The sequence below is a fragment of the Saccharopolyspora mangrovi genome, from assembly GCF_035320975.1.
GTDB lineage: Bacteria > Actinomycetota > Actinomycetes > Mycobacteriales > Pseudonocardiaceae > Saccharopolyspora > Saccharopolyspora mangrovi.
In genome coordinates this window covers 1-57,671 of the sequence record NZ_JAWLNX010000036.1, presented here as the reverse complement: position 1 = coordinate 57,671, position 57,671 = coordinate 1, and the positions used below count along the sequence as shown (strand labels likewise).

51 protein-coding genes and 1 tRNA gene are annotated in these 57,671 nt (G+C 70.8%); 35 read left to right on the top strand and 17 right to left on the bottom strand.

Annotation, left to right across the window (positions count from 1 at the left end; all coding sequences use genetic code 11):
- The first annotated feature begins 384 nt into the window (after positions 1-384).
- The 5 genes from R4I43_RS32095 to R4I43_RS32075 are packed head-to-tail and all read left to right on the top strand — an operon-like array spanning position 385 to position 5,592.
- A complete protein-coding gene (locus tag R4I43_RS32095; RefSeq protein WP_324269473.1) occupies positions 385-1,989 on the top strand; it encodes a BCCT family transporter in 1,605 nt (534 codons plus the stop codon).
- A gap of 4 nt (positions 1,990-1,993) precedes the next feature.
- Positions 1,994-2,641 carry an ABC transporter permease gene (locus R4I43_RS32090; RefSeq protein ID WP_324269472.1) on the top strand — a complete coding sequence of 216 codons (648 nt, stop codon included), beginning with the start codon at positions 1,994-1,996 and terminating at the stop codon, positions 2,639-2,641.
- A complete protein-coding gene (locus R4I43_RS32085; protein WP_324269471.1) occupies positions 2,634-3,833 on the top strand; it encodes an ABC transporter ATP-binding protein in 1,200 nt (399 codons plus the stop codon). Before R4I43_RS32090 ends, R4I43_RS32085 begins: the two co-directional genes overlap by 8 nt.
- Positions 3,830-4,597: an ABC transporter permease gene (locus R4I43_RS32080; RefSeq protein WP_324269470.1), complete on the top strand. Its 768-nt coding sequence runs from the start codon at positions 3,830-3,832 to the stop codon at positions 4,595-4,597. The genes R4I43_RS32085 and R4I43_RS32080 overlap by 4 nt, the downstream gene beginning before the upstream one ends.
- Positions 4,594-5,592, top strand: a complete 999-nt coding sequence (locus R4I43_RS32075; RefSeq protein ID WP_324269469.1) for a glycine betaine ABC transporter substrate-binding protein — start codon at positions 4,594-4,596, stop codon at positions 5,590-5,592. Before R4I43_RS32080 ends, R4I43_RS32075 begins: the two co-directional genes overlap by 4 nt.
- 118 nt (positions 5,593-5,710) lie before the next feature.
- Here R4I43_RS32075 and R4I43_RS32070 read toward each other — a convergent pair whose 3' ends face one another.
- Positions 5,711-6,415 carry a DUF6474 family protein gene (locus R4I43_RS32070; protein WP_324269468.1) on the bottom strand — a complete coding sequence of 235 codons (705 nt, stop codon included), beginning with the start codon at positions 6,413-6,415 and terminating at the stop codon, positions 5,711-5,713.
- 175 nt (positions 6,416-6,590) lie between these two features.
- Here R4I43_RS32070 and R4I43_RS32065 point away from each other — a divergent pair, with 175 nt between their 5' ends.
- Complete coding sequence (locus R4I43_RS32065; RefSeq protein ID WP_324269467.1) at positions 6,591-8,225, top strand: TM0106 family RecB-like putative nuclease; 1,635 nt, start codon at positions 6,591-6,593, stop codon at positions 8,223-8,225.
- A gap of 56 nt (positions 8,226-8,281) precedes the next feature.
- Here the strand turns inward: R4I43_RS32065 and R4I43_RS32060 are convergent, their stop codons facing one another.
- Positions 8,282-9,040, bottom strand: a complete 759-nt coding sequence (locus R4I43_RS32060) for an SDR family NAD(P)-dependent oxidoreductase (RefSeq protein ID WP_324269466.1) — start codon at positions 9,038-9,040, stop codon at positions 8,282-8,284.
- Between the two features lie 32 nt (positions 9,041-9,072).
- Positions 9,073-10,029, bottom strand: a complete 957-nt coding sequence (locus tag R4I43_RS32055; protein ID WP_324269465.1) for an aldo/keto reductase — start codon at positions 10,027-10,029, stop codon at positions 9,073-9,075.
- 160 nt (positions 10,030-10,189) lie between these two features.
- Between R4I43_RS32055 and R4I43_RS32050 the strand changes: the two genes are divergently transcribed.
- Together R4I43_RS32050 and R4I43_RS32045 are read left to right on the top strand one after the other, a co-directional pair.
- Positions 10,190-11,497 carry a UDP-glucose dehydrogenase family protein gene (locus R4I43_RS32050; RefSeq protein WP_324269487.1) on the top strand — a complete coding sequence of 436 codons (1,308 nt, stop codon included), beginning with the start codon at positions 10,190-10,192 and terminating at the stop codon, positions 11,495-11,497.
- A gap of 169 nt (positions 11,498-11,666) precedes the next feature.
- A complete protein-coding gene (locus tag R4I43_RS32045) occupies positions 11,667-13,469 on the top strand; it encodes a gamma-glutamyltransferase family protein (protein WP_324269464.1) in 1,803 nt (600 codons plus the stop codon).
- Between the two features lie 2 nt (positions 13,470-13,471).
- Here the strand turns inward: R4I43_RS32045 and R4I43_RS32040 are convergent, their stop codons facing one another.
- The 6 genes from R4I43_RS32040 to R4I43_RS32015 form a co-directional block, all read right to left on the bottom strand.
- The gene (locus R4I43_RS32040) at positions 13,472-14,608 is read right to left on the bottom strand and encodes a glycerate kinase (protein ID WP_324269463.1); all 1,137 of its coding nucleotides are present in this window, start codon (positions 14,606-14,608) and stop codon (positions 13,472-13,474) included.
- A gap of 18 nt (positions 14,609-14,626) precedes the next feature.
- Positions 14,627-16,048, bottom strand: coding sequence for an SLC13 family permease (locus tag R4I43_RS32035; RefSeq protein ID WP_324269462.1), 1,422 nt, complete (start codon positions 16,046-16,048; stop codon positions 14,627-14,629).
- Positions 16,049-16,231: 183 nt separating this feature from the next.
- The gene (locus tag R4I43_RS32030; RefSeq protein WP_324269461.1) at positions 16,232-17,134 is read right to left on the bottom strand and encodes a DMT family transporter; all 903 of its coding nucleotides are present in this window, start codon (positions 17,132-17,134) and stop codon (positions 16,232-16,234) included.
- A gap of 212 nt (positions 17,135-17,346) precedes the next feature.
- Positions 17,347-18,009 (bottom strand): response regulator transcription factor, encoded by a 663-nt coding sequence (locus R4I43_RS32025; RefSeq protein ID WP_324269460.1) that lies wholly within the window; start codon positions 18,007-18,009, stop codon positions 17,347-17,349.
- Positions 18,009-19,463: a sensor histidine kinase gene (locus tag R4I43_RS32020; RefSeq protein ID WP_324269459.1), complete on the bottom strand. Its 1,455-nt coding sequence runs from the start codon at positions 19,461-19,463 to the stop codon at positions 18,009-18,011. The genes R4I43_RS32025 and R4I43_RS32020 overlap by 1 nt, the downstream gene beginning before the upstream one ends.
- The gene (locus R4I43_RS32015) at positions 19,453-19,731 is read right to left on the bottom strand and encodes a hypothetical protein (RefSeq protein WP_324269458.1); all 279 of its coding nucleotides are present in this window, start codon (positions 19,729-19,731) and stop codon (positions 19,453-19,455) included. Before R4I43_RS32015 ends, R4I43_RS32020 begins: the two co-directional genes overlap by 11 nt.
- A gap of 139 nt (positions 19,732-19,870) precedes the next feature.
- On the opposite strand from R4I43_RS32015, the gene R4I43_RS32010 reads away from it, so the two are divergent.
- Positions 19,871-23,089: a glycosyltransferase gene (locus R4I43_RS32010; RefSeq protein ID WP_324269457.1), complete on the top strand. Its 3,219-nt coding sequence runs from the start codon at positions 19,871-19,873 to the stop codon at positions 23,087-23,089.
- Positions 23,090-23,169: 80 nt separating this feature from the next.
- On the opposite strand, the gene R4I43_RS32005 is transcribed toward R4I43_RS32010, so the two are convergent.
- The gene (locus R4I43_RS32005; RefSeq protein WP_324269456.1) at positions 23,170-24,423 is read right to left on the bottom strand and encodes a hypothetical protein; all 1,254 of its coding nucleotides are present in this window, start codon (positions 24,421-24,423) and stop codon (positions 23,170-23,172) included.
- A gap of 221 nt (positions 24,424-24,644) precedes the next feature.
- Between R4I43_RS32005 and R4I43_RS32000 the strand changes: the two genes are divergently transcribed.
- Positions 24,645-26,069, top strand: coding sequence for an acyltransferase family protein (locus R4I43_RS32000; RefSeq protein ID WP_324269455.1), 1,425 nt, complete (start codon positions 24,645-24,647; stop codon positions 26,067-26,069).
- A 21-nt stretch (positions 26,070-26,090) separates the two neighbouring features.
- The gene (msrA, locus tag R4I43_RS31995) at positions 26,091-26,747 is read left to right on the top strand and encodes a peptide-methionine (S)-S-oxide reductase MsrA (protein WP_324269454.1); all 657 of its coding nucleotides are present in this window, start codon (positions 26,091-26,093) and stop codon (positions 26,745-26,747) included.
- A gap of 120 nt (positions 26,748-26,867) precedes the next feature.
- On the opposite strand, the gene R4I43_RS31990 is transcribed toward msrA, so the two are convergent.
- Together R4I43_RS31990 and R4I43_RS31985 are read right to left on the bottom strand one after the other, a co-directional pair.
- Positions 26,868-26,940 (bottom strand) — tRNA-Gly (locus tag R4I43_RS31990).
- 104 nt (positions 26,941-27,044) lie between these two features.
- Positions 27,045-27,443 carry a PPOX class F420-dependent oxidoreductase gene (locus tag R4I43_RS31985; RefSeq protein ID WP_324269453.1) on the bottom strand — a complete coding sequence of 133 codons (399 nt, stop codon included), beginning with the start codon at positions 27,441-27,443 and terminating at the stop codon, positions 27,045-27,047.
- Positions 27,444-27,731: 288 nt separating this feature from the next.
- Here R4I43_RS31985 and R4I43_RS31980 point away from each other — a divergent pair, with 288 nt between their 5' ends.
- The 15 genes from R4I43_RS31980 to R4I43_RS31910 all read left to right on the top strand — a co-directional run bounded on the left by R4I43_RS31980 (position 27,732) and on the right by R4I43_RS31910 (position 41,627).
- The gene (locus R4I43_RS31980; RefSeq protein ID WP_324269452.1) at positions 27,732-28,169 is read left to right on the top strand and encodes a DUF983 domain-containing protein; all 438 of its coding nucleotides are present in this window, start codon (positions 27,732-27,734) and stop codon (positions 28,167-28,169) included.
- 44 nt (positions 28,170-28,213) lie between these two features.
- The gene (locus R4I43_RS31975; RefSeq protein WP_324269451.1) at positions 28,214-29,065 is read left to right on the top strand and encodes an Fpg/Nei family DNA glycosylase; all 852 of its coding nucleotides are present in this window, start codon (positions 28,214-28,216) and stop codon (positions 29,063-29,065) included.
- Positions 29,066-29,232: 167 nt separating this feature from the next.
- A complete protein-coding gene (locus tag R4I43_RS31970) occupies positions 29,233-30,486 on the top strand; it encodes a histidine kinase (RefSeq protein ID WP_324269450.1) in 1,254 nt (417 codons plus the stop codon).
- 9 nt (positions 30,487-30,495) lie between these two features.
- Complete coding sequence (locus R4I43_RS31965; protein ID WP_324269449.1) at positions 30,496-31,407, top strand: S49 family peptidase; 912 nt, start codon at positions 30,496-30,498, stop codon at positions 31,405-31,407.
- 299 nt (positions 31,408-31,706) lie between these two features.
- On the top strand, positions 31,707-32,543 hold the full coding sequence (locus R4I43_RS31960) for a LytR/AlgR family response regulator transcription factor (RefSeq protein WP_324269448.1): 837 nt from the start codon (positions 31,707-31,709) through the stop codon (positions 32,541-32,543).
- Positions 32,544-32,586: 43 nt separating this feature from the next.
- Complete coding sequence (locus R4I43_RS31955) at positions 32,587-32,958, top strand: hypothetical protein (protein WP_324269447.1); 372 nt, start codon at positions 32,587-32,589, stop codon at positions 32,956-32,958.
- A gap of 85 nt (positions 32,959-33,043) precedes the next feature.
- The gene (locus tag R4I43_RS31950) at positions 33,044-34,786 is read left to right on the top strand and encodes a sodium/solute symporter (RefSeq protein ID WP_324269446.1); all 1,743 of its coding nucleotides are present in this window, start codon (positions 33,044-33,046) and stop codon (positions 34,784-34,786) included.
- Between the two features lie 317 nt (positions 34,787-35,103).
- Positions 35,104-35,454, top strand: coding sequence for a DUF485 domain-containing protein (locus R4I43_RS31945; protein ID WP_407691351.1), 351 nt, complete (start codon positions 35,104-35,106; stop codon positions 35,452-35,454).
- Between the two features lie 101 nt (positions 35,455-35,555).
- Positions 35,556-37,079, top strand: coding sequence for a solute symporter family protein (locus R4I43_RS31940; protein WP_324269485.1), 1,524 nt, complete (start codon positions 35,556-35,558; stop codon positions 37,077-37,079).
- A 160-nt stretch (positions 37,080-37,239) separates the two neighbouring features.
- Complete coding sequence (locus R4I43_RS31935; protein WP_324269445.1) at positions 37,240-37,596, top strand: rhodanese-like domain-containing protein; 357 nt, start codon at positions 37,240-37,242, stop codon at positions 37,594-37,596.
- A 23-nt stretch (positions 37,597-37,619) separates the two neighbouring features.
- Positions 37,620-38,504: a DUF4328 domain-containing protein gene (locus R4I43_RS31930; RefSeq protein WP_324269444.1), complete on the top strand. Its 885-nt coding sequence runs from the start codon at positions 37,620-37,622 to the stop codon at positions 38,502-38,504.
- Positions 38,505-38,555: 51 nt separating this feature from the next.
- A complete protein-coding gene (locus R4I43_RS31925; RefSeq protein ID WP_324269443.1) occupies positions 38,556-39,341 on the top strand; it encodes a glycerophosphodiester phosphodiesterase in 786 nt (261 codons plus the stop codon).
- 24 nt (positions 39,342-39,365) lie between these two features.
- Positions 39,366-40,319: a DUF5926 family protein gene (locus tag R4I43_RS31920; RefSeq protein WP_324269442.1), complete on the top strand. Its 954-nt coding sequence runs from the start codon at positions 39,366-39,368 to the stop codon at positions 40,317-40,319.
- A 196-nt stretch (positions 40,320-40,515) separates the two neighbouring features.
- A complete protein-coding gene (locus R4I43_RS31915; RefSeq protein WP_407691350.1) occupies positions 40,516-41,094 on the top strand; it encodes a SigE family RNA polymerase sigma factor in 579 nt (192 codons plus the stop codon).
- Positions 41,094-41,627: a superantigen-like protein SSL4 gene (locus R4I43_RS31910; RefSeq protein ID WP_324269440.1), complete on the top strand. Its 534-nt coding sequence runs from the start codon at positions 41,094-41,096 to the stop codon at positions 41,625-41,627. The genes R4I43_RS31915 and R4I43_RS31910 overlap by 1 nt, the downstream gene beginning before the upstream one ends.
- Before the next feature lie 203 nt (positions 41,628-41,830).
- On the opposite strand, the gene R4I43_RS31905 is transcribed toward R4I43_RS31910, so the two are convergent.
- From R4I43_RS31905 to R4I43_RS31895, 3 genes are all read right to left on the bottom strand, one after another.
- On the bottom strand, positions 41,831-42,391 hold the full coding sequence (locus R4I43_RS31905; protein ID WP_324269439.1) for a ferritin: 561 nt from the start codon (positions 42,389-42,391) through the stop codon (positions 41,831-41,833).
- Between the two features lie 272 nt (positions 42,392-42,663).
- Positions 42,664-43,884, bottom strand: a complete 1,221-nt coding sequence (locus R4I43_RS31900; RefSeq protein ID WP_324269438.1) for an arginine deiminase — start codon at positions 43,882-43,884, stop codon at positions 42,664-42,666.
- 119 nt (positions 43,885-44,003) lie between these two features.
- Positions 44,004-44,813 carry a CPBP family intramembrane glutamic endopeptidase gene (locus tag R4I43_RS31895; protein ID WP_324269437.1) on the bottom strand — a complete coding sequence of 270 codons (810 nt, stop codon included), beginning with the start codon at positions 44,811-44,813 and terminating at the stop codon, positions 44,004-44,006.
- A gap of 133 nt (positions 44,814-44,946) precedes the next feature.
- Between R4I43_RS31895 and R4I43_RS31890 the strand changes: the two genes are divergently transcribed.
- Positions 44,947-45,321, top strand: coding sequence for a hypothetical protein (locus R4I43_RS31890; RefSeq protein WP_324269436.1), 375 nt, complete (start codon positions 44,947-44,949; stop codon positions 45,319-45,321).
- Positions 45,322-45,342: 21 nt separating this feature from the next.
- Here the strand turns inward: R4I43_RS31890 and R4I43_RS31885 are convergent, their stop codons facing one another.
- Entirely contained in the window at positions 45,343-46,125 is a 783-nt protein-coding gene (locus R4I43_RS31885) for a DUF2470 domain-containing protein (protein ID WP_324269435.1), read from the bottom strand.
- Between the two features lie 346 nt (positions 46,126-46,471).
- Between R4I43_RS31885 and R4I43_RS31880 the strand changes: the two genes are divergently transcribed.
- From R4I43_RS31880 to R4I43_RS31850, 7 genes are all read left to right on the top strand, one after another.
- Positions 46,472-47,353 (top strand): hypothetical protein, encoded by an 882-nt coding sequence (locus tag R4I43_RS31880; RefSeq protein ID WP_324269434.1) that lies wholly within the window; start codon positions 46,472-46,474, stop codon positions 47,351-47,353.
- The gene (locus R4I43_RS31875; RefSeq protein ID WP_324269433.1) at positions 47,350-48,555 is read left to right on the top strand and encodes a fumarylacetoacetate hydrolase family protein; all 1,206 of its coding nucleotides are present in this window, start codon (positions 47,350-47,352) and stop codon (positions 48,553-48,555) included. Before R4I43_RS31880 ends, R4I43_RS31875 begins: the two co-directional genes overlap by 4 nt.
- A gap of 4 nt (positions 48,556-48,559) precedes the next feature.
- Positions 48,560-49,246 (top strand): IclR family transcriptional regulator, encoded by a 687-nt coding sequence (locus tag R4I43_RS31870; RefSeq protein WP_324269432.1) that lies wholly within the window; start codon positions 48,560-48,562, stop codon positions 49,244-49,246.
- Positions 49,247-49,418: 172 nt separating this feature from the next.
- Positions 49,419-50,936 (top strand): cytochrome ubiquinol oxidase subunit I, encoded by a 1,518-nt coding sequence (locus tag R4I43_RS31865; protein ID WP_324269431.1) that lies wholly within the window; start codon positions 49,419-49,421, stop codon positions 50,934-50,936.
- A 9-nt stretch (positions 50,937-50,945) separates the two neighbouring features.
- Complete coding sequence (gene cydB / locus R4I43_RS31860) at positions 50,946-51,953, top strand: cytochrome d ubiquinol oxidase subunit II (RefSeq protein ID WP_324269430.1); 1,008 nt, start codon at positions 50,946-50,948, stop codon at positions 51,951-51,953.
- The gene (gene cydD / locus R4I43_RS31855; RefSeq protein WP_324269429.1) at positions 51,950-55,180 is read left to right on the top strand and encodes a thiol reductant ABC exporter subunit CydD; all 3,231 of its coding nucleotides are present in this window, start codon (positions 51,950-51,952) and stop codon (positions 55,178-55,180) included. Before cydB ends, cydD begins: the two co-directional genes overlap by 4 nt.
- A 56-nt stretch (positions 55,181-55,236) precedes the next feature.
- The gene (locus R4I43_RS31850) at positions 55,237-56,385 is read left to right on the top strand and encodes a GAF domain-containing sensor histidine kinase (protein ID WP_324269428.1); all 1,149 of its coding nucleotides are present in this window, start codon (positions 55,237-55,239) and stop codon (positions 56,383-56,385) included.
- Here the strand turns inward: R4I43_RS31850 and R4I43_RS31845 are convergent.
- Complete coding sequence (locus R4I43_RS31845) at positions 56,382-56,777, bottom strand: Rv3235 family protein (protein WP_324269427.1); 396 nt, start codon at positions 56,775-56,777, stop codon at positions 56,382-56,384. The genes R4I43_RS31850 and R4I43_RS31845 overlap by 4 nt on opposite strands.
- A 96-nt stretch (positions 56,778-56,873) precedes the next feature.
- On the opposite strand from R4I43_RS31845, the gene R4I43_RS31840 reads away from it, so the two are divergent.
- Positions 56,874-57,272, top strand: a complete 399-nt coding sequence (locus R4I43_RS31840; protein WP_324269484.1) for an HAD-IA family hydrolase — start codon at positions 56,874-56,876, stop codon at positions 57,270-57,272.
- Positions 57,273-57,671: the final 399 nt, after the last annotated feature.

Sequence of the window (57,671 nt, the reverse complement as noted above, 5' to 3'; positions counted from 1 at the left end):
GGCCAAACCAGCACCGCGCAGGACGCGCAGAGCGCCCCGCGTAGGTGTTAGGCCAGCCCTCACGGTTGGTCAGTCTAGGTGTCGGTTCGGCCACGCTGACCGCAGGTGAGCTTGCCTTGTTAACCCGATTGGGTCACGGTTTATAGGTTGACGACGATTTGGAGCCACCAACTGACCGAATAGGCGGTTCGATTGGTTCCGTAAACGTCGTAACCGACGACGGAGAGGAGGGGGCGTCGCCGAAAGTCGGCGCCGATACCTGTGTCGACCGAAACTGAACAAAGCGGTGGACCCGCCAGCGGCGGACAATCCACCGGAGCAGATGCCGAGTTCCTCGGCAAACCAAGAACCGACTGGGTCGTTTTCGGTGTCACTGCGATCATCATGTTCTTGGTGGTCGGTTGGGGCGCGTTGGCGACCGATTCGCTCAGCAACGCCTCGTCGGCCGCGCTGACGTGGCTGATCAAGAACACCGGTTGGGGCTTCGTGCTCGCGGCAACCGGGTTCGTCGTCTTCGCCCTGTTCCTGGCCTTCAGCAAGTACGGCCGGATCCCGCTGGGTGGCGACGACGAGGGGCCCGAGTTCCGCACGGTGTCCTGGATCGCCATGATGTTCAGCGCCGGTATGGGCATCGGTCTGATGTTCTACGGCGTGAGCGAGCCGCTGAGCCACTTCGTCTCCCCGCCGCCGGGCACCGTCCCGGGCGAGAGCGAAGAGGCCATCACGACGGCCATGTCCACCTCGCTGTTCCACTGGACCCTGCACCCGTGGGCGATCTACGCGGTGGCGGGTCTGGCGATCGCCTACAGCAGCTTCCGCCGGGGTCGCAAGCAGACCATCTCGGGGGTCTTCACGCCGCTGATCGGCAAGAAGGCTTCCGAAGGCCCGCTCGGCAAGGTCATCGACATCCTGGCGCTGTTCGCGACGCTGTTCGGCTCCGCGGCTTCGCTGGGTCTGGGTGCGCTGCAGATCAAGTCCGGTATGCAGGCCGCCAACTGGCCGATCGGTGAGGCCGGCACCAACGTGCTGGTCGGCATCATCGCCGTGCTGACGCTCTGCTTCATCCTCTCCGCGGTCTCGGGCGTGGAGAAGGGCATCCAGTGGCTGTCCAACATCAACATGGTGCTGGCCGCCATCCTGGCGCTGTTCGTCTTCATCCTCGGTCCGACGGTGTTCATCCTGGACCTGCTGCCCACCGCGGTCGGCTCCTACATGAGCGAGTTCGGCCAGATGGCGTCGCGCGCCGGAGCCACCGGTGGCGCGGAGATGCAGGACTGGCTGAGCAGCTGGACGGTCTTCTACTGGGCCTGGTGGATCTCCTGGACGCCCTTCGTGGGCATGTTCATCGCCCGGATCTCCCGGGGTCGCACAATCCGCCAGTTCATCGGCGGCGTGCTGCTGGTGCCCAGCGTCGTGAGCCTCGTGTGGTTCGCGATCTTCGGTGGTGCCGCGATCGACAGCCAGAAGGGCGGCTCGAACGTCTACGGTGACGGCAGTGCGGAGGCGCAGACCTTCGCGGTGCTCGACCACCTGCCGTTGGCGCTGGTCACCGCTGTGCTGGTGATGGTCCTGGTCGCGATCTTCTTCGTCTCCGGTGCCGACGCCGCGTCCATCGTCATGGGCACGCTGTCGCAGCGGGGCGCGATCGAGCCCAGCAAGTGGGTCGTCATCTTCTGGGGTGCCGCCACCGGTGCGGTCGCCGCGGTGATGCTGGTGATCGGACAGGACAAGGCCCTGGAAGGCATCCAGAACCTCACCTTCATCGGTGCTCTGCCGTTCGCGATCGTGATGATCTTCATGTGCGTGGCGATGGTGAAGGACCTGCGCTCGGACGACATCACGGTCCGCGACCAGAAGGGCGCCGAGGTGCTCGAGCAGGCCGTCATCGCCGGTACTGAGGAGCACGACGGCGAATTCCAGCTGGTCACGACTCCCGCGGAACCCACCGACGAGGAGGCCGACTCGGCGGAAGCCGGCAAGAAAGAGTAAATAATTGAATCTCCTGGATTTCATCACATCCAGGTGGCAGTCGTTGCTGGTGAACGCATACCAGCACGTCAGCATGGTTGTTCAGTGCATCCTGCTGGCGACGATCATCGGCGTCCTGGTCGGGGTTGCGGTCTACCGCAGCCCCGCCGGGGCGGCGATCGCCACCGCTCTCTCCAGCGCGATCCTGACGATCCCGTCCTTCGCGCTGTTCGGTCTGCTGATCCCGGTGTTCGGCCTGGGCGTGGCCCCGTCGGTGGTGACGCTGGTGCTGTACGCGCTGCTGCCGATCGTGCGGAACACGATCGTCGGCCTCTCGAACGTCGACCAGCCGATTCTGGACGCGGCGCGAGGAATCGGGATGAACCGGTTCAGCGTTCTCACCCGCGTCGAACTCCGCCTCTCCTGGCCGGCGATCCTCGCCGGCATGCGGGTGAGCGCACAGATGCTGATGGGCATCGCCGCCATCGCCGCGTACGCCAAGGGCCCCGGCCTCGGGAACCTGCTGTTCCAGGGCCTCGGACAGCTGGGCGGCGCGAACGCTCTGAACATGGCCATCTCCGGCACCGTCGGCGTGGTCATCCTGGCACTCGTGCTCGACGCCTTGTTCGTGCTGTTCGGGCGGTTGACGACTTCGAGAGGTATCCGTGGCTGACGACGAGAAGAAGACCGCCGGGCACGGCGTGGAAATCAAGCTCGAAGAGGTCTCCAAGCGCTACCCGGGGCAGAAGCAGGCCGCCGTCGAATCGGTGACCATGACGATCCCCGCTGGGGAGACGGTGGTCCTGGTCGGGCCGTCGGGTTCCGGCAAGACGACGACCATGCGCATGATCAACCGCCTGATCGAGCCGACCTCCGGCAAGATCACCATCGGTGGTCAGGACGTGCTCGGGCTGGACGCGGACAAGCTGCGCCGCGAGATCGGCTACTCGATCCAGCAGGCCGGGCTGTTCCCGCACATGACCGTCGGCGACAACGTCGGCATGGTCCCCGGCCTGGTCGGCTGGGACAAGAAGCGCATCTCCGAGCGCGTCGACGAGATGCTCGACCTGGTCAACCTCGACCCGGCCGAGTACCGGAGCCGCTACCCGCGGCAGCTCTCCGGTGGTCAGCAGCAGCGCGTCGGCGTCGCCCGCGCGCTCGCGGCCAACCCGCCGGTGCTGCTGATGGACGAGCCGTTCGGCGCGGTGGACCCGATCACCCGCGGTGTGCTGCAGGACGAACTCATGCGCCTGCAGGCAGACCTGGGGAAAACGATCGTGTTCGTCACGCACGACTTCGACGAGGCGGTCAAGCTCGGCGACCGGATCGCGGTGCTGGGCGAGCGCTCGAAGATCCTGCAGTACGACACCCCGGAAGCGATCCTGACCAACCCGGCCGACGACACCGTCGCCGGATTCGTCGGGGCGGGCGCGGCCCTCAAGCAGCTCACGCTGCGCCGCGTGCGCGAGATCGAGGTCGGTGAAGTCCCGACCGCGACGGTCGACGAGGCACCGTCGGTGCTGCGCGAACGTCTGGGCACCCGCCGTGGCGCGATCGGCTTGGTGCTCGACAAGCGCAACCGCCCGCTGCGCTGGGCGACCGCTCGCGAAGCGGGCTCGGTCTCGGACCTGGCGCGGGCCGGCCGCCCGGTGGAGGACTCGGTGTCGCGGGCCTCGACCCTGCAGGACGCCCTCGAGGCGATCCTGACCGACGACGACGGGGTGGCCGTGGTCGTGGGCTCGCGCGGTGAGTACGTCGGCGTGGTCGACATCGACACCGTGATGAACACGATCAAGGCGCTGCGCGAGGAGAACGCCTCGGACGACACCGAGGAAACGTCCGGGAGCGGGGCTGACGCCTCATGAGCAGCACTTACGCTTCCGACTCCGGGTCCAGGCGGGCCGAGCGGCTGCGGCTGCTGGCGCAGCCGGTGAGCGTGGTGGTGCTGGTCGCGGCGGTGCTGGGATGGGCGTTCACCCGGGACAACGACGAGGTGACGCTGCGAAGCCTCAACTCGACGACGATCCTGAGCCTGACCTGGACGCACTTCCTGATCAGCATCGCGGTGGCGCTGATCGTGGTCCTGGTCGCCGTGCCGCTGGGCGTGCTGCTCAGCCGCAGCTGGGCGCGCCGCATCGCCCCCGTGGTGATCGGCATCGCCAACATCGGGCAGGCGGCGCCGTCGATGGGTCTGCTGGTGCTGTTCTTCCTGTTCACCGGTGGCACCACCGGGTTCTGGATCGCGACCCTGCCGATCGCCTTCTACGCGCTGCTGCCGGTCCTGCGCAACACCATCGTGGGGCTGCAGTCGGTGGACGCCTCGCTGGTCGACGCGGGTCGCGGCATCGGCATGTCCGGTTCGGCCGTGCTGCTGCGCATCGAGATGCCGCTGGCGGTGCCGTTCATCCTCGCCGGTCTGCGGACCGCGCTGGTGCTGGCGGTGGGAACCGCGACGCTGGCGCTGTTCGTCGGCGCGGGTGGACTCGGTGAGCTGATCGACACCGGCTACAAGCTCAACGACTACACGGTCATGATCGTCGGCTCGGTGCTGGCGATGGCGCTGGCGCTGCTGGTCGACTGGCTCGGCGCGCTGGCCGAGACCTACCTGTCGCCGAGGGGGTTGCGATGAAACTCCGCATGCGCAGTCGTGCGCTCAAAGCGGCCTCGCTGGCGATGGCCGGGTTGATGCTGTCGGGTTGCGGGCTCAGCTCCGGTTCGTCGGTCCCGCTGGCGGTGGAGCCGGGCATCATCCAGCCCGTTCCGGAGCTGGAGGGCCAGACGATCACGGTGGGGTCGAAGAACTTCACCGAGCAGCTCATCCTGGGCTACCTCGGCGAGTTCGCGCTGGCCGCGGCCGGTGCCGACGTGCGGGACCTGAGCTCCATCCAGGGCTCCTCGACCGCGCGCAAGGCGCTGACCAGCGACCAGATCGACATCCTCTGGGACTACACCGGCACGTCCTGGGTCAGCTACAACGGCAACAACGACCCGATCCCGGACGCCCGCGCCCAGTTCGAGGCCGTGCGCGAGCAGGACCTCGAGCGCAACGGGGTGGCCTGGACCGCGATCGACTACCAGGTGGACAACACCTACGCGTTCGCGGTCAACCAGGACGCGGCCCAGCGCTTGGGCGTTCAGTCGAACTCCGACATCGCCCGGGTCGTGGCCGAGCACCCGGAGGACGCGACGTTCTGCGTGGACACCGAGTTCGCCAACCGCAACGACGGCCTGCCCGGCGTGGAGCAGACCTACGGGTTCAAGACCGACCCGAGCAAGGTCAAGATCCTCACCGAGGGCGCGATCTACCAGGCCACCGCCCAGGGGACCTGCACGTTCGGCGAGGTGTTCACCACCGACGGCCGGATCCGGTCGCTGAACCTGAAGGTGCTGGCCGACGACAAGCAGTTCTTCCCCCGGTACAACGTCGGAGTCACCCTCCGGGACGAGATGCTGAAGCGCTACCCGCAGTTGACGCAGGTGTTCCAGCCGGTCTCCGAGCGGTTGACCAACGAGGAGCTGATGAAGCTCAACGCGCAGGTCGACGTCGAGGGCCGGGACCCGGCCGACGTCGCGCGTGACTGGATGGCCGAGAAGGGCCTGGTCAAGATCCCCGGTCAGAGCTGATCCGCGGACCTCGAAGCGGGGCGTCTCCGGTGTCCGGAGGCGCCCCGCTTCGTCGTGGCAGTCGCGTCAGGTGCGGGACTCGGCTGGCCCCGCTACCCGCACCGCCGAGCGGAGGGACCTACGCCGTCGGGACGCCGAAGCGGGTGAGCAGTTCGCTCTCCAGGCGGCCGAGCTCCTGGTCCACCGCTCGGTGAGCCGACCTGCGGCGTTGCGCGGGCATCCGCTCGGCGGCGCGGACCGCGCTGGTCAGCTGGGCGAGGCGGGCCTCGGCCTGCTCGGCGTAGGTCTCGGCGGTGCCGCGCTGCTCATCGGTGGCCTGCTTGCGCAGGTCGCGCAGGGCGTCCGAGTCGCCCGCGATGCGCGCGTGCAGCGCCGCGCCGTGGCCGGTGAAGCTGCCCAGGTCCGCGACCGGCACGCCGAGCTTGCGGGCGCGGGAGCGGTCGTAGCTCGCGCGCACCGAACTCGCGGCGCGCAGCGCGAACGGTGCGAGCACCGGGCCGACGATCTTGGCGATCCCGATGATCTTCTTGGCGTTGCCCGGGGTGACCGCCCCGTACTCGCCCTTCTTGATCGCCTTCGCCGTCTGCTTGTCGGCCTTGCGCAGGGCCTTCGCAGCCTTCTTGCCGACCGGCGCTGGCGTCACCACCGGCGCGGGTGCCGCTTCCGCCTGCGCCGCCGGCTTCTTGCTCGGCTTCTCGCGGGCCGCTTTGTCGACTTGGCGACGTGCCTTCTTGTCGGCCTTCGCCTTCCTGGCGGCGCACTTGGGGCACCCCCGACGGTTGCTCTGTGCGATCTTCCCGCGTCGCCTGGCGAGTCTCCTCACCGCGCACACCTCCCCGGATCCGCGAATCCCCAGCTCCGCGATCACCATAAGTCCGGATGGAGCAGCGCACGAAAGCACAACGCGATCGGGTGTGCACCGGGCGTGGTCATCGCTGGCACGCGATGTCACCGGGGTGATGGGCGCGGCTGTCAGGGCGACCGCATACCCTTTACGCGTGAAGGAAAAGGTGCTGCTCGACGCAGGCGTGGTGACGCGTTGCCGTCGGCGCGTGCACCTGGAGAACGATCCGGCGATGCGCGACGTGCCCACCGCGCCGCTGGACCTGGGCGTCGAGCAGCGCATCGCCGACGCCACCGAGCACCGCCGGTCCGTCGCCGCCCAGCTGGGCGAGCTGCTGGGCTCCCGCTGGACCGAGATCCCGCGCGGCATCCCGCAGGCCGAGCGCGCGCAGCTCACCCTCGACGCGATGCGCGAGGGCGTCCCGCACATCTCCAGCGCGCAGCTGCCCGACGACGCCGACGGCGGTCGTCGCGGCGCCATCGACCTGCTGGTGCGCAGCGGCAACGGCTACGTCCCGGTCCTCGTCGTGCGGCACAAGATCACCGATCCGGGCAGCGGCGCGAAGATCTCGCCGATCGACACCCCGGTCCCCGAGGCCGCCCGGGTCGACCAGACCCGCAAGGTCCGCCCGCAACCCCGCGACCAGCTGCGCCTGGTGCACGCGGTGCGGCTGCTAGAAGCGAGCGGTTTCGACGCCGGTGACCGGACCGCGGGCGCGATCGGCGTGGACGCCGACGTCGTCGTCTGGCACGACCTGCGCAGCCCCAACTGGCCCGGCGGGCGCACCGCGCTGGCCGAGTACGACGCCCGCTTCGGCGACCGGCTCGACGTCGCCCGCGCCGCCGCCGGTGGCGGCGAACCGCTCGCGCAACCGTCCCGGATCACCGAGTGCCGGGGCTGCCCGTGGTGGCCGACCTGCGAGGTCCAGCTGCGCGAGAACCGCGACGTGAGCCTGGTGGTGCGCGGCGAGGACGCGACCTCGCTGCGCGAGCGGGGCATCGGCACCGTCGACGAGCTGGCCGCGATGCCGCTGGAGAAGGCCGAGGACCTGCAGCTCACCGGCGTGCGCAACACCGACGCGATCCTGCTGGCCAAGGCGTGGCTGCGGGAGATGCCGCTGGTGCGCCGGGTCCGCGAGCTCGACGTGCCGCGCGGCGACGTCGAGGTCGACGTGGACATGGAGAGCTACGCCGACTCCGGCGCCTACATGTGGGGTTGCTGGCTGTCGGGCACCGACATCGGCGAGCAGCAGGGCTACCGGGCGTTCGTCACCTGGGAGCCGCTGCCCGACGACGACGAGGCGCGGTCCTTCGCCGAGTTCTGGGGCTGGTTCACCGGTGTCCGCCGCAAGGCCTTCGAGCGCGGCCTGAGCTTCCGCGCCTACTGCTACAACGAGCTGGCGGAGAACCGCTGGCTGCTGGCCTCCGCCGAGCGCTTCGCCGGCAAGCCCGGTGTTCCGCCGGTCTCCGAGGTCAAGGAGTTCATCAACTCCGCCGAGTGGGTCGACCTGTTCGCGGTGGTCCGCGACCAGTTCCTGTGCCCGAACGGCAAGGGCCTCAAGGTGATCGCCCCCAGCGCCGGTTTCGGCTGGCGCGACCCGGAGGCCAGCGGCGAGAACTCGATGCGCTGGTACCGCGACGCGGTCGCGCTCGACGGCGGCGAGCGCGACCTCACGCAGCGCGAACGCCTCCTGACCTACAACGAGGACGACGTCCGCGCCACCTACACCATCCGCACCTGGATGACCTCCGCCGCAGCGGACGACATCCCCTACGCCGAAGACCTCTGACCTCCACCGCGGTGGGCCGGTGGGGTCGCGGCTGAAACCCCCACCCCTCGAGAGCGTCAGCGGGGTGCCATGCGGAGGGCTCCGTCCATGCGGATGACCTCCCCGTTCAAGTAGTCGTGCTCGACGATGTCGAGGGCGAGCTGGGCGTAGTCCTCCGGGGTGCCGAGCCGCTTCGGGAACGGGACGCCGTCGGCGAGGCCCTGGCGGAACTCCTCGCTCACGGTCGCCAGCATCGGGGTGTCCACGATGCCGGGGGCGATGGTCATCACCCGGATGCCCGACGAGGACAGGTCGCGCGCGGCCGGCAGCGTCAGGCTCGCGACACCGCCCTTGGACGCGGCGTAGGCGGCCTGCCCGATCTGCCCGTCGTAGGCCGCCACCGACGCGGTGTTGACCACCACGCCGCGCTGACCGTGCTGGTCCGCGGCGGTCTCGCCGATCGCGGCAGCGGCCAGCCGCATCACGTTGAAGGTGCCGAGCAGGTTGATCTCCAGGACCTTGCGGAACAGGTCGAGGTCGTGCACGCCCTTGCGGCCGGCGATCCGGGCGGACGGGCCGATTCCCGCGCAGTTCACCACGATCCGCAGCGGGTTCCCGGAACCGGCGGCCTGGTCGACGGCGGTCTGCACCTGGTCGGCGTCGGTGACGTCGGCCGCGGTGTAGGTGATGCCGTCGACGATCGGTGCCTTCTCGATCGCCCCCGGCAGGTCCACCGCGAACACCTTCGCGCCTCGCCCGGCCAGCGCGCGGGCTGTCGCGGCCCCGAGCCCGGAAGCTCCGCCGGTGACGATCGCAGCGGTGTCGGTGATCTGCATGGGTTCCAGTCTTCCTGATGTGTCCGGAAAGGTCACGCCGCCGGGCAGATGCTGTTCAGCGTCGTGAGGTCGTCCGCTCCTGGGATCCAGTTCGCGGCTTGCGCGTTGGCCAGGACCTGCTCCGGGGTGGTGGCCCCGGCGATGACCGAGGCGACCGGGGCCTGCGCGGCGAGCCAGCCGAGCGCGACGGTGCTCATCGTGATGCCGCGCTGCTCGGCGAAGATCCGCAGCTTCTCGATCCGGTCCCACGGCGCGTCGGCCAGCAGCTGCGCGCGACCGGCCAGCCTGCTGTCGACCGGGGGGATCTGGTCGCGCCGGTACTTGCCGGTCAGCAGCCCGTTGGCCAGCGGGAAGTACGGCAGCAGCCCGAGCCCGAACCGCTGGACGGCGGGTACCACCTCGCGCTCCACCTCGCGGGAGAGCAGCGAGTAGTGGTGCTGGCTGGACACCGGCGCGGTCAGCCCCGCCGAGTTCGCCGTCCAGGTCGCGTCGGCGACCTGCCAGCCGGCCAGGTTGCAGTGCCCGACGTAGCGGATCTTGCCCTCGCGGACCAGGTCGTCGAGCACCGAGAGGGTTTCCTCCAGCGGCGTCAGCGGATCCGGCCGGTGCAGCTGGTAGAGGTCGATCCAGTCGGTGCCCAGCCGCCGCAGCGACGACTCCACCGCGCGGCGCACGTAGCGGCGGGAACCCCGGGCGCCGAAGTCGGGGCCGTTGGTGCCCTGCATGTCCATGCCGAACTTGGTGGCGATGACAGCCAGGTCGCGCCGCCCGGACAGCGACTGCCCGAGCAGTTCCTCGCTGCGCCCGCGAGGTGAACCGTAGGCGTCGGCCACGTCGAAGAAGGTGATGCCGGAGTCCAGCGCGGCGTCGATGACGGCACGCGCTCCGGTCAGGGTCTCGGTCGCGGTACCGGGTCGTCCGAGGTTGTTGCAGCCGAGACCGACCGCGCTCACCGCGAGACCCGATTCCCCCAGTCGTCGCTGATCCACGCGCGCAGCCTAAACGGCAGGTTCCCAACTCGTCACCTGCGACGTCCAGCGAATGAACTCTGGGCGAAGCGGGTTTTCCCAGCTCGAAGATGTGCCACGATCGATTTTCGAGGGGGCAAAGGCGACCGGCCGGTCGTTCGAGGTGAAGGGGTTGGGGCCTGTGTTCGCCCGTCGAATCGTCGTTGTCGGCACCGGGTACGTCGGACTGACCACCGGTGCGTGTCTGGCTTCGCTGGGTCACCGCGTGGTGTGCAGCGACGTCAACGAGCAGAAGGTCGCCGAGCTCTCCCGAGGCGAGGTCCGGATCCACGAGCCCCGCCTGGCCGAGCTGGTGCAGGAGGGCATCGCCGCCGGCCGACTGGAGTTCGTGGTCGGTTCCGCGGGTGCGGTCGCCGAGGCCGAGGTCGTGTTCCTGTGCGTGCCGACCCCGATGGGGTCCGGCGGTGCCGCTGACTTGGCGGTCGTCGAGGCGGTCGCGCGGGAGGTCCGCGAGGTGCTGCCCGCCGGCTGCGTGATGGTCACCAAGTCGACCGTCCCGGTCGGGACCTCGCAGCGGCTCGCCGAGCACCTGGACCGCGAGGACGTCGCGGTGGTCAGCAACCCCGAGTTCCTGCGCGAGGGTTCGGCGGTGCACGACTTCCTCAACCCGGACCGCATCGTCGTCGGCTCCGACACGCAGGACGCCGCCGAGCGCGTCGCCGCCCTCTACGCCCGGCTGGGCGCGCCGACGGTGCTCACCGACGCCGCGAGCGCGGAGATGGTGAAGTACGCGGCGAACTGCTTCCTGGCCACCAAGCTGTCCTACGTCAACGCGATCGCGGAGCTGTGCGAGCAGCTGGGCGCCGACATCACCGACGTCACCGAGGGCATGGGCTACGACCGGCGGATCGGCCAGTCGTTCCTGCAGCCCGGGCCGGGCTGGGGCGGTTCCTGCCTGCCCAAGGACACCGCCGCGCTGCTGCAGGTCGCCGAGGCGGTGTCCTTCGACTTCCCGCTGCTGCAGGCCACGATCTCGTCCAACGCGCACCAGCGGCAGCGGATGGTCGGCAAGGTCCGCGAGGCCTGCGGCGGTGAGCTGGGAGGCGAGCGGATCGGCCTGCTGGGCCTGACGTTCAAGGCGGGCACCGACGACCTGCGCGACTCGCCCGCGCTGGAGGTCGCCCAGCTGCTCGCCGAGCAGGGCGCCGAGCTGATCGCCTACGACCCCGGGCTGCGCGGTGACGAACCGGAGCTGCCCGCTGGTCTCACGCTGGTCGACGACCCGTACCAGGCCGCGAAGGGCGCGGCGGCCCTGGTCCTGCTCACCGAGTGGCAGGAGTTCCGCTCCCTCGACTGGAACCTCGTCGCCGAAGCCCTCAACGGTCTCGTCGTCGTCGACACCCGCAACCACCTCGACCCCGACGTCCTCCGCCGTGCCGGCCTCTCCTGGCGAGGAGTCGGCCGAACCCCGGTCACGGCCCTCAGCTGACCCCCGACTTCCCCGGTGTGCCCCGATTACCGCCGTATTCCGTGACCTGATTACCGCCGTAATCGGGGAACGGATTACGGCGGTAATCGGGGTGACCACGTCGAAAACCGGTGGGATCGTGGGGTGATCGACCCTCGTCACCGGGGTGTTGGAGACCTAAAGTGGGCGCGTGTTCACGACTCGGCCGGAACTCGCCGGTACTCACGGGATGGTCGCTTCGACGCACTGGCTCGCCTCGGCCGCGGGGATGGCGGTGCTGGAGGACGACGGGAACGCCTTCGACGCCGCGGTCGCCGCGGGTTTCGTGCTGCAGGTCGTCGAGCCGCACCTGAACGGGCCCGGTGGTGAGGTTCCGGCGCTGTTCGCCACGGCCGCCGACCCGCGCCCGCGGGCGCTGTGCGGGCAGGGCCCGGCGCCGGCCGGGGCGACGATCGAGCACTACCGCGACGAGCTCGGCCTCGACCTGATCCCCGGCACCGGTTTCCTGGCGACCACGGTGCCCGGCGCGTGGGACGGCTGGCTGACGCTGCTGCGCGATCACGGCACGAAGACGCTGCGCGAGGTGCTGAGCTGCGCGATCGGCTACGCGCGCGGCGGATACCCGATCGTGCCGCGCATCAGCGACACCATCGGCATGGTCGCCGGGATGTTCCGGGCGCACTGGCCCACCTCGGCGCAGTGCTGGCTCAGCCCCGGAGGCTCGGTGCCGGAACCGGGTTCGGTGCTGCGCAACCCCGTCCTCGCCGACACCTGGGAGCGGCTGCTCGCCGAGGCCGAGTCGGTCACCGGCCGGGAAGCGCAGATCGACGCCGCTCGCCGGGCCTGGTCGCAGGGCTTCGTGGCCGAGGCGGTGGAGGAGTTCGTGCAGGTCCCGCACCGGGACAACTCCGGCCGCGACCACGCGGGCGTGCTCACCGCGCAGGACATGGCGGAGTTCGAGACCACCTACGAGGAGCCGCTGACGGTCGACTTGGCGGACGGCTGGACGCTGGCGAAGTTCGGCATCTGGTCGCAGGGGCCGGCGCTGGCGCAGCAGCTGAAGCTGCTCGAAGACCTCCCGGTGTCCTACGTGGACGGAGTTGCGCAGGTCGAGACGGTGCACGCGGCGGTGGAGGCCGCCAAGCTCGCCTTCGCCGACCGCGAGGCCTTCTACGGCGACTCCGCCGATCCTGGGGTGCTGGCCGAGCTGGTCTCCGACGAGTACTCCGCGCAGCGCCGGGGCCTGATCGGCTCGACCGCTTCGCTGGACCTGCGGCCGGGCTCGCCCGGCGGGCGCACGCCGCGCTTGCCGGCGTTCGTCGCCGAAGGCCGGGGCGTGGGCGGGCTGTCCGACCCGAGCGGGGTCGGCATCGGCGAGCCCACGGTGCTGCCCAACGGCGAGAGCCGCGGCGACACGGTGCACGTCGACGTCGTCGACCGCTGGGGCAACATGATCTCGGCGACCCCGTCCGGCGGGTGGTTGCAGTCCTCGCCGACGATCCCGGAGCTCGGCTTCTGCCTGGGCAGCCGCGCCCAGATGTTCTGGCTGGAAGAGGACCTGCCGAACTCGCTGACCCCGGGCAAGCGCCCGCGCATCACGTTGAGCCCGTCGCTGGCGCTGCGCGGTGGCGTTCCGGCGCTGGCCTTCGGGACGCCCGGCGGGGACCAGCAGGACCAGTGGCAGCTGTGCTTCTGGCTGGCCCACGTGCGCGGCGGCCTCGACCTGCAGGCGGCCATCGACGCGCCCGCCTGGCACAGCACCGCGTTCCCGCGCTCGTTCTACCCCCGCGAGTGGGAACCCGGTGCGGTGGCGGTGGAATCGCGGATCGGCGCCGACACCATCGCGGCGCTGGAAGCCCGGGGCCACGAGGTCGAGGACAACGGCCCCTGGTCGCTGGGCCGCCTCTCGGCGGTCTCCCGCGACCCGGAGTCCGGTCTGCTCAAGGCTGCCGCCAACCCGCGCGGGGCCCAGGGCTACGCCGCCGGGCGCTGATCTCACGCGGCCGGGAGCGTGGTGCCCAGCAGCAGCATCCGGAGGGTCCGCGCGGTCGCGTCGGTGATCAGCGCGGGTGCCCGGGTGATGGCGTCGGGCAAGGCCACCGGTCCGGTGAGGATCCCGGTGATGGCGTCGATCCCGTGCTCGTAGCTGGTGTCGGCGCCGGGGCCGATGGTCCCGCACAGCGCGATCACGGGTTTGCCGTGCCGCTTGGCGCGCCGGGCGACCTCGGTCGGGATCTTGCCGAGCGCGGTGGACGCGTCGATGGCTCCTTCGGCGGTGATCACCAGGTCGGCGGTCCGCAGCCGCTGCTCCAGATCCGTGCTGGTCAGGAACACGTCGAAGCGGGATTCCAGTCGCGCGCCGAGGATTCCGGCGAGCCCGGCGGCCAGGCCTCCGGACGCCCCGGCGCCCGGCAGCTCGGCGAGTTCGGGGTCCAGCAGCCGGGCCCAGTTCGACATCGCCGAGGACAGCACCTCCACGGACTCGGCCGAAGCTCCCTTCTGCGGGCCGTAGCGGCGGGCGACCCCGTCGGGGCCGCAGAGCACGTTGCGCGGGTTGACCGCCACCGTCATGTCCACTTCGGACAATCGCTGGTCGAGCCCGGCGACGTCGACGCGCTGGGCCCGCAGCAGTGCGGCCCCGCCCGGCCCGACCTCCTGCCCCGCGTCGTCGGAGATCCGCGCGCCCAGGGCCTGCAGCGCCCCGGCGCCGCCGTCGCAGACGCCCGAATCGCCGCAGCCCACCACGATCCGCCGGGCACCCGCGGCCAGCGCGGCGCGGATCAGCTCCCCGACACCCCTGCTCGTGGTGCGGCCCGGATCGCGTCCGCTGGGCGGGACCAGCGATAACCCCGCCGCAGCGGCCATCTCCACGAACGCGGTGCCGTCGTCGAGCAGCGCGAAGTGGGCGGCGACCGGATCACCGACCGGACCGGTCACCGCGACCGGCACGAGCGTGCCGCCGGTGGCGCGGGCCAGCAGCTTCGCCGACCCCTCACCCCCGTCGATCAGCGGCACGGCGTCGACCACGCTGCCGGGGATGACGCGCCGGATTCCCGCCTGGATGGCGTCGGCGACCTGCTCGGCGTCCAGGCATTCCTTGAAACCGCTCGGAGCGACGACGATGCGGAACATTCTTCCCTCCACGGTGGATCAGAGCGACAGGCCCAGCAGGGGCCAGATGAGCAGCGAGAACAGCAGGACCAGGGCGGCCGTCACCGGGCCGAGGACCAGCGCGAGCCTGCGCAGCTCGCGCGGGTCGTAGTGCTCGGCGAACACCGCGAGCGGCTTGGCCGAGGACGGCAGCGTGTGGCAGAAACCGGCGGCCGCGGTCGAGGCGAACGCCACCGCCACCGGGTTCGCCCCGACGGCCAGCGCGGCGGGCACCAGCAGCGGGATCAGCACCGCCGACCGCGCCGACCGGGACGCGACCAGCAGGTGCAGCGCGGTGCTCAGCACCACCACCGCGACCAGCAGCGTCACCGGGCTGTCGCCGACCAGCGCGTGCCCGGCGATCCACCCGGCCGCACCGGAGTCGGTGAGCGCGGTGCCCAGCGCGCCGGTCGCGGCCATGAACAGCAGCAGCGACCAGGGGATCTCGCCGACCGCCGCCTTCATCGGCACGGTTCCGAACCGGGGGGAGGCGACCAGCAGCGCGGCGCCGAGCGCGACCAGCGCGGGCGGCAGGCCGTGCCAGGACTCGGTGCTCCACAGCAGCACCACGACGCCCAGCAGCGCTCCCGCCCGGACCTCGGCGGGCCGCATCCGATCCGGGACCTCCAGCCGGGCGCGCAGGTCGGCCACGTCGACGCGCAGCGGCGCGTTGCGGTCCGCGCCGCCCGACCGCAGCACCAGCTCGGCGGCCAGGTGCGAGCTGACCAGCGCGAACGGCAGTCCCCACGCGAGCCACCAGCCGAACGAGATGCCCTCGCCGGTGGTGGCCGCGAGGACCTGGCTGGTGATCAGGTGGGCTCCGGCACCGGTCAGGGTGGCGATGGCGGACAGCAGGATCACCACCGGCACCAGCAGTCCGACGGTGCGGACCAGCCGTTCCGGCAGGGCGGACGCCAGTGCCCGGTGCAGCGGAACGGCCATCGCCGCCCGGCCGCTGGTGCTCGGGATCAGCAGCGCCGTGCCGACCAGGCCGAGCGCCAGCAGGTGGCACAGCGACCTCGGGGTCCGGGCGCGTCCGGCCAGGCCGACGGCCAACCGCGCCGGCAGTCCGGTCCGGTTGATCCCGGCCGCCAGCATGAACGCGGCCACGAGCAGCCAGATCTGGTCCTCGCCGAGCGCGGCGAACAGCCGCTCCGACTCCAGCACGCCGAGCACCGCCAGCACGGCGGCGGCCAGCAGCGCGACGAAGGTGTCGTCGATCCGGTCACGGGTCCACCCGATGATCGCCGCGCCGAACACCACCAGCGTCAGCAGCGCGTCGCGGCTCAGCGACCCGTCCAGCGCCTGGGCCGGGACGGTGAGCACCGCCAGCACTCCGAACACGCCGACGCCGGCGAGGGTGAACGCCACGGCCCATCCCCACCCGGCCACCGGGTCTGCTTCCACGCCTTTGACCTGCACGAGCACGACTCTCCGGCGCGTGCCTGAGTCTCCCGTGAACTCCCGGTGAGAGCGCCTTCATCCACCGTTGTCCACAAGCCTGTGGATAGAGTTATCCACAGGCATCTGACCTGCGTGAACAGAACTGTTCAGGCGTGGTTATGCACAGCTGTGGACAGACTTATCCACAGCTGTGCACACCGGTCAGCGGCGCAGGCTCACCAGCACCAGGGCGATACCGATCAGCCCGATCCCGCACCACGCGCCCGCGCCCAGCCGCTCACCGACGACCAGCACGCCCAGCAGCGCCGCGACCAACGGCTCCAGCAGGCTCAGCGTGGTCGCCACGGTGGTGGACGTGCGGCGCAGCCCGGCGCCGAAGAGCACGTAGGCCAGGCACATCGGCACCACCGCCAGGTACCCGGCCACCAGCAGACCGGACGGCGACGACAGCAGCGGACCACCCGTGACCGCCAGCACCGGCAGCAGCACCAGCGCTCCGGTGCCGAACAGCGCGCCCATCGCGGCCCGGGAACCGGCGCCGCGGCGCATCAACCGCGCCGCCGTCCACGCGTAACCGACGTAACCGGCGCCGCCGAGCAGCCCCAGCAGCGACCCCAGCACCGTCGAGGTCGCGTCCGCACCGGAATCGCCACCGGTGATCAGGAGCAGACCCAGCACCGCCAGCGACGCCGCGCCGGCCCAGCGCAGGTCCAGCCGCACCCCGTCGGCGACCCGCTCCAGCACCGCCGCGAACAGCGGCGCCGAACCCAGCGTCACGACGGTTCCCACGGCCACCCCGGCCAGGTCCATCGACGAGTAGAACGCCAGCGGGTACACCGCCACCGACAACCCGCCCGCGACCAGCGGCCACCCGCCGGACCGCACCAGGGCCAAGGCCGACCGGCCACCGATGACCAACAACAACACGCCGCCGATCCCCATGGTCGCGGCACCGGTGGATACCGGGCTCGCGGCGGCGGGGGCGAAGCTGGCGGCCGTGCCGGTGGTTCCCCACAACGCCGAGGCCAGCAGCACGGGCAACGGTCCGCTCAGGAACGCACGACGACCCGAGGCCGAGACGGCCTCAACAGACTCAACAGACAAGGTGAACTCTTCCGCTCGAACGACGAGGACACGTCGAACGGGAGGCGCCGCACACGTGCGGAGGAGACGATCTCCGTTGAAATCAGGTGCACGACTTCCATTGACATCGTGGTTCTGATTTCCATTGAAATCGTTCGAGGAGTGACCGCGCCGCCCGTCAGCGGGCGGGAGGCGGGGTGACGCGGTGGAAGTAGGAGTTCACGGCAGCCACTCTAACCACCGAGCCGGTAGCCCATGCCGCGCACGGTGCCGATACGCTCGTTGCCGATCTTGCGGCGCAGCGCCCGGACGTAGACGTCGACGACGTTCGAGCCGGGATCGAAGTCGTAACCCCAGACGTGGGACAGGATCTGCTCGCGGCTGAGGACCTGGCCGGGGTGCCGCAGGAACAGCTCCAGCAGCGCGAACTCGCGGGCGGTCAGGTCCACCGTGCCGGCGGGCACCTGGGCGCGGCGGGTGCGCAGGTCCAGCGACAGCTCGCCGTCGCGCAGCACCGTGACCTCCTCGGACCGCTCCGCCGAGCGCAGCCGCAGCCGGATGCGGGCCAGCAGCTCCTCGAACCGGAACGGCTTGGTCATGTAGTCGTCCGCGCCGCCCTCCAGCCCGGCGACGGTGTCGTGCACGGTGTCCCGCGCGGTCAGGATGATCACCGGGACCGTCACCCGCTTCGCGCGCACGTCCCGCAGCACCGAGAACCCGTCCTGGCCGGGTAAGCCCAGGTCCAGCACGGCCAGGTCGTACTCGCCGCCGGTCAGCTGGTGCAGCGCGGAATCGCCGTCGGCGATGACGGTGGTGGTGAACCCGTTGGCCCGCAGGCCCTTCTCGATGAACGCCGCGATGCGCTCCTCGTCCTCGACGATCAGGATCTTGCTCATCACACGTCCCCCGTGGTCGTCGCGGGCAGTTCCAGCCGGAAGGTCACGCCGGTGCCGGGCGAGGAGCGCACCAGGACCCTGCCGTGGTGCGCGTCGGCGATGGCCCGCACGATCGCCAGCCCCAGCCCCGCCCCGCCCTTGCGGCCGTTGCCGTGGGTGAAGCGCTCGAAGATCTTCTCCACCTCCGCCGGGTCGACGCCCGGGCCCTCGTCGCTGACCCACAACTCGATGGTCCCGTCCCCGACGGCCGAGCCGATCCGGATCGTCGAGCCCTCCGGGGTGTGCTGCACCGCGTTCTGCGCGAGCTGCACCATCGCCTGGGTGATCCGCTGCCCGTCCAGCGCGAACTCGCCCTCGCCGATCTCCGACAGCACCCACCGCCGGTCGCCCAGCGACCGCACCTTCGCGTCGATGTCGCTGGTCAGCTCGGCCAGCGACACCGTGGCGGGGGAGACGAAGTCCGGCCGGTCGGCCTTGGCCAGCACCAGCAGGTCGTTGACGATGCGGGTCATCCGGTCCAGCTCGTCGGTGCACAGCCGGACCACCTCGTCGCGCTCGGCGGGATCGACGCCCAGCAGCTCCAGGTTGCCGCGCACGATGGTGATCGGGGTGCGCAGCTCGTGGCCGGCGTCGTCGACGAACTGGCGCTGGATGCGGAAGGCGTCCTCCAGCCGGTCCAGCATCGCGTTGAACTGGTCGGCCAGCGCGGCGATGTCGTCGCGGCCCTCCACCGGGATGCGCCTGGTCAGGTCGTGCTCGGTGATCTCGGCGGCGGTCTGCCGCACCGCGCGCACCGGCGCCAGGATCAGGCCCGCCACCACCCACGAGATCAACGCCGCCAGCACCACGCCCAGCGCGCTGACCAGCAGCAGCACTCGGACGCTGCGGTCGACCTCGGCGGTCTCGGCCGCGACGTGGTGTTCGATCACGAACCACGCGCCACCGCCCTGAGCCGTCTCGGCGCGCACCTTCACCCAGTGCACCGGGCCGGCCGCGGTGTCCAGCACGCCGTGCGCCTCCGGGGCGTCGATGATCCGCTGCAACACCGCCCGGTCGTGCGCGACGGCCTTGATCGGCTCGGTCTGCTCCTGCGACACCACGCCCAGCCCGCCCGCGGCGGGCCACGCCCCGATCAGCGCCTCTTCCGTGTCCGGGTACTGGTGGCCGAGGTAGTTGCGCAGCAGGTCGCCCGGATGGGCCAGCATCATGCCGCTGACCGGATCGCGGCCGCGCTCGGCGAAGGCCACGAACTCCTTGGCCTCCTGCTCCAGCGAGTCGTTCACGCGTCGGTCCATTTCGTCGTGCAGGTACTCGCGGACGATCACGATGACCGTCAGCAGCACCAGGACCAGCACCAGCAGCAGCCAGCCCATGATCTGGGCGCGCGCCGGGACGCGAGTGCCGCGGCGACCGGCGAGCCTGGTCAGCGGGCGGGTGGGCGGATCAGTCGTCATGGCCGTCCGTCACGTCGTCATCGTCCGAGTCGTCGTTGGGCGCAGGTGGCGGCAGTTCGGCGGGCGGTGGCGGCGCGTCGGAAGGGCCGGGAACGGCGGGGACCGGCACGCCCGAGCTGGGGGCGGGGCCGGGCGTGCTGCCGACGCGCACCGTCTCCGGGACTTCGGGCGCACGCGCGCCACCGGTCAGCGCGAAGCTGACCAGGACGGCGACGATGGGCAACGCCAACGCCGCGAGCAGCAGGACTCCCCGGGGAACGGAACGCATGGGTCCACTCTGACGTCTCGGGGACAACCCCGGGTGAAACGGAGATGAGAACCTCCTCATCTTCCTCGCCGGAACCGGCCACGGCGGCCGGCGCAGGGGCGATAACCTGCGACTGGATTCACAACTCGGTGAGGGGCGCATGGACGAGCGGCTGATCGACTGGACCGGGGAGCGCTGCGTTCCCTGGACCGAAGACGTGCAGGTGGTCTACGAGCACTACCACCGGTACGCGCTGGCGGCTCCCTTCGCGCGTGGCAAGCGGGTCCTCGACCTCGCCTGCGGCGAGGGCTACGGCGCCGCGCTGCTGGCGTCCGAGGGCGCCGAGGTCGTCGGCGTGGACATCGACGAGCGGACCGTCGAGCACGCCCGGCACAACTACGCGGGCCGCGACGTCAGCTTCGAGGTCGGCTCGATCACCGACCCCGAGCTGCTTTCCGGTGCCAAGCCCTTCGACGTGGTGGTGTGCTTCGAGGCCATCGAGCACGTCTCCGACCACGCGGCGGTGCTGCGGCTGGTGAAGTCGCGGATGAAGCAGGGCGGGCTGTTCCTGTCCAGCACCCCCGACACCGCCGTCTACAGCCACGAGCACGGCAACGACAACCCGTTCCACGTCAAGGAGCTCACCGCCGCCGAGTACGAGTCGATGCTGGAGGAGTCCTTCCGGCACGTCGCGGTGCTCAAGCAGAACGTGACCGTCGGCTCGATGGTGGTGCCCGCCGACCACGGCGACCGCGACACCGCGATCGAGGGCGTCCGGCTGCAGACCATGGAGCGCACCGACGCCGGCGACTGGTCGGTGAGCCAGGGCGTCCCGCACACCTACCTGCTGGGCGTGGCCTCCGACAAGCACCTGCCGAAACTGCCCGCCGCCGCCGTGCTCACCGACGCGAAGCTGACGCTGGCGCGCGCCGGGGACACCGCCGAGCTCATCGCGCAGCGCGACGAGGCGGTCGCCGACGTCGCCAAGCTCAACGAGCTCTACCAGCGCAGTCGCAGCGAGGCCGACGAGCTCAAGGCCGCCATCGCGCGGCTGGAGGAGCTGCGCAAGACCGAGGAGCAGCGGGCCGACGTCAACAAGGCCGAACTCGTCGAGCTCCACGAGCGGCTGCGGGAGCACGACCTGCAGGCGCAGCGCGACACCGCCCGCGTCGAGTGGCTGCGCGACACCGCCGCCCGGTTGGAGGGCAAGCTCGCCGACGCCGAGCGCCGCGCGGCGGAGCTCACCGCCGAGAACGCCGAGCTGGCCGCGCAGAACTCCGCGCTGGTGCAGCGCGCGGTCACCAAGTACCGCCAGGTCGTCGAGCGCGTCGCGCCGCGCGGCACCACTCGCCGCGACGCATACGAGATCGCGCTCGGCCGCAGGCCCGGCATCCCGGAGGTCGCCGAGCAGGTCGAAACCGGGCCGCTGCCGGTGCCTTCCAGCGACCGGCCGCTGGTCAGCGTGATCGTGCCGGTGCACGGCAAGTGGCCCTACACCCGCCAGTGCCTGCGGTTCCTCGGCGGCCACCTGGTGTCGGTGCCGTTCGAGGTGATCGTCGTCGACGACGCCTCGCCCGATGACAGCGCCGAGAAGCTCGCCGCCTGCGAGGGCGTGCGGCTGGTGCGTGCCGAGCGCAACCTCGGCTTCATCGGCGCCTGCAACCTCGGCGCCGAGCACGCGCGCGGCGAGCACCTGTTCTTCCTCAACAACGACGCCGAGGTCACCGAGTCCTGGCTGGACGTCCTGGTCGACACCATCACCTCGGACCCGAAGATCGGGCTGGTCGGCGCCAAGCTGGTCTACCCCGACGGGCGGCTGCAGGAGTGCGGCGGCATCGTCTGGGCCGACGGCAACGGCTGGAACTACGGTCGCGGAACCGACGGCAGCGGGGTCGAGTTCAACGTGCTCCGCGACGTCGACTACTGCTCGGGTGCGGCGATCCTGGTGCGCGCGGAGCTGTTCCGCCAGGTCGGCGGCTTCGACACCCGGTTCGCCCCCGCCTACTACGAGGACACCGACCTGGCGTTCGCGATCCGCGCCGCCGGCTACCGGACCGTTGTCCAGCCGAAAGCCGTCGTGGTGCACCACGAGGGCGTCTCCAACGGCACCGACATCAGCTCCGGGGTGAAGAAGCACCAGGAGCTCAACCGCCAGGTGTTCGTCGAGAAGTGGGCGGAGACGTTGCGCGCCGAGCACCTCCCGGAGGCCTCGCCGCGCAACCTGTGGCTCGCCCGGCAGCGCGGCGCGCGCGGCCACCACGGACCGATCGTGCTGGTCAAGGACCACCAGGTGCCGCGCCCGGACTTCGACTCCGGCTCGGTGCGGATCTTCCGGGTGCTCGAGCAGCTCGTCGAGCTCGGCTACCGGGTGGTGTTCTTCCCCGGCAACCACGCGCCGCTGCAGCCCTACACCGAGGACCTGCAGCAGATCGGCGTGACCGTGCTGCCGCAGCCGGAGCTCCAGCAAGCGTTCCTGCACGAGGCCGGGGCGGAGATCTCGCTGGCGCTGCTGTCCCGGCCGCAGGTTGCCTGGAGCCTGGTGGAGGAGCTGCGCACCCGCGCGCCGCAGGCCGTCATCGCCTACGACACCGTCGACGTGCACTTCCTGCGCCTGGAGCGGGAGGCCGAGCTCGCCGAGCGGCAGGGCGAGCCCGACCGCGCGGAGGCGTTGCGCCGCAAGGCGTTCGCCTCGCAGCAGATGGAGCTGGGCCTGACCAGGGCCTGCGACGTGACGCTGGTGGTCTCCGAGGCCGAGCGGACGCTGCTGGGCGAGCTGGTGCCCGAGGCGGACGTGCGGGTGCTGTCCAACGTGCACGAGATCGACCACGCGCCGGTCCGCGTCGGAGGACGCCGCGACGTGCTGTTCGTCGGGAGCTTCGACCACCCGCCGAACGTCGACGCCGCCCGCTGGGCCGCGCGCGAGATCATGCCGCTGGTCCGCGAGCGGTGCCCGGACGCCGTCCTGCACGTCATCGGCAGCAACCCGACCGGCGAGGTCGAGGCCCTGGCGGGACCGGGGTTGGAGGTCCACGGCTGGGTCGAGTCCCTGGAGCCGCACTACGCGCGGGCCAGGGTCACCATCGCCCCGCTGCGCTTCGGCGCGGGCGTCAAGGGCAAGGTCGGCGAGAGCCTCGCGGTCGGCGTCCCGGTCGTGGGCACGACGGTCGCCGTCGAGGGCATGCACCTCAAACCGGGTCAGGACGTGCTGGTCGCCGACGACGAGGTCTCCTTCGCCGCGGCGGTGACCCGCCTGCTCACAGAGGACGACACCTGGACCGACATGGCCGCCTCGGGCCGCACGGCCATCGAGGCCCAGTTCGGCCCCGAAGCCTCCAGGGCGGCGCTCGAAGCCCTGCTCACCGAGATCCCGACCGGGTGAGCGAAGTCTTCCCGCGGTGAAAGAAGGGCCGCCACCTCGGAACGTCGAGGTGGCGGCCCTTCTCCCGCTTCAGCCGGTGGTCACTCGCGGACGGTGGGAGGGGTCTGGGTGAGCTGCTGGTCCAGGGTGGCCTTGAACGCCTGCTGAGCGGCGTCCTTCTGCTCCGGCGGCCCGCTCACGTCGATGATCACCGCGTAGTTGTGCGCCACGTAGGCGGTCCGGAACGTCGCGCTGGTCGAGACGACCGAAACGCCCTGGTAGGAGAGTTCCTCCACCTCGGACAGGCCCTGCTGCGCGGCCAGGTACTTGTCGACGACGGTCTTGGCGGTGTTGGCGTCGGGCATCTTCAGCGCGAGCAGCGTCGTCTTCGGCTGCACGGCGTCGGTGCCGTTGAACCAGCCTTCGACGAGGCCGTTCTGGAACGCGGTGTCGAGCACGGTCTTGGGCTGCAGCAGTCCGCCCTTGGCGCCCTGCAGGTTCGGCAGGTCCAGCAGCCCGGTCCACGGGTGCGCCGGGCCGTTCGCCGCGATCAGCACCTCCTGCGTGGTGGCGGGCGGAGCCTTCGCCGCCGGCGGTTCCGGCAGCTGGGGCGTGGTCGGCGCGGGCGGCGGGGGCGGGGGAGCGGCGGTTTCGCGCTCGGGCTGACCTCCGCCGCCGGTGAAGTAGAAGACGACCGCGACGATCACCACGACCAGCAGCACGGCGCCGATGGACAGGCCCGCGACCAGCTTGCCCTTGCCGGACTTGCCGGCCGACTCGAAGACCTCCGGGCCCTGCCGCATCCAGGACGCATCGCCGGAATCGCCGGATCCGGGCAGGTCATCGCCCCACGGCGTGCCCGTGGTCTCCACCGGGCCCCAGCCCTGCGGGCCCTGCTTCTGGCCGGTCCACGGCGGCGGCGACTGGCCCCACTGCGGGGGCGGCGGGGTCTGCGGAACGCTGACGATCTGGGTGCTGTTGGAGTCCGCGGGCGGCTGCTGTTGCTGCTGGGCGAACGGGTTCGGCACGACCTGCGTCGCTTCCTCGCCGGTGCCCTGCTGCGGCTGCTGCTTGGCGGCGTCGCCCCAGCTGAACGCGGGCGGGAACGGGCTCTGCTGCTGCGCGGGCTGGGCGGGCTGCTGCTGCGGGAAACCCCCGGACGAGGGATCAGCCGGTGGTGTCGGGTCCTGCTGCGGGAAACCCTCCGGGTTCGACGGCGCCTGACCGCTCTGGTCGGTCTGACCGCCCTGCGCCCTGCCGAGCACGGCGTCCCTGCGCTGTCGGTACTCTTCGGCGGAAATGCGTCCCGCCGCGAGCTCGGCGTCGAGGTTCTGCAACTCGTCTTGCCAGGTCACCGATAGCGCCCTTTCCGGATTTCCATGAACGCCGCTGCTGCGAACGAAGCCATTCTGGCACTCGGCGACAGCATCGGGGGGCACCGGCCGAATAACGATGCGGTCTGCGCTCTGGTCCGGACGGGTGTCCGGGTTGTAAAGGGTCCCGAACCGCGAGGGGCCCGGCTAGGCTACGCAGCGTTGACGTCCGCTTCGGGCACGAATCGATGGGGTGAGCTGGGTTGAGTGCTGCGCGCGTGGTGCACGCTCGCCCGGAGTTGTTCGCCGCCCCGAACCACGGCTTCGCCTGGATCCGGATGATCGGTGCGCTGCTGGTCATCTACGGTCACAGCTCCCCGCTGGTCGGCAGCGGCGAGCTGTTCCCGCCGGAGTGGCCGGTGCAGCCCGACGAGGGCGTGCTGATGGGCTTCTTCGCGCTCAGCGGTTTCCAGATCACCGAGAGCTGGATGCGCGACCCGCACGCGCTGCGCTTCGCGGTCAAGCGGGTGCTTCGGCTGTGGCCGCCGATGCTGACGGTGTCGGTCGGCATGGCCCTGGTCGTCGGACCGATGATCACCACCTTGCCGCTCGGCGAGTACTTCCGCGCGCACGAGACCTGGGGATACATCGTCAACAACGCGGGTCTGCTGACCTTGCGGCACGACCTGCCGGGGGTGTTCGAGCAGAACCCGTGGCCGGGCGCGGTCAACGGCTCGCTGTGGACGCTGCCGATGGAGCTGCTGGCCTACGCCGGCCTGTTCGCGCTGTTGCTGCTGGGCACGGCCAAGGAGAAGTTCCGCTGGCTGTCGGTGGTCGTGCTGATCGGCCTGATCGCCTGGGACCGGTACCTGGAGCAGACGCCGGGCGCCGAGTCGGCGGGTTCGCTGCTGAGCGTTCCGGTCGAGTCGCTAGTGGCGTTCCTGGTCGCCTTCGCGCTGGGAGTGCTGCTCAACCTCTACCGGATCCCGCTGTCGCCGCTGGCCGCGGGCGCGGGCCTGGTCGTGCTGGTGGTGATGGGCAACAACATCACCGCCTCGGCGTGGATGGCCTTCGCGGTCAGCTACGCGGTGATCGTGGCCGGGCACTTCTGGCCGGCGAAGCTCACGGTGCCGGGGGTCTGGGTCAACGGCAGCTACGGCGTCTACGTCTGGGGCTTCCCGGTCCAGCAGCTGCTGGCGCTGGCCGGGATCCGCGACCAGTGGCTGATGCTGCTCTGCGCGGCCCCGATCGCCTACGTGCTGGGCACCCTGTCGTGGAAGTACGTCGAAGACCCCACGATGCGCCTCCGCCACCTCTTCGACTCCGCTCCCGCGAAGGAGCCGCCTCCTGCGGCGGACCCGGCGGACGTGCCGACCGAAACCTCCTCCCCGCAGCCCGGAACAGCGGGTCATCGAGCTCCGGCGGTGGAGGACGCTCCCACCGAGGTCTTCGTCCCGTCCCGGCCCGGTCCGGTGCGCGCTCGCCCGCCGATGAACGGCACGCGGCCGGTCGGGCCACCGCCGGAGCGCGGGCTCCCGCGCCGTCCGGCGCCGCGCCGCCTGCCACCGGAGGAGTCGCCGCTGGCCAGGCGGCTGTCGGGGGAGATCGAGGAGCCACCGCGCGGCAGGCACGCGCGCGCCCCGGAACCGGGCCGGTACGGCGATCCCAACGGGCTGGACCGCCGCTGACCACCGCGTACCCTGGGGACCATGTTCGGTGCGAAGCTGAAGATGATCGACCCGTCGTCGGCGCTGCCCGGCCGGGACGCGGCGATGCCGGTGGACGAGCACCACGCGGTGTTCCCGGAGCGTCGCATCGTCCCGCCGTTCCCGGAGGGCCTGGCCACTGCGGTGGTCGGGATGGGCTGCTTCTGGGGTGCGGAGCGCGTGTTCTGGCAGACCGAGGGCGTGTGGACCACCGCCGTCGGCTACGCGGGCGGCTACACGCCGAACCCGACGTACGAGGAGGTCTGCTCGGGTCTGACCGGCCACACCGAGGCGGTGCTGGTGGTCTTCGACCCGGAGAAGGTCAGCTACGCGCAGGTCCTCAAGGCGTTCTGGGAGAACCACGACCCCACCCAGGGGATGCGCCAGGGCAACGACCTCGGAACCCAGTATCGCTCGGCCATCTACTACACCGATGACCAGCAGAAAGCCCAAGCGGAAGCCAGCCGCGAAGCCTTCCAGCGAGCCCTTGCGGCAGCGGACGAGGGCGAGATCACCACCGAGATCGCGCCGCTGGACCACTTCTACTACGCCGAGACCTACCACCAGCAGTACCTGTCGGACGCCAAGAACCCCAACGGCTACTGCGGCCTCGGCGGCACCGGCGTCTCCTGCCCCGTCGGTCTGGGCGTCGACGGCTGATTCGTCGTGCGGGTCCCACTGCTCTCCGGTGGGACCCGCGCAGTCATCCGGACGACGTCCTGGAACCGGCACGACAAAGCAGTGGGGCCGAGGTGTGAAAACCTCGGCCCCACTGCTGCGAGCGGATGACGGGACTCGAACCCGCGACCCTCACCTTGGCAAGGTGATGCGCTACCAGCTGCGCTACATCCGCGTATTCATCGCCTCCCGGTGACTCCCGCCCCCGGTGGGCTGTTGGTGAATACTTTAGCTCATGGTTCGGAGGCCGTTCACCGGGGGTCCCCCTTCGTGCTCCGGCTAGCCGATCGCGCTGGTCGGGGTGAGTCGCAGCAGCACCCTGCTCTCCGCGCGCATCGCCTCTCGGTAGGACTCCCAGTCCTCGTGCTCGCCGGAGATGGCGCGGTAGTACTCCTCCAGCAGCGGCAGCGCGTCGGGGAGCTCGACGATCTCGACCTCGGCGTCGATCTGGAACCAGCGCCCGAAGAACGCGTCCGGCAGCACGCACAACCAGGCGCGCGGGTCGCGCCGGAGGTTGCGCACCTTCCCCGAAGTCGACCGCGTGCTGATCACCACTCGCCCCTCGGCGTCCACGGCCGCCAGGACCGGCGTCATCAGCGGTGTTCCGTCGCCGCGCGGGGTCCCCAGCACGGCCCGGTGCTGCTCGCGGACCAGCTCGCGCGCCTCGTCGACATCCATCCGGCACCTCCCGACTCCGCCCGCGAGGGGCGAGAACCGCAGGATTCGCCCTGACGAGTACCGCGCTTCTCGCCCCGCGGGGTCCGTTCCCGGAGGGTAGTGGTTCTGCCGGGTTGTTTCCGGGTTCGAGGGTTGGCCCGGGGGCTCGGCATGATCGACAATGGTGGGGGTGAACACGCACCGGGAAGGTGCCATGAGCGGTACCGTGGCGTCACGCTCGGTGACGGGTGTTCTTCGAGTGGCGAATTGGCGTTCGAGTGACCAGCCCGGGTGGGCGGGGAGGCGACGATGAACCGGGTGGTGCGGGGCTCCGATGGCCGGGAGTGGACGATCAGGGCGAACCTGGAGTGGTCCAACCCGATCGTGGTGGACGAGTTCGAGCACGACGTCAACGGCGGTTCCACGCCCGCGATCGTGGTGGGAGCGGCGCTCGCGGCCCTGGTGGTGGTCTTCATCGCCTGGACGCCGGCCGAGGTGATCATCCCCAGCTGGCTGATCGCGCTGATCGTGATCGCGATCCTGTTCTTCCCGATCCGCTGGGTGCTGCACCGGCCCTGGACGCTGACCGCGTCCACGCCGGGTGACGCCGACGAGAACCCGCCGGAGACCTGGGTGGGCGTCGTGCGCGGCTTCATCGAGGTGCGGCAGGAAGTCTCGCAGGTGGCGAGGCACATCGAGCTCTACGCCGAACCCGACATGAACGGCAGGCTCCAGCCGACGGAGTAGGAAACGCCACCACCGCGCCGGCGCTGGTGGGGCACACTGGGTTCGTGCCGGAACTTCCCGAGGTGGAGGCGTTGGCCCAGCACCTCCGCGACCACGCCGTGGGGCGAACGGTGGCGCGCGTGGACGTCGCCTCGATGAGCGCGCTCAAGACCGCCGACCCGCCCCACACGTCGCTGCACGGTCGCGAGGTCACCGCTGCCGCCAGGCACGGCAAGCACCTCGACCTGGACTGCGCAGGCCTGCACCTGGTGTGCCACCTGGCGCGGGCCGGCTGGTTGCGCTGGTCGGACAAGCTCTCCGCGACTCCGCCCAAACCCGGACGAGGCCCGATCGCGCTGCGGGTGCACCTCGGCGGCGTCGGTTTCGACCTGACCGAGGCGGGCACCCAGAAGAGCCTGGCCGCCTGGATCGTCGAGGACCCGGCGCAGGTGCCCAGCATCGCGAAGCTGGGTCCGGACGCCCTGGAGATCGACGCCGACCGCTTCGCCGCGCTGCTGGAGGGACGCACCGAGCGGATCAAGACCGTGCTCACCGAGCAGTCCACGATCGCGGGAATCGGCAACGCCTACTCGGATGAGATCCTGCACGCCGCCAAGCTCTCGCCGTTCGCCACGGCGGGCAAGCTCGACGCCGCCGCTGTGGCCCGGCTGCACGGCTGCGTCCAGGAGATCTTGCGCGACGCCGTGGACCGCTCGCTGCAGCAGGACGCCGCGCGGCTCAAGGCCGAGAAGCGGTCGGGCATGCGGGTGCACGCCCGCACCGGTTTGCCGTGCCCGGTGTGCGGTGACACGGTGCGGGAAGTCTCCTTCGCGGACCGGTCGATGCAGTACTGCCCGACGTGCCAGACCGGTGGGAAGCAGCTGGCGGACCGCAGGATGTCCCGGCTGCTCAAGTGAGTTGTCCACAAGCTGTGGACAACTTCTGGGGTTGTGCACAGGTGGGGCCGGCCGAACGGGGGACGGATTCCGCTGATCGGAAGGCGGTCGTACCGTTCACCGATGGAAACATCGCACTGGCCGTAGCCACCTTGATTCGGAGTGTGCCACTCGGGCAGATTGATGTTGTGGCGGAGTTGTTGACAGAGCGCATGGTCCTGACCACGCTCGCGGCACTCGCCGTGCTGGGCATGTTCGTGCTGCTGTGCCGGGCGCGTCGGGTGAACACCTCGGTGGAGGACGCCACGCTGGCGGCTCTGCACCGGGTGACCAGCGCGGCGCCCTACCTGCGCGAGGGCCTGAACCAGGAGTCGGCCGACAAGACGGGCCCGCACCTGCGGGAACTGCTCGCCTGCGTGGCGGTCGGCATCGTCGACGCCGACGGCACCCTGCTGACCTGGGACGGAGAAGCCAACCACCACTACGCCGACCTGCGCACCAAGATCGAGCAGGTGCTGCGCACCGGCAAGCGCGACTTCCTCGACCACGGGGACGTGGTCTGCGAGCAGCGGCCCTGCCCGATGCGGCACGCGGCGGTCGTGCCGCTGCTGGTCGAGGGCCAGGTCCGGGGCGTGCTGACGGTGATCGCCGGCGGCGACCGCAAAAGACTCCTCAGGGCGGCCGCGGAGGTCGCCCACCACGTGTCCACCCAGCTCGAGCTCGCCGAGCTGCAGGAGTCCAAGGAGCGCTTGGCGCTGGCCGAGGTGCGCGCGCTGCGGGCCCAGATCTCCCCGCACTTCATCTACAACGCGCTGAACACGATCTCCTCGCTGATCCGCACCGACCCGGAGCACGCGCGCGACCTGCTGCAGGAGTTCGCCGACTTCACCCGCTACTCGTTCCGCAACAGCGGTCTCTACACGACGCTGGCCGACGAGATCCGCAACATCGACCGCTACCTGACGCTGGAGAGCGCGCGCTTCGGCCCGGACCGGCTCAACGTGCAGCTCAAGATCGCCCCCGAGGTGCTGCCGGTGGTGGTGCCGTTCCTGGCGCTGCAGCCGCTGGTGGAGAACGCGGTCCGGCACGGGCTGGCCAACAAGCCCGGCGGCGGGACCGTCTCGGTCACCGCCGAGGACAACGGTTCCGAGGCGCTGATCAGCGTCGACGACGACGGCATCGGGATGGACCCGGAACTGCTCGACGCCGAGCTGGCCAACGCCCACCTCACCGGTGCGCACGTCGGCCTGGGCAACATCAACAACCGGATGCGCGCCACCTTCGGCAACGACTACGGGCTGATCGTGGAGACCGAGAAGGGCGCCGGCATGAAGGTCATCATGCGGGTGCCCAAGTTCGCCCCCGGTGTGCGGCCGGAGCCGCTGCCGCAGGTCGAGGAGCCGGGCGTGGGTTTGGCCGCCGGGCCCGCCGCGGGCCGGTAACGTCGGGGTATGGACGAGAAGGCACCGCAGAAGTTCGTCGACGTGGTCACGGCCAAGCTGCCCAGGGAGCTGACCGAGAAGTTCACCGGAAAGCTGCCCGGCGTCGCCGAGCGCGGCCCGGTCGTGGCGGTGGTCAAGCTGCACGGCGTGATCACGCCCCAGCCGTCGCCGATGGGGCGGCCCTCGATCTCGCTGCAGGCCGTGGACTCAGCGCTCACGCGCGCGTTCTCGCACGACCGGCTCGCCGCTGTGGTGCTGTCGATCAACTCGCCCGGTGGCGCGCCCACCCAGTCCGCCCTGGTCGCGGACCGGATCCGCGGGCTGGCGAAGGACAAGGACGTGCCGGTGCTGGCGTTCTGCGAGGACGTCGCCGCCTCCGGCGGTTATTGGCTGGCCTGCGCGGCCGACGAGATCTACGCGCACCAGACCTCGCTGGTCGGTTCGGTCGGCGTGGTCAGCGCCAGCTTCGGCATGACCGGTCTGCTGGACAAGCTCGGCGTCGAGCGCCGGGTCTACACCGCGGGTGAGAACAAGGTCCGGCTCGACCCGTTCCGGCCGGAGAAGTCCGAGGACGTGCAGTGGCTGCGCGGGCTGCAGGACGAGCTGCACGGCCAGTTCCGCGGCTGGGTGCAGGAGCGTCGCGGCGACAAGCTCAAGGGCACCGAGGACGAGCTGTTCTCCGGCGAGGTGTGGACCGGTTCGAAGGCCGCTGAGCTGGGGTTGGTCGACGGCGTCGGCACGCTGCGCGAGATCATCGAGAGCAAGTTCCCCGACGCCCACGTGCAGACGGTGGAAGGGCGCAAGCCGCTGCTCGCGCGGCTGGGCATGTCCTCGGGCGTGTCCCGGAATCCCGTGGCGAACCTGATTTCCGGGCTCGACGCACTGGAACACCGCGCCATGTGGGATCGTTTCGGCCTGTAGGCCTCGTGCTCCGGGTCCCCGCCGGGAAGTCTCGGCGGGGACCCGTTTTGCGCGGTGTTCCGGAGAGAAGTGGTCCGGTTCGACGATCGGATCTGGGTCCGTCAGGTCAACCGACTGATCCAATCGGGCGAAATTCGGCTTCGCAGAGCTGAATATTGCCGCTGCCCCCTCGTGGAGGACCCTTGTGCTGCGCTAACAACTAGGGTGCGCGGTCACTTTCGCGGATCGGTGCGGGAGGCACCGAAGGGACATCGGGACATGGACAGTGCGCCGAAGGCGCGGCACGATATGGCGTTGCATTGAGTACACGAGAGAACTCCGCCGGGCTCGTCGTCCTAGCCGTCGATGACGAGCGGGCCGGGCTCGACGAGATGAAATTCCTGCTCGGCAGCAACCCTCGCGTCGGGCGGGTGCTGACCGCGTTCGACGCCGCCGAGGCGCTGCGCCTGCTGCGCAGCGACGATCCGGAGCTGATCGGCCGCCGCGACGATGATGAGTCCATTGTGGACGCAGTGTTCGCGGACGTGTCGATGCCGGGGCTGTCGGGCATGGAGCTGGCTCGGGTGCTCACCGCCTTCCGCAACCCGCCCGCGCTGGTGTTCATCACCGGGCACGAGGAAAACGCGCTGGAAGCGTTCGAGGTCGGCGCGCTGGACTACATCATGAAGCCCGCCAACGCCGACCGCGTCGACCGGGCGCTGCGCGGCATCGAGAAGAACAAGCAGCAGTCCGGCCAGAGCAGCGCTCCCAAGCCCCTCGAAACCCCAGCCGCCGACGACGACGAGGTCATCCCCGTCGAACTCGCGGGCACCACGCGGATGATCCCGCGCAAGGAGGTCCGCTGGGTCGAGGCGCAGGGCGACTACGCGCGGCTGCACACCACCGAGGGCTCGCACCTGGTGCGGATCCCGCTGGCGCAGCTGGAGGAGCGCTGGGGCGAGGCCGGGTTCCTGCGCATCCACCGCTCGTTCCTGGTCTCCCTCACGCTGGTCACCGAGCTGCGGATGTCCTCGTCCGGTTACTCGGTGGTGCTCGGGGGCGGACCGGCCAAGGAGCTGCCGGTCTCCCGCCGGCACACCAGGGAGCTCAAGGACCGCCTGGTGAAGGCGCCGCGCGACAACTGGGGTCAGCAGTGAGCGGGGCCGGATGAGCCCGGAGAGCTTCGACGTTCGAGCCCGGTTGAGCGAGTTATCGCCCAGGCCGAGGCGCAAGCGCGTCGTGCTCGCCGACCGGCGCGGACCGCACGTCCCGCGCGTCCGCGTCGAGGCGGAGGTGCAGACCGGAGCGCTCGAAGGGCTGGTCCGCGACCTGGTCGAGAAGCAGCTCAAGGCTGCGCTGCTGCTCTCGGGGATCGTCGCCGCGGTGATGCTGGGCCTGCCGCTGGCGTTCTGGCTGGTGCCCTCCCTCGGCGCCTTCGAGGTGTTCGGACTCCGGTTGCCGTGGCTGGTCCTCGGCGTCCTGGCCTACCCGTTCCTCGTCGTCGTGGGTCTGCTGTTCACCAAGAAGGCCGAGCGCAACGAGGAGGACTTCCTGGGGATGCTCGAGGAATGACGGGTTTCCGCTGAGGCGTTTCGGTTCCGTCGGCTGCTCTGCGTAAGGTGGTCGCGACTCTTGGGCACCAGGGTGGCTGGGTGAGATGTTGTCGAACTTGTGGTCCGTGGGCGGCGTCGTCCTGATCGTCGTCGCGACGCTGGGCATCGGCCTGTGGGGCTCCCGCTCGGCTCGGACCACCGATTTCTCCGCCGCTCGCAAGCCCGTTCGGGAAGAGCGCAACGCCGCGGCCATCTCCGGTGAGTACCTGTCGGCGGCCTCGTTCCTGGGCGTGGCGGGCCTGGTCGTGAAGGACGGCGTCGACGCCCTCTGGTACCCGATCGGCTTCACGGCGGGATACCTGGCGCTGATGCTGTTCGTCGTCGCCCCGATGCGGCGCTCCGGCGCGTACACGATGCCGGACTTCGTCGAGGCACGGCTGAACTCGTTGAGCCTGCGCTCGCTGTCCACGGTGATCGTGGTGGTGGTCGGCTGGCTGTACCTGGTGCCGCAGCTGCAGGCGGCCGGGATGACGCTGTCCGCCGTCGTCGGATTCCGCTACCAGGCGGGGATTCTCGTCGTCGCGCTGATCGTGCACGTCAGCGTGGTCAGCGGGCTGCTGCGGGCGGTCACGCTGGTGCAGGCCTTCCAGTACTGGGTGAAGCTGTTCGCGATCACCCTGCCCGCGTTCGCGCTGCTGATGGTGTTCCTGGTCAGCGGGCAGCGGCAGGCGCTGGAGGAACCGCGCACGCCGTTCTTCCAGCAGGACACCACCGTCCGCGTCGAGACCGACGTGACGCTCCAGGTCAGCGAGCCGGTGTGGCTGACCTCCGCGGAGGAGCCCGGGGCGGCGGGTGCGCTCTACCTGCAGCCCGGCGACTACCCGGTGCGGGCGGGCAGCGAGCTGCGGTTCCCGGCCGGTGCGGCGGTACCGGTGGTGACCGGTTCGGTGCCGGACAACGCCACTTGGCTGCGCCCTCAGCAGGACGGGCTGTCGGGCCTGCTGGAGACCTACTCGGTGCTGATCGCGACGTTCCTGGGCACGATGGGCCTGCCGCACGTGCTGGCCCGCTTCTACGCCAACCCCTCGGGCGCGGGCGCGCGCCGGACCGCGCTGTACGTGCTGGGCCTGCTGGGCGCGTTCTACCTCTTCCCGACGATCTTCGGGCTGCTGTCCCGGCTGTACGTGCCGCAGCTGCTGGTCACCGGTCAGACGGACGCGGCGGTGCTGCTGCTGCCGCACGCCATGCTGGGCGACTGGGTCGGCGGGGTGCTGGCCGCGATCACCGCGGCGGGCGCGTTCGCCGCCTTCCTGTCCACCTCGTCCGGCCTGGTGATGAGCCTGGCCGGCGTGCTGTCCTCGCGGGACGTGCTGTGGGGCCGGACGATGCGGTTCCGCTCGGCGGCGGTGCTGTCCTGCGCGGTGCCGGTCGTGCTGGCGCTGGCGGTGGACGACCAGGACATCACGCGCAGCGTGGGCGTGGCGTTCGCGATGGCCGCCTCCACGTTCTGCCCGGTGCTGGTGCTGGGCATCTGGTGGCGCGGGCTGACCGCGGCCGGGGCGGCGTGGGGCATGATCACCGGCGGCTCGCTGGTGCTGATCTCGGCGGCGGCCTCGCACTTCGCAGGGCACGAGGGCGGGTGGGCCGAGCTGGCCGGACAACCGGCGCTGGTCACGGTGCCGCTGGCGTTCGCGGTGACGTACTTGGTCAGCCTGGCCACCAGGGCGCGCGTTCCGGACGGCGTCTCGCGGCTGATGCTGCGGTTGCACGCGCCCGACCGGCTGGGCTTCGTCGACGGCAGGCCGCTTGCCGAACCGGCGCCCAAGCAGGGCCGCCACGAGCGCTGAATTCGCGGAATCGACGCTTCCGGGAGACGATCACCCCTACGGCTGAACGGGTGGTTGATTTCGACCTTAACTACTTTCTGTGGAAGGCTCGCCCATGAGGGCGCGCGATCAATACTCCGTTCGAATGAAAACCTTCCCATTCGACGCAATTCGATGCATCCTATTGAGACGTCAACCTTCACTCGATCGTTAGCACGCGTACTCCCAACGGACCTACCCACCGACGCGTCAGGTTCCGTAGCGTTCCGGCGTTGTGTGATTCAGGCTCACGCTTGGCGATTGCGCGAAGCTGAGCCTTTCTTTGTGGAAGGAGAGCCGTGAGCGCCACGGACCAAAACGGGTCCGGGTCCGGTATTAACGCCGAAACCTGGGCCGCTGCGCAAAGCAGTCCCGAATTCGCCCAACTGCGCAAGCGACTGCGCAACTTCGTATTCCCGGTGTCGGCGTTGTTCCTGGTCTGGTACCTGGTGTACGTGCTGCTCGCCGACTACGCGCACGGATTCATGAGCATCAAGCTGGTCGGCAACATCAACGTCGGACTGGTGCTCGGCCTGCTTCAGTTCGTGTCCACATTCGTGATCACGACCTGGTACGTCCGCTACGCCAACAAAAATCTGGACCCGGTCGCCGAACAGATCCGCGAGAACGTCGAGGGAGGCGGCAAGTGAGCTCGGTGCAGGCAATTTCCGCCACTCCTCTCGCGCAGGAAGCGGCCGGCGGCAACTCGCTGCTGAACATCGGCATCTTCGGGATCTTCGTGGTGGTCACGATGATCATCGTGTTCCGCGCGAGCCGGAACACCAAGACCGCCTCGGACTACTACGCCGCGGGGCACGCGTTCAGCGGTCCGCAGAACGGCATCGCGATCTCCGGTGACTACCTGTCGGCGGCGTCGTTCCTCGGCATCGCGGGTGCCATCGCGGTCAACGGCTACGACGGCTTCCTCTACTCCATCGGCTTCCTGGTGGCCTGGCTGGTCGCCCTGCTGCTGGTGGCCGAGCTGCTGCGCAACACCGGTCGCTACACGATGGGCGACGTGCTCAGCTTCCGGATGCGCGAGCGTCCGGTGCGCACGGCCGCCTCGCTGTCCACGCTGGTGGTGAGCTTCTTCTACCTGCTGGCGCAGATGGCCGGTGCCGGTGGCCTGATCGCGCTGCTGCTGGGCATCACCGACAAGGGCGGGCAGGCCATCGTGATCGCCGTGGTCGGCGCGCTGATGATCCTCTACGTCCTGGTCGGCGGCATGCGCGGCACGACCTGGGTGCAGATCATCAAGGCGGCGCTGCTGATCGCCGGTACCTTCGTGATGACGGTCTGGGTCCTGGGCCTGTACGGGTTCAACCTCTCGGCGCTGCTCGGCCACGCCGCCGAGGTCGCCGGCGAGAAGGTGCTCAACCCGGGCGCGCAGTACGGCAAGACCGAGACCAGCAAGCTGGACTTCATCTCGCTGGGCATCGCCCTGGTGCTGGGCACCGCGGGTCTGCCGCACGTGCTGATGCGCTTCTACACCGTGCCGACGGCCAAGGAGGCGCGTCGTTCGGTGGTGTGGGCGATCTGGCTGATCGGTCTGTTCTACCTGTTCACGCTGGTCCTGGGCTACGGCGCCGGCGCGATGGTCGGGCCGGAGGCGATCAAGGACGCCCCGGGCGGGGTGAACTCGGCGGCTCCGCTGCTGGCCTCCCACCTGGGCGGTCCGCTGCTGCTGGGCTTCATCTCCGCGGTCGCCTTCGCGACGATCCTGGCGGTGGTCGCGGGTCTGACGATCACGGCGTCGGCCTCGTTCGCGCACGACATCTACGCGAACGTGATCAAGAAGGGCCAGGTCGACGACAAGCAGCAGGAGGTCCGCGTCGCGCGGATCACCGCGCTGGTCATCGGCGTCGTGTCGATCCTGGGCGGCATCGCGGCCAACGGGCAGAACGTGGCTTTCCTGGTCGCGCTGGCCTTCGCCGTCGCCGCCTCGGCGAACCTGCCGACGCTGCTGTACTCGCTGTTCTGGAAGCGGTTCAACACCACCGGTGCGCTGTTCAGCATCTACGGCGGTCTCGCGATCACCATCGTGCTGATCATCTTCTCGCCGGCGGTCTCGGGTGATGACGAAGCGATGTTCCCGTCGCTGGACTTCGCGCTGTTCCCGCTGAAGAACCCGGGCCTGGTGTCGATCCCGCTGTCGTTCCTGCTGGGCTACATCGGCGCCAAGATCAGCAAGGACGAGCAGGGCGGCAAGAAGTACGCCGAGATGGAGGTCCGCTCCCTCACCGGTGCGGGCTCGGAGAAGGCGGTCCACCACTGACCCGATCCCTCCCTGAAACGCCCCGGGCCCCAGGTCCGGGGCGTTTCTCGTGCGGAAGGGGCAGCTCTGACCAAAACCGACCGGACGAAGAGGACGTTCCGGCAAAAAACTGCCCGCACCCTCACGCCGAGGCAACGCCCGGCGTGGCAGCATCAGGGGCGTGACTACGCCACCTCCTGGACAAGTGCCCGGTGTTCACCCGGAGGAACTGCCCGAGAAGCTGCCCGAGGGCAGCGTGCTGCTGGACGTCCGCGAGGACGACGAATGGCAGGCAGGGCACGCCCCCGAGGCCGTGCACATCCCGATGAGCCAGCTCGTGGAGCGCCTCGACGACATCCCGGAGGCCGACCAGGTCTACGTGGTGTGCCGCTCGGGCGGACGCTCGGCGAAGGTCACCGCCTACCTCAACGCCAACGGCTGGGACGCGGTCAACGTCGAGCGCGGGATGAACGGCTGGTCGGCCATCGGCCGGTCGCTGGTGTCCGATGACGCCGACGGCGAGCCGTACGTGCTGTGACCCCTCCGCCCCAGCCAGACCGGATGGAGTGGGTCGCCACTCCGCCCGGCGGACCGCGGCGCGCCCGGCAGCAGCGCCGGCCGCGCCCCTACACCGGTCCGCCGTCCTATCCGGCGCCGCCGCGCTGGGGTTTTCCGCTGCTGGCCTGGCGCTGGCCGCTGGCTCTGCCGACCGGCGGCCGAGTCGACCTGTCCGAACGCGCCGGAGCCACCGCGGGTACCGCCATCGCAGCGCTGTGGGTGACCGCGGGCGTCGCCGCGCTGGCGACCTTCGCCGAGGCGTGGCGCTACGTGTTGCTGCTGCTCAGCAGGGGTGAGGCGCTGCCGCGGACGGTGTTGGCGATCTCGGACGCCTTGGTCGGCACCACGGGCTTGATCCTGGTGCTGATGGGCGCGCTCAGCGGCGTGTTCGTGGTGCTGTGGGGGTTGCGCGCCCGGTCCGCAGCCGCCGAGCGGATCGGCGTCCGCAACGCCCGGCCGGACTGGCAGGTCGTGGCCGGTGTGCTGGTGCCGGGGCTGAACCTGCTGGTCCCGGGCGCGGCGGTGGCCGAGCTGGAGCACTCGCTGCTGGTCGCCGAGGGCGACCGGGACAAGGGCGCGCGCCCGTCGCCGAGCCTGCGGGTCCGGTTCTGGTGGGCGCTGTGGGCGGTGACCGTGGTGGTCGGCCTGCTCACCTTCGGCTGGGCGTTCCGCGACGGCGTGCAGGCGCTGGCTGACGGCGTCGTGCTGCACGCGGTCAACAACGCGCTGGTCACGGTGCTGGCGGTGGTGACCGCGCGCCTCATCGACCACTTCATGCGCCTGCTGCTGCCGCCGGACCCGTCGGAGCTGAGCAGGCTGCACGTCCACGCGGTCCGCGCCGCACCTCCGCCGCCGCGTGCCGCGCGCCCGGACACGGCGCGCCGCTGAGGTGGGTCACAAGTGACAGCGGTGTTCACATCGGGGCCGGATACTGGAGGCGTGGCGGAGATTCCTGAGGTCGTCGCGCACCGAGGCGCCTCGGCGCACCGCGCCGAGCACACCCGGTCCGCCTACGAGCTGGCGCTGGAGCAGGGCGCGGACGCGCTGGAGTGCGACGTCCGGGTCACCCGCGACGGTCATCTGGTCTGCGTGCACGACCGCCGCATCGACCGGACCTCCAGCGGGCGCGGCGTGGTCAGCGCGCTGACCGTGGCGGCGATGGCCGAGGTCGACTTCGGCCGTTCCGCCGCTGAGTACGGCGTGCTCACCTTGGACGAGCTGCTCGGCATGGTGCGGGCGAGCCCGCGCCCGACGAAGCTGTTCGTGGAGACCAAGCACCCGGTCCGCTACGGCGGTCTGGTGGAGCACAAGCTGGTCGCGCTGCTGGCCAGGCACGGCCTGGCCGCGCCGGCGGTCCCGGCCGACTCGCCGGTGCTCATGATGTCGTTCGCTCCCGCCGCGGTCCGCCGCTTCAAGGAGGCCGCGCCCGGCGTGCCGACGGTGCTGCTGTTCTCCCGGTTCTCCGGCACCCGCCGGGGCGGTGTGCTGCCGCCGTGGGCGGACCTGGCCGGACCGGACGTGCGGCTGCTGCGCGAGGACCCGGGGTTCGTGGCGCGCGCCGCCGCGCTCGGCCGCGACACCTACTGCTGGACGGTCGACGATCCGGTGGACATCGAGCTGTGCCGGAGCGCGGGCGTGCGGTACCTGGCGACCAACGCGCCCGAGTCCACCCGGCTCCACCTGGCTGATCCCGATTCCGCCCAGTTCGGTAGCGTCACGTTGTAGTCACCGCCAGCGATTGGATCAGCCGTGTCGAAGCGAGCCGCGACCAAGCCAGCCCAGCCCGAAGGCGCCGTCGGTCCCCGTCAGCCCTGCCCGTGCGGGTCGGGCAAGCGCTACAAGGCCTGCCACGGCAAGGCTGGTGGCGCTGCGGACGTGATCGTGACCCGGCCGTTCGAGGGCCTGGCCGCGGAGTGCGAGCTGGTCGCGCTGCGCGAGTTCGTGCCGTCGGCGATCGCGAAGCTGCCGATGCGCGACGGCTCGGAGATCACCCTGGCCACGGTGCTGCCGATGGCGGCCGCCGCGCTGCACCGCAACGACGGCGTGCGCTTTTTGGGCCTGCAGGTGCAGACGCACTCCGGCGACATCAGCCGCGACCTGGCCCGCGCGATCGAGTGGGTGCAGGAGGCCGAGGAGGGCCAGTCGCTGTCGGTCGTCGGCCCGGAGACCGCCGAGGCGGGCGCGGTCCCGGCCCGGCTGCAGGACCTGATCGACCCGGACGCCGCCCTGGACGTCGAACTGCACTCGGACTTCGCCTGGTGGCTGCCCGGTGATGTGGAGCCGACCGGTGAGGTCGCCCTGTCGCTGGAGCGCGCCAACGCCGCGATCATGCCGACCGATCGCCTCCGGGGCGAGGGCGTGTCGTCGGCCTACTGGGTCGACGCGGGCGAGAAGGCGCACCTGCGCTGGGTCCGCCCGGAGCCGGAGGAGAAGCTGCTGGCCGCGCTGGCCCGGCTGTCGGCTCGCGGCGAGCTGGCCCTCGGCGAGGAGAGCCGCTACGCGGGCTCGTTCCGCGCGCACGGCCTGCTGGTTCCGGTCTGGGACCTCGACCGCGAACTGCACGCCCGCGAGTGGGACGAGCCGGCAGCAGCCCTCGGCCGCCGCCTCGACGAAGCCCTCGCCTCCCTCGACGAGGAACCGCTCACCAGCGCGGAACGCCGAGCCCGCGACGGACTCCGAGGCCGCCAGATCACCATCCGCTGACCGTCGGGCAAGCGGCGGAGTCGCACCCGAGCAGCTTGCGCCGCTCAGATTCCCCCTACCCGCACCGCCAAGCGGAGTGGCCGCTGAAGATCGATCGTGGTCCGTTCGGGTGATCTCGGTTGCGGTGGGCAACGAAGTGGCGCGGTGGTGCGTATCCCTCCACAGTGGTACCCGGCGGCGTCTAGGGGGTGGAGGGGTGACCGCGCACTCGCCTGCCGTGCCGGCCGCTGCCGAGGCGTCCGGAGTACCTGTTGGGCGGGCGCGCCGGGGGGACATGGCTGCGACAGAAGACGATTTCGCCGAGTTCGTCCGGGTGGCTCTGCCTGGGCTGATGCGTTACGGCCACGCCCTCACCGGCAACCCGCACGACGCCGCGGACCTGGTGCAGACCGTGCTGGAGAAGGTCGGCGCGCGCTGGAACAAGATCAGCCGCACCACCGAGGACCCCACCGCCTACGTGCGCAGGGCGATGGCGAACGCGCACATCAGCCGCTGGCGCCGCACCCGCCGCGAGACGTTGCTGGCCGAGTTCCCCGACGTGCCGGCCATCCCGCAGCAGGACCGGCTGGAGAACGAGCCGGTGTGGCAGGCGCTGCGAGATCTGCCGCCGAGGCAACGCGCGGTGGTCGTGCTGCGTTACTACGAAGGTCTTTCCGAACTGGAGATCGCCGACACCCTCGGCGTCAGCTGCGGAACGGTGAAGAGCCAGGCGAGCAAGGCGCTGTCGTCCTTGCGGAAGCGGCTCGGCGAGACCGTCGAGGGAGGTGACGTGTGATGGATCTGGACGACGAGCTGCAGCGCCTGCTGCGCGACGACCGGCTGGACGTTCCGGTCCGCACCGGCGCGGAGTGGTCGCTGGTGGCCGCCGCACGTCGCCGCCGCCAGCGCAATTCGATGCTGGCCGCCACGGCCGCCGCGATCGGGTCGGTGCTGCTCGTGGGCGGGGGAGTCGCGCTGGTCAGCCACGAACCGGAGCCGCTGCAGCCGGCTCGGCCGCCGGTGGTCCAGCAGCCCGGCCCGCAGGTACCACCGCCGGTGCCGTCGAGCGGTTCCACGCAGGCGCCCAACACCGGGCAGCACTCGCCGTCGTCGCCGCCGGACACCCGGTGGCAGCGGACGCAGACCTACCAGCCCGAGCCCTCGATCAGCGAGTCGCACGACCCGTCGATCCTGCGCACCGCGCCCTCGCAGACCGCGGACCCGGAAACCTCCCAACAGCAACCGGATCCGGAGACCTCGCAGCAACAACCAGGCGGCCCGTCCGACCAGAGGCCGCCCAGCGAAATGCACATCACCCCGAGCGGCTGAGCCACCCGGGGTGATGGTCCGTCAGGCAAGCGGCGAAGCCGCTTTCTCTTTGCCGACCTGAGCAGCTCGCACCGCCGCAGGTCCTGAGCGGCTTCGTGGCGAGTACGCCGCGACGGACATGCATCAGGAGTGGCGCACGGAGTCCACGGAGCCGCTCAGGTTCTGCTACCTGCGCCCTACGCAGGCCGACCACGGATTACGCGTTAAAGCGCGCCGCCTGCGGCCTTGGGGGCCGTGGGGTCGGAACCTTCGTCGCCCACCTGTTCGCGGGCGAGGAAGTTCTCGACGTCGAAGAGGTTGCCGTTCGAGCGGTCCACGACGTTGAGCAGCGTGGACATCTGCGAGACCTCCTCGACCTGCTCCTTGAGGAACCACTGCATGAACTGCTCGCCGGTGTAGTCGCCCTCTTCGCGGGCGGTCTTGGCCAGCGTCTCGATCTCGCGGGTCACCTCGCGCTCCTGCTCGAGGGCGAGCGCGACCAGCTCCCGGGTCTCCGAGAAGTCGTTGCGGACCTGCTCGATGGCGGGAATCTGCGGCTTGATGCTGTTGTCCATCAGGTACTGGACGATCATCATCGCGTGGTTCCGCTCTTCCAGCGCCTGCTTGTAGAAGTGCGACGCCAGCCGCGGCAGATCGTTGTCGTCGAACCAGACCGCGACCGCGATGTACTGCTGCGAGGCGGTGAACTCGTTCTTGACCTGTTCCTGCAGCAGGTGTTCGAACTTCGATTCCTTGTGCTGAATCTTCTTCGCGGTGACAGCCATGCCATCAATATAACCTTGAACAAGTCCATTTTCATTCAAGGTGAACCTAATTCTAATTTGGTTAGCCTTAGTTCTCCAGGCCGCGAAGAAAGGTTTGCCTCAATTAATCAAGCCAAGCCATACCTTGCTGTTTTCGCAGGTCTCAGCGCTGCTGCCTGGGAAAACTCGGCGGGTTGTGATTTCGTTCCCCAGGCTAACGCATAGGCCCCGGCGAATCAGTCCTTCGAAGATCGTGGATTTGTTCTCGATCACACCCGAGAATGTTCGCTCGATCAGGTGGCGACGATTCCCGTGTCGCCGAGTGGTGCCCTGCTGATCGGGCAGGACATGCACCGCGGGCCACCTCGTCCGGAACCGAGTTCCGAACCGCTGATGCGCAGCACCTCGATGCCCGCGTCCTCCAGCCGCGCGTTCGTCTCGGCGTTGCGCTCGTAGGCCACCACCGCGCCGGGTGCCACCGCGAGCGTGTTGTTGCCGTCCTCCCACTGCTCGCGCTCGGCGGTGACCGGGTCCAGCCCGGTGTCGATCACCCGCAGCCGGTCGATGCCCATCGCCTCGGCCGCCGCCTCCAGGAACGGCGCCGGGCCGGACGCGTCGAGCTCGCCGTCCTTCGGCCGCAGCGCGTAGGCGGTCAGCGAGTGCTGGACCGCCGGGTACATCACCACCGCGTCGCGGTCGACCATCGTGCACACCGTGTCCAGGTGCATCGACGCGCGCGCCTGCTCGATCGGCACTGCCAGCACGGTGTGCGCGAGGTCGTCGGCGAACATCGAGCGCGCCAGCGATTCGGCCCCGGCGGGGGTGGTGCGCTCGCCGACGCCGATGGCGACCACGCCGGGCGCCAGCAGCAGCACGTCGCCGCCCTCGACGGGCGCCGAGTGCGCGCCGTACGCGCGGGCGGCGTGCGAGAACCGCGGGTGGTAGGCGTAGACGAGGTCGGTGATCGCCGACTCGCGCCGCCGGGCCGGCATCGCCAGCGCCGCGATCGCCACCCGGTCGCCGATCCACACCGACGAGTCGCGGGTGAACAGCAGGTTCGGCAGCGGCTCGATCGCGAAGTCGTGCGGCCGGTGCATCCGCCGCACCAGGGATCGGCCCTCGGAGTCCGGCAGCTCCTCGAAGGTCATGCCACCGATGAGCACCTCCGCCAGCGTCGCGTCGGTGGCCCCGGACAGGTGCGAGCGCAGCGTGTCGGCCACGTCGGCGCCGAGCCTGAGCTCGTCGACGCCGGTGTGCACGGCCGCGGCCCGCGCGCGGGCGTCGGCGAGCGCTTCGGTGAGCAGGTCGCGCAGCAGCAGCACCTCGACGCCGCGGCCGCGCAGCACCTCCGCGAAGGCGTCGTGCTCGTCCTGCGCCCGGTCGACCCAGGGGATCGCGTCGAACAGCAGCTGGTCGTTGTTGCGCGGCGTGAGGCGCTTGAGCTCGGAACCGGGCCGGTGCAGCACCACCGAGTTCAGCGGTCCGACTTCGCTCTGGACGTGCGGTCGAGTCACATCCCGGAGCCTAGTCCGGGCGAACGTAATCGTCGCTGATCACGCATGACTTCGATCGATCATTAGCTTTCCCGGTGACTGAACGGGTGATGTGTTGCGCCCGGCGCCGGACTCCAAGATCACGGCAGCCAGCTGACCTGGCCGCGCAGCGCCGAGTAGCCGACGAAGGCGACGACGTCGATCAACGCGTGGCCGACGATGAGCGGGACGAGGCGGTTGGTGCGCTGCCAGATCCGGCCGTAGACCAAGCCCATCACGACGTTGCCCACGAACCCGCCGAAGCCCTGGTAGAGGTGGTAGCTGCCGCGCAGCACCGCGGCCAGCCACAGCGACCGGTTCTCGCCCCAGCCCAGCTGCCGCAGCCGGGTCAGCACGTAGCCGACGACCAGCACCTCCTCGGCGAAGGCGTTGCCGAACGCCGCGAGCACCAGGACCGGTGCCCGCCACCACGCGTCGGTCAGCGTCGAGGGCTGCACGGTCAGGCTCAACCCGAGCGCGTGCGCCAGCAGGTACAGCCCGAGCCCGGGGATCCCGATCAGCGCGGCCAGTCCCGCTCCGCGCAGCGCGTCGGAGCTCAGCCGGGTGCGGTCCAGGCCGATCTTCCACAGCGCCATCCCGCCGCGCCACAGCAGGAACGCGCCCAGCGCGCCCCAGGAGAGCAGCCGCAGCACGTTGACCAGCTGCGCCAGCATGTCCAGCAGCCCGAGGTCGGCCTGCGGCTGGTTGATCGCGACCTGCTGCTGCGCCAGCGGCGTCGGCTGCAGCAGCGCGTCCAGCAGCGAGATCAGGCTCTGCAGGCCGGACATCCCGAGGGTCACGGCGAACACGACGAGCAGTTCGACGCCGATCGCCTTGCGCTCCGCGGGATCGGTGAACTCCTGGGGCTCACCGGGGCGTGTGGGGCTCAGCCAGGCGCGCGGGGTGCTCACCGGACGAACCGTACCCGCAGCGGTGTCGTCGCCAGGTGGCCGTCGCAGCCGGAGGCGGAGGGGGACTGTCCGGTTGGAACCCCGGGCGTCCTCCGTTCCGTCGCATGGGTGTCGCCGACGCGAGAGGGTGCGCGTGGACGTTTACGTGTGGGGCACGCAAGAAGCCGAGCCCTTGGCCGAGACCTTGCCCGCGCTGGCCATGCGGGTGCTGCGGGAGGTCCGCGACTTCGACTCGATCAACTGCGCGCTGGGCGCCACCGACTTCTTCGGCATCCGCGACGGGGTGCTGGTGGAGCTGCAGTACGCCGATCCGGGTGGTCTGCAGGTCCGCTTCTCGGACGGCTTGCGCGAGGGGCAGGCCTGGTCGGTGGCGCACGCCTTCCTCTGGCTGGTCACCCGCCAGCCCCAGATCGCCGAGGCGGTCCTGATCGGTGACGACGGCTCGCTGCGCTTCCGCCACGGCCGCATCTCCCGCGCGCCCACCTGGTTTTCCGACGAGCTCTCCTGAGCGCCGAGGGCGGTTCTCCCGTCAGGAGCCGTTGCGCTGCTGGGCCAGGAAGGGGCAGCCGACCAGGCGGCGGAGTTCGAACCCGAGGCGCTCGGTGGTGTCGGCCGGGCGGGAGAAGCCCAGCCGGACGTCGTGATCGCCGTCCGAGGACTCCACCCGCAGCCGCAGCCCGTAGCGGTCCAGGCCGAGCGGGCGGATGTGCCCGCCGCGCAGCTGCTCCGGCAGGTGCCGGGCGAGCAGTCCGACTACGTCGCGGTGCGAGAGCTCCAGGTGCCGCAGCCAGTCGTCCTCGAAGGTGCAGAACGGGTCCGGGGTGGCGGCCTGGAACTCGGTGGCGTCCACCGAATCCGTGCCCTCGGCGTCGGCGAGCACGATCGACGCGGATTCCAGCCGCAGCACGCGGGCGCCGTGCCCGGCGTCCAGCAGCCGCGGGTCCGGGCGGTCGTCGACGATCGACAGCACCTCGTGGTGCGCCTCTTCGGGGTCGAGCAGCCGCAGCCATCCGGTCAGCCAGAGCAGCCCGCGGACCGGTTCGCGCAGCCGCACCGGCGTCGGGTCGGCGACCTCCAGCACCGCCGCGAGCTCACCGCGCGGCGCGTGCCAGCTGGCCGCGATCAGCGGGTGGTCGTCGGCGAGCAGCACCGCAGCGGTCCCGTCCGAGTGCACGTGGTGCAGCAAGGGGGCGACGCGGGCCGAGACCTCGCCGGACGGCAGCAGTGCCGCCTTCCCGCCTCGCTTGGCAATGCTCCTGGCTCGCTCCGCGACGCTCGGCCTGGCCGGCCTGCGGATCGTCTTCTCGCCCACCTGCTCACCTCCAACTTAGGCAAGGCTAACTTAAGTTCTACTGCGGCGAAAGTCCCCGACCCGGTGAGCGGATCACGGATTTCGCGGACTCGGAACGCGATGCTGAGCTCACCGCCAGAGCCCTTACTACCAGGTGCGACATGAGGATGGGGAGCCGACCGGAGTAGTCGGTGCAGGGCCGTGCGGGTGGTATTCCGGGCTGATCCACCCGGGTGGTGGGTGCGCTGACTACGCAGGGGTGCATGATGTCGGCCAAAGTCGTCCGAGGGAGGGCATATGACCCGGTCAGACGTCCGTTTATCGGGCATCTTTGTTCACTGGCCGCAACGGCACTAGCGTGTCCACCGTGTCAAGCGCTGTTGAGCTTCGCGCGCCAGGTCCGCGCGGCATCCCACCCCTGTTCGCCCGACTGGTCGATGACGCCGCGCTCTTCCCGCCCGGAAACCGCAACGAGGTGGCCACTCCCGTGCCGCAGGCGGTCGCTGATCACCTGGACGCGCGGGCCGGTGAGTTCGCCGGCCTGCTCGGCCCGATGCTGTGCCAGGCGTCCCGCCTCGCCGAGCTGATCACCGAGCTCGCCAAGGCCAAGCCGTCCTCGCCGATCCCGCTGTCGCTGGTGTGCGACACCGGACTGGGCGGGGTGCCCAAGGCGCTGTCGATCATCGAAGGCAGACAGGAGCTGCTCGCCCTGCGGATGGTCGAGATGCCCGCGCCGTCGGACGTCGACGACATCTGGCTGGAGCGCGTCTCGGAGTTCGTGCCCGAGGACATCACCCGCGTCGTCGAGCCCCGCCGCGGAGGCGAGGGCTGGCTGGACGGCGTCCGCCGCGTCGCCGAGCACGGCTGCTGGCCGAAGCTGCGCAGCGGCGGGCAGACCGCCGAAGCCGTGCCCACCGTCGACGAGGTCGCCGACTTCCTCGCCGTCGCCGGATCGCTGGACGTGCCGTTCAAGGCCACCACCGGTCTGCACGCCGCCGTCAGGGGTGAAGATCCGGAAACCGGATTCACCCATCACGGTTTCCTCAACCTGCTCGTCGCGACCGCGCGCTCCCTTTCCGGCAAGGATGTGCGGGCGGCGCTGGAAAGCACCGACGGCGCCGCGCTGGCCGAGGAGGCCCGCTCGCTGTCCGACGACGCGGCCAACGCGGTGCGCGACGTCTTCGCCTCGTACGGCTCGTGCTCGCTGAAGGACCCCGTCGCCGAACTGGAAGGATTGGGGTTGCTTTGAGCTGGATCGAGGACGCGGAGTTCGCGCCGGACAAGCCGTTCGGCCCGCAGACCCTCCCGTACGGGGTGCTGGTCACGGGCAACGGCCCGGTGGTCGCGGTGCGCGTCGGGCGGCACGCCCTGCCGCTGCGCGGCATCGCCGCCGAACTCGGTCCCCGGCTGGCCGACCTGATCTCCGGTGACTCCCTCGATCCGCTGCTCGCCGCGGGCCGGGACGTCTGGCGGGAGCTGCGGGAACGGCTCACCGGCATCGTCACCGCCGATCGCGCGCCCGCCGGCGCCGAGCTGGTGCGCACCGACTGGCACACGCTGTCGATGCCGTTCACCGTTGGCGACTACGTCGACTTCTTCGCCTCCCGGCACCACGCCGAGAACGCCGGCCGCATCCTGCGGCGAGGCTCGGCGCCGCTGCCGGAGAACTGGACCCACCTGCCGGTCGGCTACCACGGTCGCGCCGGCACGGTCTACGTCTCGGGCACCGACATCCACCGGCCCAGCGGGCAGCGCAAGGCCGCCGGTGACGCCCACCCCGCGTTCGGCCCGACCCGGCGGCTGGACTTCGAGGCCGAGGTCGGCTTCGTCTGCGGCGGGGAGGCCGCCGCGCACATCCCCACCTCCGAGTTCGCCGATCACGTCTTCGGCGTCGCGCTGGTCAACGACTGGTCGGCGCGCGACGTGCAGAACTGGGAGTCCAAGCCGCTCGGCCCGTTCCTGGCCAAGTCCTTCGCGACCTCCATCGCGGGCTGGATCACGCCGCTGGAGGCCTTCGAGCACGCGCGGGTCCCGGTTCCGCCGCCGGACCAGCCGTTGCAGCAGTACCTGGTGGAGACCGAGCCGTGGGGCCTGGACCTTCGGCTGGAGGTGCACTGCAACGAGACGCTGCTGTCGCACCCGAACTTCGCCGACATGTACTGGTCACCGGCCCAGCAGCTGGCGCACATGACCGTCGGAGGAGCCCCGGCACGGCCGGGCGACCTGTTCGCCTCCGGCACGGTGTCCGGGCCCGAGCGCGACCAGCGCGGCTGCCTGCTGGAGCTCACCTGGGGCGGATCGGACCCGATCACGCTGTCCGACGGCGAGCAGCGGACCTTCCTCCAGGACGGCGACCGGGTGACACTGAGTGGCAGCGCGCCGGGCCCCGGCGGCTCGGTCGTCGGGCTCGGCGAGGTGACCGGCACGGTGCTCGCGGCGGCTCGGAGGTGACGCGATGGCCCAACCCGATCCGGCGCACGCCGCTCCGCGCCTCCCGCACGAGGTGCCGGCGGGCACCAAGGAGAGCTCGCTGACGCTGGAGCGCGGGTTGAGCCTGCTGCAGGCGGTGGCCGACGCGGAGAGCGAAGCGCCGACGATCAGCGACCTCGCCACCCGCATCGGCGTGAGCCGCGCGGCCGTGTACCGGTTGCTCGGGCCCCTGCAGAGCCGCGGGCTCGTGCGGCGCGAAGGTTCGCGGGTCAGGTTGGGCTTGGGCGTGCTGTGGCTGGCCGGACGGGTCCTGCCGCAGCTGCGGGTCGCGTCCACGCCCGCGTTGCGCGGGCTGGCCGAGAAGGTGGGCGCGACCGCGCACCTGACCGTCGCCGACGGCAGCGAGGCGCAGGCCGTGGCGGTCGTCGAACCCTCGTGGACCAGCTACCACGTGTCCTACCGGGTCGGCACGCGTCACCCGGTCCAGCGCGGTGCCGCCGGGCGGGCCGTGGACCTGCCCGTCGGCGTTCCCCGGTGGATCTCCAGCGGCGGTGACCTGCAGCAAGGGGCGTTCGGCGTGGCCGCGCCGGTGCGCGGGGTCCCGGGGCTGCGGGCGAGCGTCGGCGTGGTGGCGCTGCAGCCGATCGCGGCCGACGAGATCGGGCCGATGGTGGTGGAAGCGGCGGACGCTGTGGCGGAAGCTCTGCGATGACCGTCCGCATCGGGTTCGGCACCTGATCGTTCGGGGCGATTCGCCCCTGACGGGCGTCGAGGTCGCGCTGCGTGGATGAGGACTTTGGTCCCGTCGAAGTCAGGACGCTCGACCGGGCGATTGGGGGCCCTTGCCTCTGCGCGCGCGTACGTGCGCGCGGCAGTGTGGTGGCGTGGATCTGCTCGACATCGCGCGCTGGCAGTTCGGGATCACGACCGTCTACCACTTCTTGATGGTTCCGCTGACCATCGGACTGGCGATCCTGGTCGCCGGGATGCAGACGGCCTGGTACCGCACCGGGAACCGCCGATACCTGAAGATGACCAAGTTCTGGGGCAAGTTGATGCTGATCAACTTCGCGATGGGCGTGGTCACCGGGATCGTGCAGGAGTTCCAGTTCGGCATGGCCTGGAGCTCCTACTCCCGCTTCGTCGGTGACGTCTTCGGCGCACCGCTGGCGATGGAGGGCCTGCTCGCCTTCTTCGTCGAGTCGACCTTCCTCGGCCTGTGGATCTTCGGCTGGGACCGGCTGTCCAAGGGCGTCCACCTGGCCTGCGCCTGGGCGTTCTCGCTGGCCACCGTGCTGTCGGCGTACTTCATCCTGGCCGCCAACTCGTGGATGCAGCACCCCGTCGGCATCCGGATGGTCGAGGGCAAGCCCGAGCTGATCTCGATCTGGGCGGTGCTGACCAACTCGACCGTGCTCGCGGCGTTCCCGCACACCATCTTCGGCTGCTTCGCCGTCGCGGGCGGATTCCTGATCGGCATCGCCGCCTGGCAGATCGTCCGGCAGCGCAAGCGCGCCGAGGAGACCGGCGAGCCGGTCGACGAGGAGGACCGGCGGACCTGGCACGGATCGATGCGGCTCGGCGCCTGGGTCGCCGTCGTCGCCTTCGCCGGCCTGGCCATCAGCGGCGACATCCAGGGCAAGCTGATGTTCGACCAGCAGCCGATGAAGATGGCCTCCGCCGAGGCGCTGTGCCACAGCGAGGCGCCGGCCAGCTTCTCGATCTTCGCGGTCGGCGACGTCCGCAGCCCCAACTGCGAGGACGTCAAGAGCCTGACCGTGCCCTACATCCTGTCCTACCTCGCCGAAGGCGACTTCACCAGCGAGGTCGACGGGGTCAACGAGCTCATCCCGCGGTACCAGGCCGAGTACGGCACGCACTACCCGAACGACCCGAGGCTGGGCCAGTTCGCGGGACAGCCGATCGACTACCAGCCGCTGCTGCCGGTGACCTACTGGGGATTCCGGTTCATGATCGGCTTCGGCGGGCTGGCGGCGCTCGGCGGCGTGGTCGTGCTGTGGCTGACCCGCAAGCAGCGCTTCCCCGCGGGCAAGCTGTGGGCGCCGCTGGCGGTGCTGGGCATCGGCGCGCCGTTCGGCGGCAACATCGCCGGTTGGGTGTTCACCGAGATGGGGCGCCAGCCGTTCGTCGTCGCGCCCAACCCGAACCCGTCCGGTGTGGACGGTGTCTACATGTTCACCGCGTCGGCCGTGTCCTCCGGCGTCACGCCCGGCGAGATGCTGACCTCGGTGATCAGCCTGACCGCGCTGTATGGGGTGCTGCTGGTCGTGGAGGTCTTCCTGATGGTCCGCTTCGCGCGGGGCGGGTTCGCTGCCGTGATGCCACCGGACAAGTCCGCGGGCGATTCCGAATCCGACGAAGCCCTGTCCTTCGCGTACTGAGAGGCCGAGATGGATCTCCCCACCTTCTGGTTCCTCGTGATCGCCCTGCTCTGGCTGGGCTACCTGTTCCTCGAGGGCTTCGACTTCGGCGTCGGCATGCTGCTGCCGATCCTCGGGCGGGACAACACGCAGCGCCGGGTGCTGATCAACACCATCGGCCCGGTGTGGGACGGCAACGAGGTGTGGCTGATCGTGGCCGGTGGAGCCACCTTCGCCGCCTTCCCCGGCTGGTACGCCTCGCTGTTCTCCACCGCCTACCTGCCGCTGCTGGTGCTGCTGCTCGCGCTGATCGGACGCGGCGTCGCCTTCGAGTACCGGGGCAAGGTCGACACCGACCGCTGGCGGCGCACCTGGGACACCGTGATCGTGCTGGCGTCCTGGATCTCGCCGGCGGTGGTGGGGCTGGTGCTGTCGGCCAACGTCTTCGGCCTGCCGCTGGACGCCAACGGCGACCGGGTCGGCGGCTGGTGGACGATCTTCAGCCTGCCTGCCGTCGTCGGCGCGATCGCCGTGGTCACCTTCTCGATGCTGCACGGCGCGGTGTTCCTGGCGCTCAAGACCGAGGGCGAGATGCGGTTGCGCGTCCGCAAGTTCGCGCTGCGCGCCGGGCTGCCGCTGCTGCTGCCGGTGGTCGCGCTGGTGCTGCTGGCCCAGTTCCGCGAGGGCTCGGCCTGGACCTGGATCCCGCTGGTCATCGCGCTGGTGGCCGGGCTGCTCGGGCTCGCCCGGGTGGCCGCCGACCGGGAGGGGCAGGCGTTCTTCCTGCAGGCCGTGGCGCTGACCGGCGTGGTGGTGACGCTGTTCGGCTCGCTGTGGCCGAACGTCATCCCGTCCACGGTGGACCCGGCGTTCTCGCTGTCCATCGAGGACACCGCGGCCAGCGACTACCCGCTGATGATCATGACCTGGGTGGCCGCGTTCGGCACCCCGGCCGTGATGATCTACCAGGGCTGGACCTACTGGGTGTTCCGCAAGCGCATCGGAACCAAGCACATCCCACCGGTGCACGCGCCGTGACCGGGCCGCTCGGCGCCCTGCCCCGGCTGTCCGGGGCGACCCGGCGCGCACTGCTCGTCGGTGGCTCGCTGGCCGCCGGCAACGCGATCGCGCTCATCGCGCAGGCCTGGGCGATCGGCAGCGCGCTCGCCGACGTCGTGGTGCGCGGCGTGCCCGCGGCCGAGATCGGCGACCGGCTGGTCGTGCTCGCCATCGCCGTCGTCGCCCGGGCCGTCCTCGGCTGGGCGACCGAAGCCGTGTCCGCCCGCGCGGCCGCCGGGGCCAAGGAGGAACTGCGCGCACTGCTGCTCGACTCCGCGCTGCGACGCGGACCGGAGTGGATCGGCAAGCGCGGCCCCGCCGAGCTCACCGCGCTGGCCACTCGCGGCCTGGACGCGCTCGACGCCTACTTCACCAAGTACCTGCCCGCGCTGGTCACCGCCGCGATCGTGCCTCCGCTGGTCGGCGCCTGGATCCTCTGGACCGACTGGGTGTCCGCGCTGGTCGTGGTGCTGACCGTGCCGCTGATCCCGCTGTTCGCCTGGCTCGTCGGCCGCTACACCGAGCAGCGCACCGCGCGCGCGACCGACTCCGAGCACCGGCTGTCGGCCCGGCTGCTCGAACTGATCCGCGCGCTGCCGGTGCTGACCGCCTTCGGCCGCGCGCGTGCGCAGCGCGAGGTGGTCCGCAAGGTCAGCGAAGAGCACCGCCGCAGCACCGTCGCCACCCTGCGGATCGCGTTCCTGTCCGCGCTGGTCCTGGAACTGTTCTCATCGCTGTCGGTGGCGATGGTCGCCGTCGGCATCGGACTCCGGCTCGTCTCCGGCGAACTCGACCTGACCACCGGGCTGCTGGTGCTGGTCCTGGCGCCGGAGTGCTACCTGCCGCTGCGCGCGGTCGGGGCCGCGCACCACGCCAGCGAGGACGGTGTCGAAGCCGTCCGGCGCGTCGACGAGATCGTCTCCGAGCCCGATCCGACCGGCTTCGCGATCACCGGGAACCCGGACGACGAACCCGGTGTGCTGCGGGTGTCCGGACTGCGCGTCCGGCGCCGCGAGGGCTTCGCACCGGACGGCCTGAGCTTCACCGCGCGCCCCGGATCCGCGCTGCGACTCGCCTTCGACGACATCGGGCCCAGCGGCAGCGGGAAGTCCACCGCCCTCTCGGTGCTCCTGGGCTTCGTGCGGCCCGACTCCGGCACCGTGACCTGCGGTGGAGCCACGCCCACCGTCGAGGAGTGGCGCCGCCGGATCGCCTGGGTGCCGCAGCACCCGACCTTCACCGGGGGCACCGTCCGCGACGAACTCCTGGTCGCCACCGCCGACCAGCCCGACCTGTCGGCGCACCTCGACGAGTCGCTCGCCGAGGCCGCCGCCGGACAACTGCGGGACCGCCGCATCGACGAGCTGTCCGCGGGCGAGCGGCAGCGCGTCGCCGTCGCCCGCGCGCTGCTGCGGCTGCGCGGCGAAGCGACGTTCCTGCTGCTCGACGAGCCCACCGCGCACCTGGACGCGGCGAGCGCGCGGCACGTCGACGCCGCCGTCGAGCGCGCGGCGGCAGCCGGGGCGACGGTCGTGCTGGCCAGCCACCGGCCGGGGTTCGAGGGCGTCGAAACCGAGACGTCCGCCCCGGTCGTCGAGGTGCCGGTCGGCGCGGAGCGCACCGCGCGCGGCAGGCTGCGCGACCTGATCCGGCCCCGGACGCTGGCCGGAGCCGGACTCGGCGCGCTGTCGCTGCTCTCCGGGCTCGCGCTCACCGCCACCTCCGCCTGGCTCATCGCCCGCGCGTCCCAGCAACCACCGATCCTGACGCTGTCCGTCGCGGTCGTCGGCGTCCGCACCTTCGCCCTCTCCCGTGCCGCACTGCGCTACCTGGAACGCCTCGTCACCCACGACGCCGCCTTCCGGACCGCCGCTGACCTGCGGGAACGCTTGTGGTCCGCGCTGGTCCAGCTCGGACCGGTCCGCACCGCCGGGCTCCGGCGCGGCGAAGGCGTGGCCAGGCTCGTCGACGACGTCGACAAGGTCCGCGACCAGATCCCGCGCGTCCTCCTCCCACCGCTGATCGCGTTCGTCGTGCTCGCCGCCGCCGTGGTCGTGCAGGCGCTGGTGCTCCCCGAAGCCGGCCTGGTGCTCGCGCTCGCCCTGGCGGTGGCGAGCGTGATGACCCCCGCCGTCGCGGTGATCGCCGAACGGCGTGCCAGCGACGCCGTCGCCGAAGGCCGCCGCGTCGTGGCCGCCCGCGTGCTCGCGCTGCTCGACGGCGCCGCCGAGCTGCTCGCCTTCGGCGCGCACACCGGTCGCAGGGCCGAACTGGCCGACGCCGACACCCGGCTCGCCGTCCGCGCCCGCCGCGCAGCCTTCGGCACCGGAGCCGCGACCGCCGTGCACACCGCGCTGATCGGCGCAGCCGTGCTCGGCAGCGCCCACCTCGCCGCGACAGCCGTCGCCGAAGGGCGACTTGCCCCCGAGCTCGCGCCGCTGCTCGCGCTGGTCCCGCTCGCCGCGGCCGAAGCCGTCGCACTGCTGCCGCCCGCCGCGCAGCAGTGGCGGACCCTGCGCACCGCTCACGACCGGATCGCACCGCTGCTCGAGGGGCGAGCCGCAGAGGAGCGCCCGACCGGAACCGGTGGCGAGATCGAGCTGGTCGGCGCCGACATCGCCTGGCCCGACGGCAACCCCGTGCTCACCGGCGTCGACCTGCACGTGCCTGCCGGATCGCAGGTCGCCGTCGTCGGTCCCTCCGGTGCGGGCAAGTCGACGCTGCTCGCGCTGCTGCTCGGATTCCTGCCCGCCGCGCGCGGTCTCGCCCGGGTGCCCGAACGCGTCGCCTGGTGCCCGCAGGACCCGCAGCTGGTGACGACCACGATCCGCGAGAACTTGCGCCTCGCGGCACCGCGCGCGACCGACGCCGAACTCGCCGAGGCGCTCGACACCGCAGGACTGCCCGGCTGGGACCTGGACACCCAGGTCGGCAGCGGCGGAACCGAGCTCTCCGGCGGCGAGGCCCAGCGGCTCGCGCTGGCCCGAGCGCTGCTCGCCGACGCCGACCTGGTGCTGCTCGACGAGCCCACGGCGCACCTCGACGCCGAGACCGCGGACGCGCTGCTGCACCGGTTGCGCGACCGCCTCCGCGGCCGGACCGTCGTGCACGTGACGCACCGGGGCAGCGAGATCGGGGGAGCCGACCTCGTCCTCAGCGTCGACGGCGGCACCGTGTCGGCCGTGACCACGGCGGATGTGTCATGAACCGCACTCGCAACTCCCTTCACCGCGTCCACGGGCGCTATAGCCTCGAAAGCGTCATGGATTCCACCCTCGCCAGGCGGATGCTCACCGCGTCCACCGAGATCACCAGGGTGGCGCTGTCCGCGGAAGATCCCGAGGCGGTGCTGCCGCTGGTCGTCCGGCGTGCCGCGGAGCTCGCCGAAGCCGATCTCGGCGTGGTCACCGTCCGCGCCGACGACGGCCGGCTCACCGTCGAAGCCGCCTACGGCGCACCGAGCGCGACCGGCCCGCTCGCCGACCCCGTCGGCACCGTGCTGTCCTCCCGTTCCGCAGCCGCCCGCGTCGCGCGCAGCGGCGTTCCCGTGGTCGTCGACGACCTCATCGACGACCCGTTGACCGCGCCGTACGTGCCCGCGTCGCTGCGGGTCTACGGCCCGTTCGCGGTCGCCCCGTTCGGCACCCGCGAACGGCGACTGGGCGCGCTCGCCGTCTATCGCCGCCGCGGGGCCTCGACCTTCAACCGCGTCGCGGTCGACGTGCTCACCTCCTTCGCAGCGCAGGCCGGGCTCGCGCTCGTGCTGGCCGAGGGGTCCACGGCCCGGCAGCGCATCGCCGTCTACCAGGAGCGCGAACGCATCGCCCGCGACCTACACGACGTGATCGTGCAACGGCTCTACGCCGCCGGGGTGCAGCTGGACGTGTTGCAGCGCCGGGTCCAGGGCAGCCTCGACACCGCGGACGCCGACCGGCTGGCCGAAACCGTCGAGCAGATCGACCAGGCCATCGCCGAAGTCCGCGCGACCGCCCGCACGCTGCGCTCGGCCGACCCCGAGACGCCCACGCAAGCGCCCGCGCTCGACGACTCGATCCGGTCCGAGGTGCAGATCGCCGGTGAACTGCTCGGTCGCCCGCCGAAGCTGGAGATCGACGGCGACCTCACCGACGTCCCGGTCCCGGTGGCCGATCACGCGCGCGCCGCCCTGCGCGAAGCCCTGTCCAACGTCGTTCGGCACTCCGGCGCCCGCACCGTCCTGGTCCGGGTCCGCCGATCCGAGTCCGGGCTGCGGTTGCAGGTCGTCGACGACGGTTGCGGGATTCCGCGCGACGTCAGCAAGCGCGGCCTCCGCAACCTCGAAGAACGCGCCGCAGCAGCCGGCGGGCGCTGCACCCTCGCCTCGTCCCCGGACAGCGGGACCACGGTGACCTGGGAAGTCCCGCTCTCCTAGATCGCGCCGCGCTCGATCGGGGCGAGCCGCGTGCACACCCACCGCTCCGCCTGCCGTTCCAGCCGCAGCACCAGCGCGCGGACCCGGTGCGCGCCGACGATCAGGCAGGCTTCCACCGCCGAATCGCCGACCGCGCAGGCGTGCACCGACCGCAACCGGTAGTCCGGGTGGTGCGCACCGTGCAGCCGAACTCCGATCAGGTTGCCGAACACCGTGGCCGTGAGGTTGTCGCGCACGCGCTCCGCGCGTGTTCGCCCGGCCAGCACGTCAAAGACCTGCCTGCCGATCGTCGAGGCGATCGCCACCGCGCTGCGCTGAGCGGACTCCGGGACCGCGGGTGGCGGCGGCGCGCTGCGGGGCAGGAGCTGGGTGCTGGGCTGGACTGCGTTCATCGGACCTCCCACGTCGTTGATGTCGCCTTCGATGTGGAAGAGGCGCGAGACCCCCTGTTTCGGTCACTTCTCGGGCAGTCCCACTCGATCGTGTGGATTACGGTGCTGCACGTGGATCTGCGCGGACTGCTTCTCGACTACGCCGGAGTGCTCGACGAGCCCGGGATGGCTGCGCTGGCGCGCGCCGTTCGCGCCACCGGTGTGCGGACTGCGGTCGTCTCCAACGCCGACCAGCTCTCGGAGCCCGGGTTGGTGGACGAATTCGACGCGGTGGTGCTGTCCGGGGTCGTCGGGTTCGCCAAACCCGATGCCGAGATCTACCGGCTCACCGCACGCCGGCTCGGGCTCGATCCGGGGGAGTGCGTGTTCGTCGACGACCTCCGCCGCAATGTCGACGGGGCGGTCGCGGCGGGAATGGTCGGCGTCCACCACTCGGACCGCGATTCCACGCTCATGGAGCTGGAAGCCCTCTACGGGGTCCAATTGGGGTGCTGACCTGGGGTTTCACCCTTAAAGGGGGGGTGGTGTTCACCGGGTTTTTCGGGGTGCGTAAAGTATTCCAGGTCAGCGCGACACGGACCGGGAAAAACCGGGCCGGGCCTGACGGGGCCCCGAGAACCTCGCTTAAGCCTCCGGGTGTTAGCGTGGACGGGTCCCGGAAAACGGGTAAGACATTTTGATAATGTGAATACCGATTGAGCGGTTGTTTTCGCTTGATGTCGCCGAGTGCGGGACTTGCTTGCAGGTCACGGAATGGTGACGGACGAGAATGAGACCCCCCGGTTTGACCGAGGAAATCAGGATGGTCTAAAGTGGGAAACACCGCGAGAGCGGGAATCACCGAGGAAATGACTCCCCGGATCGTGCGGCTCTGAAATGGGTCGTGGGTGATGG

Excerpts from the sequence above, each read along its gene's own strand:
- R4I43_RS32095 (WP_324269473.1), top strand. The coding sequence starts at position 385 with ATGTTCTTGGTGGTCGGTTGGGGCGCGTTGGCGACCGATTCGCTCAGC.
- R4I43_RS32080 (WP_324269470.1), top strand. The coding sequence starts at position 3,830 with ATGAGCAGCACTTACGCTTCCGACTCCGGGTCCAGGCGGGCCGAGCGG.
- R4I43_RS32075 (WP_324269469.1), top strand. The coding sequence starts at position 4,594 with ATGAAACTCCGCATGCGCAGTCGTGCGCTCAAAGCGGCCTCGCTGGCG.
- R4I43_RS32060 (WP_324269466.1), bottom strand. The coding sequence starts at position 9,040 with ATGCAGATCACCGACACCGCTGCGATCGTCACCGGCGGAGCTTCCGGG.
- R4I43_RS32040 (WP_324269463.1), bottom strand. The coding sequence starts at position 14,608 with ATGTTCCGCATCGTCGTCGCTCCGAGCGGTTTCAAGGAATGCCTGGAC.
- R4I43_RS32025 (WP_324269460.1), bottom strand. The coding sequence starts at position 18,009 with ATGAGCAAGATCCTGATCGTCGAGGACGAGGAGCGCATCGCGGCGTTC.
- R4I43_RS32020 (WP_324269459.1), bottom strand. The coding sequence starts at position 19,463 with ATGACGACTGATCCGCCCACCCGCCCGCTGACCAGGCTCGCCGGTCGC.
- R4I43_RS32015 (WP_324269458.1), bottom strand. The coding sequence starts at position 19,731 with ATGCGTTCCGTTCCCCGGGGAGTCCTGCTGCTCGCGGCGTTGGCGTTG.
- R4I43_RS32010 (WP_324269457.1), top strand. The coding sequence starts at position 19,871 with ATGGACGAGCGGCTGATCGACTGGACCGGGGAGCGCTGCGTTCCCTGG.
- msrA (WP_324269454.1), top strand. The coding sequence starts at position 26,091 with ATGTTCGGTGCGAAGCTGAAGATGATCGACCCGTCGTCGGCGCTGCCC.
- R4I43_RS31985 (WP_324269453.1), bottom strand. The coding sequence starts at position 27,443 with ATGGATGTCGACGAGGCGCGCGAGCTGGTCCGCGAGCAGCACCGGGCC.
- R4I43_RS31980 (WP_324269452.1), top strand. The coding sequence starts at position 27,732 with ATGAACCGGGTGGTGCGGGGCTCCGATGGCCGGGAGTGGACGATCAGG.
- R4I43_RS31965 (WP_324269449.1), top strand. The coding sequence starts at position 30,496 with ATGGACGAGAAGGCACCGCAGAAGTTCGTCGACGTGGTCACGGCCAAG.
- R4I43_RS31950 (WP_324269446.1), top strand. The coding sequence starts at position 33,044 with ATGTTGTCGAACTTGTGGTCCGTGGGCGGCGTCGTCCTGATCGTCGTC.
- R4I43_RS31940 (WP_324269485.1), top strand. The coding sequence starts at position 35,556 with ATGATCATCGTGTTCCGCGCGAGCCGGAACACCAAGACCGCCTCGGAC.
- R4I43_RS31930 (WP_324269444.1), top strand. The coding sequence starts at position 37,620 with ATGGAGTGGGTCGCCACTCCGCCCGGCGGACCGCGGCGCGCCCGGCAG.
- R4I43_RS31910 (WP_324269440.1), top strand. The coding sequence starts at position 41,094 with ATGGATCTGGACGACGAGCTGCAGCGCCTGCTGCGCGACGACCGGCTG.
- R4I43_RS31905 (WP_324269439.1), bottom strand. The coding sequence starts at position 42,391 with ATGGCTGTCACCGCGAAGAAGATTCAGCACAAGGAATCGAAGTTCGAA.
- R4I43_RS31870 (WP_324269432.1), top strand. The coding sequence starts at position 48,560 with ATGGCCCAACCCGATCCGGCGCACGCCGCTCCGCGCCTCCCGCACGAG.
- cydB (WP_324269430.1), top strand. The coding sequence starts at position 50,946 with ATGGATCTCCCCACCTTCTGGTTCCTCGTGATCGCCCTGCTCTGGCTG.
- R4I43_RS31850 (WP_324269428.1), top strand. The coding sequence starts at position 55,237 with ATGGATTCCACCCTCGCCAGGCGGATGCTCACCGCGTCCACCGAGATC.
- R4I43_RS31845 (WP_324269427.1), bottom strand. The coding sequence starts at position 56,777 with ATGAACGCAGTCCAGCCCAGCACCCAGCTCCTGCCCCGCAGCGCGCCG.